Source organism: Actinoalloteichus sp. GBA129-24, from assembly GCF_001941645.1.
In the GTDB taxonomy this organism is placed as follows: Bacteria; Actinomycetota; Actinomycetes; order Mycobacteriales; family Pseudonocardiaceae; genus Actinoalloteichus_A; species Actinoalloteichus_A fjordicus.
Genome location: NZ_CP016077.1, coordinates 2,815,092 through 2,872,762 on the forward strand (window position 1 = coordinate 2,815,092; position 57,671 = coordinate 2,872,762).

The 57,671-nt window shown below is 70.9% G+C and carries 49 protein-coding genes (1 of these 49 only partly in view); 28 read left to right on the forward strand and 21 right to left on the reverse strand.

Going from position 1 to position 57,671, the window contains the following annotated elements:
* Positions 1–315 precede the first annotated feature (315 nt).
* On the forward strand, positions 316–753 hold the full coding sequence (locus UA75_RS31750) for an FKBP-type peptidyl-prolyl cis-trans isomerase (RefSeq protein WP_198043001.1): 438 nt from the start codon (positions 316–318) through the stop codon (positions 751–753).
* A 71-nt stretch (positions 754–824) separates the two neighbouring features.
* Here the strand turns inward: UA75_RS31750 and UA75_RS12600 are convergent, their stop codons facing one another.
* Together UA75_RS12600 and UA75_RS12605 are read right to left on the reverse strand one after the other, a co-directional pair.
* The gene (locus UA75_RS12600) at positions 825–1,796 is read right to left on the reverse strand and encodes a quinone oxidoreductase family protein (protein WP_075740409.1); all 972 of its coding nucleotides are present in this window, start codon (positions 1,794–1,796) and stop codon (positions 825–827) included.
* A gap of 160 nt (positions 1,797–1,956) precedes the next feature.
* Complete coding sequence (locus UA75_RS12605) at positions 1,957–3,591, reverse strand: DUF885 domain-containing protein (protein ID WP_075740410.1); 1,635 nt, start codon at positions 3,589–3,591, stop codon at positions 1,957–1,959.
* A 395-nt stretch (positions 3,592–3,986) separates the two neighbouring features.
* Here UA75_RS12605 and UA75_RS12610 point away from each other — a divergent pair, with 395 nt between their 5' ends.
* From UA75_RS12610 to UA75_RS12620, 3 genes are all read left to right on the forward strand, one after another.
* Positions 3,987–4,298 (forward strand): hypothetical protein, encoded by a 312-nt coding sequence (locus tag UA75_RS12610; protein ID WP_075743731.1) that lies wholly within the window; start codon positions 3,987–3,989, stop codon positions 4,296–4,298.
* Positions 4,295–5,182 carry a hypothetical protein gene (locus tag UA75_RS12615; protein WP_075740411.1) on the forward strand — a complete coding sequence of 296 codons (888 nt, stop codon included), beginning with the start codon at positions 4,295–4,297 and terminating at the stop codon, positions 5,180–5,182. Before UA75_RS12610 ends, UA75_RS12615 begins: the two co-directional genes overlap by 4 nt.
* A 327-nt stretch (positions 5,183–5,509) precedes the next feature.
* Positions 5,510–5,989: a GbsR/MarR family transcriptional regulator gene (locus UA75_RS12620; protein WP_075740412.1), complete on the forward strand. Its 480-nt coding sequence runs from the start codon at positions 5,510–5,512 to the stop codon at positions 5,987–5,989.
* A 57-nt stretch (positions 5,990–6,046) separates the two neighbouring features.
* Here UA75_RS12620 and UA75_RS12625 read toward each other — a convergent pair whose 3' ends face one another.
* The 4 genes from UA75_RS12625 to mptB form a co-directional block, all read right to left on the reverse strand.
* On the reverse strand, positions 6,047–7,048 hold the full coding sequence (locus UA75_RS12625) for a COX15/CtaA family protein (RefSeq protein ID WP_232237730.1): 1,002 nt from the start codon (positions 7,046–7,048) through the stop codon (positions 6,047–6,049).
* Between the two features lie 485 nt (positions 7,049–7,533).
* Complete coding sequence (locus UA75_RS12630) at positions 7,534–8,250, reverse strand: ABC transporter permease (RefSeq protein ID WP_083684028.1); 717 nt, start codon at positions 8,248–8,250, stop codon at positions 7,534–7,536.
* 77 nt (positions 8,251–8,327) lie between these two features.
* Positions 8,328–9,260, reverse strand: coding sequence for an ABC transporter ATP-binding protein (locus UA75_RS12635; protein ID WP_075740414.1), 933 nt, complete (start codon positions 9,258–9,260; stop codon positions 8,328–8,330).
* 16 nt (positions 9,261–9,276) lie between these two features.
* Complete coding sequence (gene mptB, locus UA75_RS12640) at positions 9,277–10,959, reverse strand: polyprenol phosphomannose-dependent alpha 1,6 mannosyltransferase MptB (protein ID WP_198043098.1); 1,683 nt, start codon at positions 10,957–10,959, stop codon at positions 9,277–9,279.
* 409 nt (positions 10,960–11,368) lie between these two features.
* On the opposite strand from mptB, the gene UA75_RS12645 reads away from it, so the two are divergent.
* From UA75_RS12645 to UA75_RS12680, 8 genes are all read left to right on the forward strand, one after another.
* Positions 11,369–12,331, forward strand: coding sequence for a metalloregulator ArsR/SmtB family transcription factor (locus UA75_RS12645; protein WP_318533297.1), 963 nt, complete (start codon positions 11,369–11,371; stop codon positions 12,329–12,331).
* On the forward strand, positions 12,328–13,797 hold the full coding sequence (sufB, locus tag UA75_RS12650) for a Fe-S cluster assembly protein SufB (RefSeq protein WP_075740415.1): 1,470 nt from the start codon (positions 12,328–12,330) through the stop codon (positions 13,795–13,797). The genes UA75_RS12645 and sufB overlap by 4 nt, the downstream gene beginning before the upstream one ends.
* A 1-nt stretch (position 13,798) precedes the next feature.
* Positions 13,799–14,995, forward strand: coding sequence for a Fe-S cluster assembly protein SufD (gene sufD, locus UA75_RS12655; RefSeq protein ID WP_083683159.1), 1,197 nt, complete (start codon positions 13,799–13,801; stop codon positions 14,993–14,995).
* On the forward strand, positions 14,992–15,327 hold the full coding sequence (locus UA75_RS12660) for a non-heme iron oxygenase ferredoxin subunit (RefSeq protein WP_075740416.1): 336 nt from the start codon (positions 14,992–14,994) through the stop codon (positions 15,325–15,327). Before sufD ends, UA75_RS12660 begins: the two co-directional genes overlap by 4 nt.
* Positions 15,328–15,390: 63 nt before the next feature.
* A complete protein-coding gene (gene sufC, locus UA75_RS12665) occupies positions 15,391–16,161 on the forward strand; it encodes a Fe-S cluster assembly ATPase SufC (protein ID WP_075740417.1) in 771 nt (256 codons plus the stop codon).
* Positions 16,162–16,291: 130 nt separating this feature from the next.
* Entirely contained in the window at positions 16,292–17,602 is a 1,311-nt protein-coding gene (locus tag UA75_RS12670; protein WP_075740418.1) for a cysteine desulfurase, read from the forward strand.
* A gap of 1 nt (position 17,603) precedes the next feature.
* The gene (gene sufU, locus UA75_RS12675; RefSeq protein ID WP_075740419.1) at positions 17,604–18,065 is read left to right on the forward strand and encodes a Fe-S cluster assembly sulfur transfer protein SufU; all 462 of its coding nucleotides are present in this window, start codon (positions 17,604–17,606) and stop codon (positions 18,063–18,065) included.
* Complete coding sequence (locus UA75_RS12680) at positions 18,062–18,481, forward strand: metal-sulfur cluster assembly factor (RefSeq protein WP_083683160.1); 420 nt, start codon at positions 18,062–18,064, stop codon at positions 18,479–18,481. The genes sufU and UA75_RS12680 overlap by 4 nt, the downstream gene beginning before the upstream one ends.
* A 128-nt stretch (positions 18,482–18,609) precedes the next feature.
* On the opposite strand, the gene UA75_RS34480 is transcribed toward UA75_RS12680, so the two are convergent.
* Both UA75_RS34480 and UA75_RS12690 read right to left on the reverse strand, forming a co-directional pair.
* Complete coding sequence (locus UA75_RS34480; RefSeq protein ID WP_232237837.1) at positions 18,610–18,744, reverse strand: DUF397 domain-containing protein; 135 nt, start codon at positions 18,742–18,744, stop codon at positions 18,610–18,612.
* Between the two features lie 96 nt (positions 18,745–18,840).
* A complete protein-coding gene (locus UA75_RS12690) occupies positions 18,841–19,719 on the reverse strand; it encodes a helix-turn-helix domain-containing protein (RefSeq protein WP_075743737.1) in 879 nt (292 codons plus the stop codon).
* Between the two features lie 142 nt (positions 19,720–19,861).
* On the opposite strand from UA75_RS12690, the gene UA75_RS12695 reads away from it, so the two are divergent.
* The gene (locus UA75_RS12695) at positions 19,862–20,260 is read left to right on the forward strand and encodes a hypothetical protein (protein WP_232237731.1); all 399 of its coding nucleotides are present in this window, start codon (positions 19,862–19,864) and stop codon (positions 20,258–20,260) included.
* Positions 20,261–20,442: 182 nt separating this feature from the next.
* On the opposite strand, the gene UA75_RS12700 is transcribed toward UA75_RS12695, so the two are convergent.
* Positions 20,443–22,179, reverse strand: coding sequence for a GGDEF domain-containing protein (locus UA75_RS12700; protein WP_075740421.1), 1,737 nt, complete (start codon positions 22,177–22,179; stop codon positions 20,443–20,445).
* Between the two features lie 68 nt (positions 22,180–22,247).
* Positions 22,248–23,447 carry a lycopene cyclase family protein gene (locus UA75_RS12705; RefSeq protein WP_083683162.1) on the reverse strand — a complete coding sequence of 400 codons (1,200 nt, stop codon included), beginning with the start codon at positions 23,445–23,447 and terminating at the stop codon, positions 22,248–22,250.
* 278 nt (positions 23,448–23,725) lie between these two features.
* Here UA75_RS12705 and UA75_RS12710 point away from each other — a divergent pair, with 278 nt between their 5' ends.
* The 4 genes from UA75_RS12710 (at position 23,726) to UA75_RS12725 (ending at position 30,498) form a co-directional block, all read left to right on the forward strand.
* A complete protein-coding gene (locus UA75_RS12710; protein WP_083690682.1) occupies positions 23,726–26,224 on the forward strand; it encodes a glycosyl hydrolase family 95 catalytic domain-containing protein in 2,499 nt (832 codons plus the stop codon).
* 20 nt (positions 26,225–26,244) lie between these two features.
* The gene (locus UA75_RS12715; RefSeq protein WP_198044253.1) at positions 26,245–27,189 is read left to right on the forward strand and encodes an alpha/beta hydrolase; all 945 of its coding nucleotides are present in this window, start codon (positions 26,245–26,247) and stop codon (positions 27,187–27,189) included.
* A 90-nt stretch (positions 27,190–27,279) separates the two neighbouring features.
* Positions 27,280–28,740 (forward strand): SDR family oxidoreductase, encoded by a 1,461-nt coding sequence (locus UA75_RS34485; RefSeq protein ID WP_232237734.1) that lies wholly within the window; start codon positions 27,280–27,282, stop codon positions 28,738–28,740.
* Between the two features lie 195 nt (positions 28,741–28,935).
* Positions 28,936–30,498: a deoxyguanosinetriphosphate triphosphohydrolase family protein gene (locus UA75_RS12725; protein WP_075743742.1), complete on the forward strand. Its 1,563-nt coding sequence runs from the start codon at positions 28,936–28,938 to the stop codon at positions 30,496–30,498.
* 317 nt (positions 30,499–30,815) lie between these two features.
* On the opposite strand, the gene UA75_RS12730 is transcribed toward UA75_RS12725, so the two are convergent.
* Positions 30,816–31,541, reverse strand: a complete 726-nt coding sequence (locus tag UA75_RS12730) for a class I SAM-dependent methyltransferase (protein WP_075740423.1) — start codon at positions 31,539–31,541, stop codon at positions 30,816–30,818.
* A 159-nt stretch (positions 31,542–31,700) separates the two neighbouring features.
* On the opposite strand from UA75_RS12730, the gene UA75_RS12735 reads away from it, so the two are divergent.
* The 6 genes from UA75_RS12735 (at position 31,701) to UA75_RS12760 (ending at position 37,077) form a co-directional block, all read left to right on the forward strand.
* A complete protein-coding gene (locus UA75_RS12735; RefSeq protein WP_075740424.1) occupies positions 31,701–32,300 on the forward strand; it encodes a hypothetical protein in 600 nt (199 codons plus the stop codon).
* Complete coding sequence (locus tag UA75_RS12740; RefSeq protein WP_075743743.1) at positions 32,297–33,016, forward strand: acVLRF1 family peptidyl-tRNA hydrolase; 720 nt, start codon at positions 32,297–32,299, stop codon at positions 33,014–33,016. The genes UA75_RS12735 and UA75_RS12740 overlap by 4 nt, the downstream gene beginning before the upstream one ends.
* 273 nt (positions 33,017–33,289) lie before the next feature.
* A complete protein-coding gene (locus UA75_RS12745) occupies positions 33,290–33,850 on the forward strand; it encodes a hypothetical protein (RefSeq protein ID WP_075740425.1) in 561 nt (186 codons plus the stop codon).
* A 227-nt stretch (positions 33,851–34,077) separates the two neighbouring features.
* Positions 34,078–35,706 carry an ABC-F family ATP-binding cassette domain-containing protein gene (locus tag UA75_RS12750; protein WP_075740426.1) on the forward strand — a complete coding sequence of 543 codons (1,629 nt, stop codon included), beginning with the start codon at positions 34,078–34,080 and terminating at the stop codon, positions 35,704–35,706.
* A 176-nt stretch (positions 35,707–35,882) separates the two neighbouring features.
* Positions 35,883–36,092 carry a helix-turn-helix domain-containing protein gene (locus tag UA75_RS12755; protein WP_075740427.1) on the forward strand — a complete coding sequence of 70 codons (210 nt, stop codon included), beginning with the start codon at positions 35,883–35,885 and terminating at the stop codon, positions 36,090–36,092.
* Positions 36,093–36,270: 178 nt separating this feature from the next.
* A complete protein-coding gene (locus UA75_RS12760) occupies positions 36,271–37,077 on the forward strand; it encodes an enoyl-CoA hydratase/isomerase family protein (protein ID WP_075743744.1) in 807 nt (268 codons plus the stop codon).
* A 415-nt stretch (positions 37,078–37,492) separates the two neighbouring features.
* On the opposite strand, the gene UA75_RS34910 is transcribed toward UA75_RS12760, so the two are convergent.
* Together UA75_RS34910 and UA75_RS12765 are read right to left on the reverse strand one after the other, a co-directional pair.
* Positions 37,493–37,624 carry a hypothetical protein gene (locus tag UA75_RS34910; RefSeq protein ID WP_257787506.1) on the reverse strand — a complete coding sequence of 44 codons (132 nt, stop codon included), beginning with the start codon at positions 37,622–37,624 and terminating at the stop codon, positions 37,493–37,495.
* A complete protein-coding gene (locus UA75_RS12765) occupies positions 37,621–38,346 on the reverse strand; it encodes an SDR family oxidoreductase (RefSeq protein ID WP_232237735.1) in 726 nt (241 codons plus the stop codon). Before UA75_RS12765 ends, UA75_RS34910 begins: the two co-directional genes overlap by 4 nt.
* Positions 38,347–38,492: 146 nt before the next feature.
* On the opposite strand from UA75_RS12765, the gene UA75_RS12770 reads away from it, so the two are divergent.
* Entirely contained in the window at positions 38,493–38,897 is a 405-nt protein-coding gene (locus UA75_RS12770; RefSeq protein WP_075740428.1) for a winged helix-turn-helix transcriptional regulator, read from the forward strand.
* A 54-nt stretch (positions 38,898–38,951) separates the two neighbouring features.
* Here UA75_RS12770 and UA75_RS12775 read toward each other — a convergent pair whose 3' ends face one another.
* The 4 genes from UA75_RS12775 to UA75_RS12795 form a co-directional block, all read right to left on the reverse strand.
* Entirely contained in the window at positions 38,952–39,680 is a 729-nt protein-coding gene (locus UA75_RS12775; RefSeq protein WP_075740429.1) for a sugar isomerase domain-containing protein, read from the reverse strand.
* 684 nt (positions 39,681–40,364) lie between these two features.
* Positions 40,365–41,054, reverse strand: coding sequence for a DUF1080 domain-containing protein (locus UA75_RS12785; protein WP_083683163.1), 690 nt, complete (start codon positions 41,052–41,054; stop codon positions 40,365–40,367).
* 79 nt (positions 41,055–41,133) lie between these two features.
* Complete coding sequence (locus UA75_RS12790; protein ID WP_083690683.1) at positions 41,134–45,909, reverse strand: OmpL47-type beta-barrel domain-containing protein; 4,776 nt, start codon at positions 45,907–45,909, stop codon at positions 41,134–41,136.
* 222 nt (positions 45,910–46,131) lie between these two features.
* Entirely contained in the window at positions 46,132–47,496 is a 1,365-nt protein-coding gene (locus UA75_RS12795) for an APC family permease (RefSeq protein WP_075740432.1), read from the reverse strand.
* Between the two features lie 153 nt (positions 47,497–47,649).
* On the opposite strand from UA75_RS12795, the gene UA75_RS12800 reads away from it, so the two are divergent.
* Positions 47,650–48,249 (forward strand): TetR/AcrR family transcriptional regulator, encoded by a 600-nt coding sequence (locus tag UA75_RS12800; RefSeq protein WP_075740433.1) that lies wholly within the window; start codon positions 47,650–47,652, stop codon positions 48,247–48,249.
* Positions 48,250–48,538: 289 nt separating this feature from the next.
* Here the strand turns inward: UA75_RS12800 and secD are convergent, their stop codons facing one another.
* Together secD and UA75_RS12810 are read right to left on the reverse strand one after the other, a co-directional pair.
* Entirely contained in the window at positions 48,539–50,860 is a 2,322-nt protein-coding gene (gene secD, locus UA75_RS12805; protein WP_157434146.1) for a protein translocase subunit SecD, read from the reverse strand.
* Positions 50,861–50,940: 80 nt separating this feature from the next.
* A complete protein-coding gene (locus UA75_RS12810) occupies positions 50,941–51,348 on the reverse strand; it encodes a hypothetical protein (RefSeq protein WP_157434147.1) in 408 nt (135 codons plus the stop codon).
* Between the two features lie 180 nt (positions 51,349–51,528).
* Between UA75_RS12810 and UA75_RS12815 the strand changes: the two genes are divergently transcribed.
* Positions 51,529–52,758: a sialidase family protein gene (locus tag UA75_RS12815; protein ID WP_075740435.1), complete on the forward strand. Its 1,230-nt coding sequence runs from the start codon at positions 51,529–51,531 to the stop codon at positions 52,756–52,758.
* Positions 52,759–53,003: 245 nt separating this feature from the next.
* Positions 53,004–53,855 (forward strand): GNAT family N-acetyltransferase, encoded by an 852-nt coding sequence (locus UA75_RS12820; RefSeq protein ID WP_075740436.1) that lies wholly within the window; start codon positions 53,004–53,006, stop codon positions 53,853–53,855.
* A gap of 405 nt (positions 53,856–54,260) precedes the next feature.
* On the opposite strand, the gene UA75_RS12825 is transcribed toward UA75_RS12820, so the two are convergent.
* A complete protein-coding gene (locus UA75_RS12825) occupies positions 54,261–54,803 on the reverse strand; it encodes an MOSC domain-containing protein (protein WP_075740437.1) in 543 nt (180 codons plus the stop codon).
* A gap of 243 nt (positions 54,804–55,046) precedes the next feature.
* Positions 55,047–56,297, reverse strand: a complete 1,251-nt coding sequence (locus UA75_RS12830; RefSeq protein ID WP_083683165.1) for a cytochrome P450 — start codon at positions 56,295–56,297, stop codon at positions 55,047–55,049.
* 554 nt (positions 56,298–56,851) lie between these two features.
* Here UA75_RS12830 and UA75_RS12835 point away from each other — a divergent pair.
* Positions 56,852–57,671 carry the 5' portion of a zinc-binding dehydrogenase gene (locus UA75_RS12835; RefSeq protein ID WP_075743748.1) on the forward strand. It continues 233 nt past the right edge of the window, so the window shows 820 of its 1,053 coding nt (coding positions 1–820); its start codon is at positions 56,852–56,854; its stop codon lies off the right edge, out of view.

Consider the following 57,671-nt stretch of genomic DNA (forward strand, 5'->3'; position numbering starts at 1 on the left):
GGGTGGCTGGAGCGTGCGTTAGCACCCGTTAGGCTGCGCAGGGTTCGCGTCCTGGTTGTTTGCGTGCATGCCGGGACGCGACTCTTCGTTGTGAGATGTTTTCGAAGTGGCGATACAAAATTGCAGCGGGCGGGTAGGTGCTTGTATGCGCTGTGTGCCAACGTACAGTGGTTGACTATGCGCAGACTTGCTCCCGTCGGGTTGTCCCTGTTGGCTCTGGCACTGGTCGCTGCCTGTACATCGGCGGAGGAACCTGCCGACCCGCCGCGCACGGACGACGTCCAGACACCAACGACGAGCCTCGCCACTGACGAGATGGACAGTGACCTGCCGCCGTGCAGCGGCGAGGAGGTCGAGGTAGTTGGCGGCTTTGGCACGGTCCCTGAAGTGACCGTGCCCGAGGACTGCGGTCCGCCGAATGAATTGGTGATCATTCCGTTGGAGCCGGGCGAGGATCCTGCAGTGGCCGAGGGAGACACTGCGGTGATGGACTATCAGCTTACGCTCTGGTCGACTGGGGATACGGTCGATTCCTCGTTTGCCCGCAACGAAACGCTCCCGGTGGAGAACGTCGGGGCGGCCCAGGTCATCCAGGGCTGGAACGAGGGTCTGGTCGGGTTGGAGACCGGCAGCCGCAGCGTGCTGATCATCCCGCCGGAGCTCGCCTACGGCCCTGCAGGCAGCGGGGAGCGGCTCGCCGGTGAGACGCTGGTCTTCGTCGTCGACGTCCTGGAGACCGCACCGGCCTCCTGAGGCTCGGCGACGCACGATCGACCGCGCGGCCCCGCCGATCCACGGATCGGCGGGGCCGTCTGCCGTCGTCGTCAGGTCAGCAGCAACAGCTTCCCCGTGGTGCCCCGGCTCGCCAGGGCGGTGTGCGCCGCCGCCGCCTCGGCCAGCGGATACTCGTGGCCGACGCGGACCCGCAGGGCGCCTGCGGCCACGGCGTCGAACAGCTCGCCCGCGCGCCAGGCCAGCTCGCCCGGCTCCGCCAGGTAGTGCACCAGGGAGGGCCTGGTCACGTACAGAGCCCCGCTGGAGTTGAGTCGTTGCAGGTCGACGGGCGGGACCTGTCCGCTGGAACCGCCGAGCAACACCATCAGGCCGCGTCGCCGCAGTACCTTCAGCCCGCCGTCGAAGGTGTCCTTCCCGACGCCGTCGTAGACCACGTCGACCCCGGCGCCGTCGGTCAGCTCTCGAACCCCCGCCACGAAGTCGGTCTCGGTGTAGCGGATCACCTCGGCGGCGCCCGCCTCCCTGGCCAGTGCCTCCTTCTCCGCCGTGGACACCGTGGCGATCACCCGCGCCCCGCGCGTCGCCGCGAGCTGGGTCAACAGCAGGCCGAGCCCACCCGCCGCCGCGTGGATCAGGACCGTCTCACCCGAGGCGATCGGGTGGGTCGACACCGCGAGATAGTGCGCGGTGAGGCCCTGCAGCATCAAGGCGGCGGCCGTGCGCTCGTCGATCGACTCGGGCAGCCGCACCAGATCGGCCGTGGGCACGACGACCCGGTCGGCGTAGCTGCTGGTGCCCTTGCCCCAGGCCACCCGGTCGCCCTCGGCGAACTCGGTGACGCCCTCGCCGAGCCCGATCACCCGGCCCGCGCCCTCCTGGCCGGGGATGAACGGATAGGACACCGGGTAGACCCCGGACCGCTGGTAGGTGTCGATGAAGTTGACTCCGGCGGCGGTATTGGCCACCACCACCTCACCCGGTCCCGGAGTCGGGTCCGGCAGTTCGACGGAGGCCAGCGTCTCCGGTCCGCCCGGCGCCGCAACCTGGATCGCCCGCATCATGTTCTCCCGTTCGCTCGTCGTCTACCGCCCCGGCCCGCCTGCCTGCCCGGCCGAGGCGGGCCGGGCGCAGGTGGATCATCCGCCCGGCTCATCAAACTCCGATCTCCGACGGCGCGCGAGAGGCTGCGCGCTCGTCGGGTCTGATCGGACGTCACTCGGCTCAGCTCTCCAGGGCCACTCGCCGCGCGAGCCCGAGCGGCAGTGCGCCGGAGGCCGCGATCGTGTCGTGGAAGGTCCGCAGCGAACCGCGCCCGGCGGCGAGATAGTCGGCGCGGATCGACTCGATCTCCAGGCATCCGGTGAGGTAGGAAGGGGCCTGCGTCGGCCAGGAGCAGTATCGGCGCACCTCGCCCACGGCGGTGCCCGGCGTCAGCGCTGCCTTGGTGGCCATGAACTGCTCCGCCTCGGCGATCTCCATCTCACCGGTGTGCAGCGCGGTGTCCACCACGATGCGTGCCGCCCGGAAGAGCCGCGCCTCCAGATGACCCAGTTCGTGCGCCGGATCGGTGAAGTAGCCCTGTTCCCGCATCATCGTCTCGACGTAGAGCGCCCAGCCCTCGCTGAAGTAGGGCGTGCGGAAGGTCTTGCGCACGCGACGCGGCCCGCCTGCGGCCCACGACAGGTGCCAGTGGTGACCGGGGTAGGCCTCGTGGATCGCGATCGTCGGCATCTGGGCGCGGGCATTGGTCTTCAGCCGCTGGCGCACCTGCTCCTCGGTGAAGCCCTCCGGGGTGAAGGGCACGAAGAAGTGACCGAGTCGCGAGGTCGTGAGCGGGGGCGGCGCCATGTAGTAGGCCACCGACAGGATCGGCCGCTGGAAGGCGGGCGACGGCAGGACCTCGCAACGCTCGCCCTCGGCGAAGGATACCAGCTCGCGCTCGACGAGGAAGCGCCTGGCCCGCTCGGTCTCGGTGGCGTACTCCGCTCGCATCGCCTCCAGCGTGGGCGGGTAGTCGTCCTGGAGACGCTCCATCACCGCTCGCCAGTCCGCCGAGCCGCCCGGCACCCGCTGCGCGACCTCCCGCATCTCCGCCTCGAGCGCGGCATGGGCGGCCAGTCCGCGTCGGTGCAGCTCCGCTGTGTCGTAGCCGAGCAGCTCCTTGTCCAGCAGCAGGGCGGAGTAGTTCTGCTCGCCCATCCGCCAGTCGCCCCTGGCGCGCTCGGCGAACTCGGTGAGGAACGCGACCAGGGTGTCGAAGGCCTCGGCGGCGGGTGCGGCGGCCTCGGCCAGCTCGGCCCGCAGGCCGGGATCGGTCACCATCGCGGGCAGCGAGGAGGTGAGGAACTCCCGCCCGGTGCGTGCCTGATCCAGTGCCCGGCCGACCAGTAACGGGGCGGACAGCTCGGGGTCCAGGTTGGCGCGACAGGCCGCCAGCACGGCGGGCACCTCGGCGAGCCTGCTGCGGGCCGAGGCCACCAGCTCGGACTCGGGGGCACCGCCGCGCAGGAAGGTGGTGAACAGGCTGCTGAAGATCGGTCCCGTGTAGACCGAGGGATCGCGACGCCATGACGGCCACTGCGCGTGGATCGCGGCGCCCCGCAGGGTGGCGATCAACAGGTCGCGGTCCACGGCGTCGTCGACCGACAGTGCGGCGGACTCGATCCCCTCGAAACGACGCAGCCACTGCGCCTGCTCGCCCTCGACCGCTTCGAGGGCCGAGCCGGCGAAGTCGCCCAGCGTGTGCCGGTGCGCCTCGGAGCCCAGCATGGCCGCGTGCACGGGATGGCGGTCGTAGTACCAGCCGAGATAGTCGTCGACGAGGCCGGTCAGCGGGGGAGTGGGGTGGTCGCTCATGCGACGACCTTAAACCGTTCGCCTTGCTAAAGTCCTGCGATCGATCGGCTCGAGATCGGACGACTCCGGGCGGGATCGCCGCGCCGCCGGGCTGTGTTCGGGAGATCGGATCAGCCCCGGCTCGCCGCAGGCTCGCGGCGACGGCGCGCCGCCGCACGGCCTGCCCTGCCCGTCGGGACGCCGGTCGACGGGACCGTGCCTGCTGTTCTGGTCGCCGCTCGCCCGTGTGGGTCGACCGGCCGGTCGCGGCCGGTAGGCGCGTCGCTCGACACCCCGCGACCGGCCCGTGAACGAGGGCGTCCCGTCGACGGCGCCCCGCTGCGATCCCGCCTCGAAGTGTGATCCAGATCAAGGCGGCTCGGCTCGCCCCTGCTGCGCCGCCTAGGCTCGAGGACATGTCTGAGCAGCTGACGCAGGATCCCGTCGTGCCACCCGCCGCCGTGTCCGCTGCCCGCCGGTTCCTCGCCGATCACGGCAAGACGGCGCGCGCCGTGGTCGCCCACCTCGGGCGCACGGGCGCCCGCGTGACCCTGGTCGGCGAGGACGGCGCCCTGGGCGACGTCATCGTGGCCGACGTCGCCACCGGGACGGCCCTGTGCGAGCAGGTCGAGGGCCTGACCGTGTCGGACTGGGATCGGGACACCACCGCAGCCCTGACGATCGGGCCCGCCCACCGCAACCGGATGGCGGGCAGGCGGGCCGGGTGACCTCCGCGCCGCGCGTCCTGCTGGTGACCTGTCGGGATCTGCCAGGCGGGTACACCGACGATGCGGACCTGATCGACGCGCTCGCCGAAGAGGGCCTGACCGCCGCCTGGGTCCGCTGGGACGATCCCGCCGTCGACTTCGCCGCCGCCGACCTCGTGCTGCTGCGTTCCCCGTGGGACTACATGCGCAGGCTCGACGCGTTCCTGGCCTGGTGCGACTCGGTTCCCCGGCTGGCCAATCCCGCGTCGGTGGTTCGCTGGAACACCGACAAGCGCTACCTGGTCGACCTGGCCGCCGCCGGGGTGGCGGTGGTGCCGAGCAGCGTGGTCGCGCCGGGCGAGCGGCCGACGTGGCCTGCGACGGAGTTCGTGGTCAAGCCCACCGTCGGTGCAGGCTCGGTCGAGGTCGGTCGCTTCACCCCGGCGCGCCACGCCGAGGCGGCGACGCACCTGGCTGCTCTGCACGCGGCGGGTTCGACGGCGTTGATCCAGCCCTACCAGGCCAGTGTGGACACCGAGGGCGAGACCGCGGTGGTCTTCTTCGCAGGCGTCTTCTCGCATGCGTTCCACAAGCCCGCCATGCTCGACGACGGACCGGCCCGTGCTCAGGCTCGGCTGGCCGACGCCGAGGTGGTGCGGCCCGGGCGGGCGAGCGAGGCCCACCGCGCCGTCGCCGAGACCGCCCTGGCCGTCGCGGCCCGACGGTTGGGCCTGCGTCGCGAGGACCTCCTCTATGCCAGGGTCGATCTGATCGCCGACGACACGGGCAGCCCGCTGCTTCTGGAACTGGAGCTGAGCGAGCCGCTGCTGGGTCTGCGACTGACCGACGCCTCGGCAAGGGCGCGCTTCGCCGCCGCCGTGCGCTCCATGCTGCTCGACGACTGACGGTCGACCGACCGCTCCGCGCGAGACGTCTCGGAGTCCGCCGATCTCGAGCCCGGCTCCGAGGCCGACCGCGCCGCGTCCCGGCGGACCCCACCGCAGCTGGCATTGCCGGACCTTCGACGCCTGCCGTGCACCCGAGGGCCGACCAGGGCGGTGTTCGTCGGACCGCCCGAGAACAGTCGCCGTGAGCGGCATCGGGTGATCTCCGCACCTGTTCGCTCGCCGCCGACACCTGGTCCTGGATCACCGATGCTTGTCAGTCGATCATTCAGGTACTACCGTTCCTTCAGTGTCGAATGAACTTGATCCCAGTCGAGGGAGCAGTCGATGACCGAGCGCGGAACGTACTCCACTCCGGCGGCGAACTGGATCGAGCGGGTGGCCGCCTTCTACGTCGAGGAGGGGATGCCGTTGATCGCGGGGCGGATTCTCGGCTACCTGCTGATCTGCGATCCGCCGGAGCGCACGGCCGCCGAGTTGGCCGCCGCGGTGGACGCCAGCAGCGGCTCGGTGAGCACGAACATCCGGCTGCTCGCGCGGGCCGGTCTGGTCAGCAAGACGACTCGTCGCGGTCGGGAGGCAGCGCTCTACCGGTTGGAGGAGCATCGCTGGCCGGGCTTCGTGCAGGACCGGTTCGACCGGGTCGCGCGCGCCCGTGACCTCACCAAGGAGGGCCTGCGCCTGTTGTCGGGCAATTCGCAGCGCGCGGCGCGACTTCGGGAGGTCAGCGAGTTCTACGGCTGGCTCACCGACCAGCTTCCGGAGCTGTGGACCCGTTGGGAGGCCGAACGTCGCACTCGCCGCTGATCCTGCCTCCCGTCGTTCGCTGCCGAGCCTGTTCGACGTCGGTGGGCGCGCGGTCGGTCAGCTCGTGGACGCGAACTCGCCGCGCCGGGTCGTCGGCTTCGTGTTCTGCCGGGCCGCGTCGAAGACGGCGGGCGCCGGGCCCCGATCGCGCAGGGTCGTCCAGAGCCAGGCACAGGCCACCACGACGAGCGCGGCGCCGAGAACGTGCAGCGTCACGAGCACCTCGGGAACCCCGGTCCAGTACTGCACCATGCCGATCGCGCCCTGCGCCAGCACGACGCCGAGAAGCCACCAGTAGCCGCGCCACGCCCTCGCCGGGGCCTCGACGGCGCGGAAGGCGAAGGCCAGGGCGACGAGCATGCCGAGGAAGAGGAACAACAGCTCGGCGTGCACCTGCGCCAGCACGTCGATCGGCAGCTGGAGTCGCGGCGTGTTCGCGTCGCCGGCGTGCGGGCCCGCCGCCGTCACCAGCGTGCCCATGATCAACAGCGCGCCGAGCACCCCTACTGCGGTGCCGACCAGGTTTCGGATCGACGCAGGCACCAGTAGTCGGGCCTCCCGATCGCCCTCGCCCGCGGTACGGAGCAGCAGGCCGGCCGTCCACACCAGTCCCATCGACACGAGCAGGTGGGTCGCCACGGTCCACCAGCGCAGGTCCATCCAGACGGTGATGCCGCCGATCAGGCCCTGTAGCAGCGTCCCGCCCAGCGTCACCAGGGCGAGTCGGATCATCCTGGGCCGTCGTGGGCGCAGACCGAGGGCGCCGAGCAGGCAGAGGAGCGCGACGAGCCCGATCCCCACCGACAGCAGTCGGTTGCCGAACTCGATCCACTGGGTGATCGCGTTCAGCTCGGGATGCGGCACCGGCACCATGCTGCCGGGGTGGCATTCCGGCCACGACTCGCAGCCCAGCCCCGAGCCGGTCACTCGGACCACCGATCCGGTGACGGCGATGACCGTCTGGCAGATCAGGTTGACGAGGAACAGGAGCCGCATCACCCGCGATCCCACATCGGGAAGCCGATCGGTCACACGGGAGAAGGCATCTCGCTGCGGCACGGCACGCATCGTATGACTCGTTCACCTTCGGGCCGCACGCCGCCCCTGGGCGTCGTGGGCTCCCTCACTCGCCGTCCGCCTGCGTTGAAGCGTGGTGGTGACCCGCCGGGCGGTCCGGGGCTGCCGCGAGCAATCGCTCCTGGCGTCGGGCGAGGCGTGACCGGTCTGTCTCGGTGCCCGGTGAAGCGGCCATGCTCGCCTGCGCCGATCGCGGGCGGCGTGCAGCACCTCGGCGCCGCACGCCGCAGCATGTCGTGAGCAGAACTGTGCTCGCCCCCGTCGATGTCCAGTTTCGAGCCGACGTTGAAACCGCCCCCGGCGGTGGTGAGGAAGACCACTGCGGCGGGACCTCGTCCGGACGTCCGAGCCGACCGAGCGGCACTCTCGTGGCGAGGCCGCCAGTGTCCTGCCGCAACCGGCCGCCTGTCTGAGCAGACGGTGCACCCGCCCCGTCGACGTGTCGCCGACGGGGCGGGCACGACGTCCTAGGTGAGTCGCGTGGTGCGGATCGCCAGCGCCCCGGCGCCGACGCCCCAGCCCACCAGCACGGCGACGGGCTGCCAGCCGGGGCCGACGCCCGCCGTCGCGGCCGAGGTCATGCCCTCGGCGAAGGCGGCCGACGGCAGCCAGGACACGACCGAGGCGACCCCGTCGGGCAGCACGTCCAGCGGCACCACGACGCCGCCCGCGAGCAGCAGGGCGAACCACACCGTGTTGGCCAGCGCCAGCACCACCTCGGCTCGCAGCGAGCCGCCGAGCAGCACGCCGAGCGCGCCGAAGACCACGGTCCCCAGCACGAGAAGAAGCAGCAGCCAGCCGAGGCCCGCCAGGTTCGGGGCCCAGCCGAGCAGCAGCGCGACGCCGCCGAGCACCACGAGCTGGACGGCGACCACGCCGAAGGTCGCCAGCACCCGACCGCAGACCAGGGTCCAGCGCGGCAGCGCGGTGGCGGCCAGCCGCTTGAGCACGCCGTACCGACGATCGAAGCCGAGGGCGATGGCCTGGCCGGTGAACGCCGTCGACATGACCGCCAGTGCCAGGATGCGGGGAGCGAGCGCGTCGATGCGCGGCTCGTCGAGGTCGATCACGTCCAGCGTGCTCAACCCGATCAGCAGTGCGAGCGGGATCAACAGCGTGAGCAGCAGATTCTCGCCGTGGCGCAGGGTCAGCAGCAGTTCGGTCCTGGCCTGGACGAGCAGCATCCGGACGAGGTTTCCGCGTCCGGGATCGGGTCGGAAGCTCCCCGGCGAGAACCGGGTGGCGGGGCTGACGATCTCGGTCACGAGCGAAGTTCCCGTCCGGTCAGTTCGAGGAAGACCTCTTCCAGGCTGCGCCGGGCCAGTCGCATGTCCTGGGCGAACACCTCGTGGCGGGCGCACCACGCCGCGACGGTGGAGGCGACCTGCGGATCGATCATCCCGCACACCGCGTACTCGCCCGCGCTGATCTCCTGGGCGGTGTATCCGTCGGGCAGCGCGGTCGTCAGCAGGGCCAGGTCGAGCCCGGCTCGGGAGCGGAAGCGAAGGCGCTGGTCGTCCTCACTGGTCAGCTCGGCCGGGCTGCCCTCGGCCACGACGGAGCCGCCGTCCACGATGACCACCCGGTCGGCCAGGCGCTCCGCCTCGTCCATCAGGTGTGTGGTGAGCAGCACGCTGACCCCGTCGGCGCGCAGCGCCTCGATCAGCTCCCACACCAGATGCCTGCTCTGCGGGTCGAGACCGGCGGTCGGCTCGTCGAGGAAGACCAGTTCGGGCCTGCCCACCAGCGCGCAGGCCAGGGAGAGACGTTGTTGTTGGCCGCCGGACAGGCGCTTGAACGGGGTTCGACGGGCGTTGTCCAGTCCGAGGGTCGTCAGCAGCCAGGTGACGTCCAGCGGGTGCGCCGCACAGGAGGCGACCAGGCGCAGCATCTCCTCGGCACGCACGCCGGGATAGGCGCCGCCGCCCTGCGGCATCACGCCGACCCTGGGGCGCAGCGCGTTCGCATCGGCGATCGGATCGAGGCCCAGCACCCGCACTCGCCCGGCGTCGGGGCGCTGAAAGCCCTCGCAGATCTCGACGGTGGTGGTCTTGCCCGCGCCGTTGGGGCCGAGCAGCGCCAGCACCTGACCTCGGTCGAGCCGCAGGCTCAGTCCGTCGACCGCCACGGTGGAGCGGAACCGCTTGGCCAGATCCTCGACCTCGACGGCAGGCTGGTCGGCGGTGGGGGTCACGACGCTGGAGACTAGCTCAATGGGGTGGTGCCGCCGGATGCAGCAGCGGCTCACGCCGAGGAATCCGCTTTCGCATCGCGAACATCGCAGGCAGGAAGACCGCGACGGCGGCGAGGAGCGCCTGGGCCACCACATAGGTGCGACTGTCGAACCCGGACCCGGTGGGGAACACCAGCAGCGCCACCACGGCGGAGTACGCGGTGGCGGTGAGCCGGAACCGCAGTCGAGTGCTCGACGCGGCGAGCGGGATCGCCGCCCAGAGCAGGTACCAGGGGTGCAGCACCGGGCCGAGGAGCACCACCGAGCCCAGCCCCGCGCCCAGCCCGGCCAACGGCTCGATCCGGCCCCGGAAGGCCGACCAGAGCAGCCGGGCGCAGATCGTCGCCGCGAGGCTGTAGCCGATGGCCCGTGCGAGGGAGATCACCGCGTCCGTGTGGTCGCCGACGCCGAGCAGGATGCCCAGCCCGGCACTGGTCTGGCTGACGGCGGTCACCGGGGACAGCCAGCTGCGCACCGAGCCGGGCACGCTCAGCGCCTCGATCCAGCCGAAGCCCAGGGTGCTGCCCATCGACACCCCGACCGTGACGATGACGAACACGGCGGTGAAGCCGGTGGCGATGCGCAGCAGGTCCGGTATCCGGCCGCCGTTGCGGCGCGCGATGATCGCGCCGAGGAAGCCCAGCGCCAGCACCGCAGGGAGTTTGATCATGGCAGCCAGTGAGATCAGCACCGCGCCGACCCAGACCGAGCGAGACAGGGCGATCTCCAGGCCGGCCATCATCAGCCCGATCATGAGCGCCTCGTTGTGGATGCCGCTGACCAGGTGGAACAGCAGCAACGGGTTGGCGGCGCCGAGCCAGAGCGCGTAGACCGGCTGCACTCCGCAGCGGCGGGCCAGCCGGGGCAGCGCCCAGACGATCAAGGCGAAGCCCGCCAAAGCGAGTACGCGGTGCAGCAGGATGCCCGCGACGACGTTGTCCGAGGCGATCGCCGTGATGCCACGGGACAGGAACAGGAACAGCGGCTGGTAGGGCGCGGGAGTCTCCCGCCAGATGTTGGTGACGCCCCTGGTCAGCGGGTCGTCGACCCCCAGTGCGGTGGCCGGTCCCAGCTCGTAGGGGTCCATGCCGCGCGCCGCGATCTCGCTCTGTGCCAGGTAGCTGTAGACGTCGCGGCTGAACATCGGCGGCGCCACGACGAAGGGCAGCGTCCACATCACCAGCGTGCGGTCCATCTGGCTTCTGGACAGCAGGCGCTCCCGGCCCGGTCTGGCGAGTCTGCCCAGCCACAGCCAGGACGCCACCAGCATGAGCATCCCGGTGTAGGTGATCGCGAGTGCGACGGTCGGCATCCGCGACAGCAGCCCGAGGAAGCGGACGCCGGAGACAGGGTTGATCACCGGGGCGGCGCCCGCCCCGAGCGCACCGACGGCCATCAGCAGCGCGGCGACGGTGCCGAAGCGACGAACCGCGTCCAGGCTGCGGTGCTCGCTCGCGTCCAGCGATCCCGGTGGTCCGGCGGGGCAGTCGGTCTGCGCGGGGTCGGCGGGGGTCGTGCCGTCTCCGGTCGAGTCCACGCCGGAGCGCCGGTCCGCCGCCTTCGCCGGAGCGGCGGCGGATGTCGTCGGCGAGTCGGTCGCCTGCTCCTCGTCGTCTGAACCTCTGCTGATCGCCCGACCGCCGATCGCCTCGCCCGACATCACGGGGCAGAAGGGTAGCCGTGACGCAGTGTTCGCGGATGCCGGATGGGGCAAGTTCCTCGGCGCGTCGGAAATGCGCCGGTGATTCTCGATGCGGGTCGGGATTCGTCGTGGCGCGCGCCTGGTGCGGAACCCGCTGCGCCGGGGGCGGCAAGATCGATCTCGTCGCCGCCTGGGGAAACCCTCGTGGAGTCTGCCGACGGCCGTGCACCGAGTGACGCGGGGGAGTGCAGGGGCCGGTCGGTCGCAGCGCGGCGGCGGGCAGCACGCGGAGCACGGCGGCGCCGTGACGACACTCACCCCGGAGGACCTGCTGGTTGATCGCCCTGGCGAATTAGGTAACATTCGCGTTGTGGAATTCGTCGGGTCGCCCGCTGGGGCTGCGAACGACGCCGAGCACCCTATCCCGGTGCCCGGCGCGGTCCAGCGCGCGCGGTCGGTTCCGGCCGGGGGCGCCTCCGAGATGACGGCGGCGGGCGGGCCTGCGGGGCCGTCCGAGTCGTCGGCCGCGGGGTCGTCCGATGCGGGGTCGTCCAGACTGGGGGCCGCAGGCAGCCAGGAGCCGCCGGGCGACCTGCCGTCGGGGGCCTCGCCTGCTCAGACCCCGGCGACGCCCGTGTCCTTCTCCGAGGGCCGGACTCGTCACACCGTGGCCAGGCTGCTTCTCGAACACGGGCCCGCCACCGCCGCCGCCATCGCCGAGGAACTGGGCCTGGGGCAGGCGGCGGTGCGCCGACACCTGGACGCGATGATCGCCGACGGTCAGGCCTGCACGCGGCAGGCTCCCCGAGGTCCGCGCGGCCGAGGGCGGCCTGCCCGGCTCTACCTGCTCACCGAGGCGGGACGCACTCGATTCGGTCACGCCTACGACGACCTGGCGGTGGCCGCGCTGCGGTTCCTCGCCGAACACGTCGGGGAACAGGCCGTGACGGCCTTCGCCCGGCAACGGGTGACCGAGCTGGTCGACCGGCATCGGGGAGCGGTGTCCGCCGCACCCGACCCCGCGACGCGCGCCGAAGCTCTCGCCGAGGCGCTCACCCGTGAGGGTTACGCTTCCTCGACTCGTCGCGTCGGGTCAGGGGAGCAGCTCTGCCAGCATCACTGTCCCGTGGCGCATGTCGCGGCGGAGTTCCCGCAGCTCTGCGAGGCCGAGACGGCGTTGTTCGCCGACCTGCTCGGCACCCACGTTCAGCGACTGGCCACCATCGCTCGCGGTGACGCGGCGTGCACCACGCACGTCCCGCTCGTCGACCGAGCGTCGGAGCACACCGATCGGCCGGAACAGTCCGGCGGATCACCCACCCGTCTGGTGCCCGCTCCCGCGACACCAGTTCAGACAGCCCCGAATCCGGATGGAGGGGAACCCGCATGACTGCCGCTGCCGAGCAGCGAACACCCACCACTGCGCCGACCGCCACGGGCCAGCAGCCGCTGACCCAGGAGGAGACGCTGGCCACGCTGGGCACCTACGAGTACGGCTGGGCCGACTCCGATGCCGCAGGCACCAGTGCTCGTCGAGGTCTGAACGAGGACGTGGTCCGCGACATCTCGGGCAAGAAGAGCGAGCCGGACTGGATGCTCCAGACCCGTCTCAAGGGTCTGAGCCTGTTCGATCGCAAGCCGATGCCGAACTGGGGCGCCGACCTCTCCGGCATCAACTTCGACGCGATCAAGTACTTCGTGCGTTCCACGGAGAAGCAGGCCACCAGCTGGGAAGACCTGCCTGCCGACATCAAGAACACCTATGACCGGCTGGGCATCCCGGAGGCGGAGAAGCAGCGGCTGGTCGCCGGTGTCGCGGCTCAGTACGAGTCCGAGGTCGTCTACCACAAGATCCGGGAGGACCTGGAAGAGCAGGGCGTCATCTTCCTGGACACCGACACCGGTCTGCGGGAGCACCCCGAGCTGTTCAAGGAGTACTTCGGCTCGGTGATCCCCGCCGGAGACAACAAGTTCTCCGCGTTGAACGCGGCGGTCTGGTCCGGCGGCTCCTTCATCTACGTGCCGAAGGGCGTGCAGGTCGACATCCCGCTGCAGGCCTACTTCCGGATCAACACCGAGAACATGGGCCAGTTCGAGCGGACGCTGATCATCGTCGACGAGGGTGCCTACGTGCACTACGTCGAGGGCTGCACGGCGCCGATCTACAGCTCCGACTCGCTGCACTCGGCGGTCGTGGAGATCATCGTGAAGAAGGGTGGTCGTTGTCGCTACACGACCATCCAGAACTGGTCGAACAACGTCTACAACCTGGTCACCAAGCGCGCGAAGGCCGAAGAGGGCGCGACCATGGAGTGGATCGACGGCAACATCGGGTCCAAGGTCACGATGAAGTACCCGTCGGTCTACCTGATGGGCGAGCACGCCAAGGGCGAGGTGCTCTCGATCGCGTTCGCCGGCGAGGGCCAGCACCAGGACGCGGGCGCCAAGATGACCCACCTCGCCCCGCACACCTCCTCCACCATCGTCTCCAAGTCGGTGGCCAGGGGCGGCGGCCGGACCTCCTACCGAGGTCTGGTGCGGGTGAACAAGGGCGCGCACCACTCCAAGTCCACCGTCAAGTGCGACGCGCTGCTGGTCGACACGATCAGTCGCTCCGACACCTATCCCTACGTCGACGTCCGCGAGGACGACGTGGCGATGGGGCACGAGGCGACCGTGTCCAAGGTCAGCGACGAGCAGCTCTTCTACCTGATGTCGCGCGGTCTCACCGAGGACGAGGCGATGGCCATGGTGGTGCGCGGGTTCGTCGAGCCCATCGCGCGCGAGCTGCCCATGGAGTACGCGCTGGAACTCAACCGCCTGATCGAGCTGCAGATGGAAGGGGCCGTCGGCTGAGATGGCGACACCTACTGACACCACGGACGTCACCCCGGGCGTCGCGGGCAAGGGCCACTCGCACGGTGGACCGGTGATCCCGCAGTCCTCCAGGGGCGAGCGCTTCACCTCCTACGACGTGGCCGCCTTCGAGGTCCCCGGCGGTCGCGAAGAGGACTGGCGGTTCACCCCGCTGCGCAGGCTCGCGGGCCTGCACGACGGATCGGCGACGGCCGACGGCCGCATCACCGTCGAGGTCACGGCCGAGGCGCCGGTGACGGTGGAGACCGTGGACCGCTCCGACTCTCGCCTGGGCGACGGCGGGGTGCCCGCCGACCGGGTGGCCGCGCAGGCCTGGTCTGGATTCGCCGAGGCCACGCTGGTCACGGTTCCCCGGGACGCGCGTCCCGCCGACCCGATCACCGTCACGGTGACCGGGCCCGGCGAGGGCCGGTCCGCCTACGGGCACGTGCAGCTGCGGGCCGAGGCCTTCGCCGACGCCACGATCGTGCTGGACTACCGGGGCTCCGGTGCGCTGGCCGACAACGTGGAGATCGTGCTCGGCGACTCCGCGCGCCTGGTCGTCGTCACCGTGCACGACTGGGCGGCCGACGCCGTCCACGTCGGCTCGCAGCACGCCGCACTGGGCCGCGACGCCACGCTGCGCCACTTCGCGGTCACGCTGGGCGGCGACCTGGTGCGCATCGCGTCCACCGTCACCTACCGGGAGCGGGGCGGCGACGCCGAGCTGCTGGGGCTGTACTTCGCCGATGCCGAGCAGCACCTGGAGCACCGGCTCCTGGTGGACCACGCGGTGCCCAACTGCCGCAGCAACGTGGTCTACAAGGGCGCTCTGCAGGGCGAGGGCGCGCACACCGTGTGGATCGGCGACGTGCTGATCCGGGCGGCGGCCGAGGCGACCGAGACCTTCGAGTTGAACCGCAACCTGATCCTCACCGACGGTGCCCGCGCCGACTCGGTGCCCAACCTGGAGATCGAGACCGGGGAGATCCAGGGCGCGGGCCACGCCAGCGCCACCGGTCGGTTCGACGACGAGCAGCTGTTCTACCTCCAGGCCAGGGGCATCCCGGTCGACGTGGCCCGCAGGCTCGTCGTCCGAGGCTTCTTCGGCGAGATCCTCCAGAAGATCGCCGTTCCGGAGGTCCGGGAGCGGCTGGAGGCGGCGATCGAGGCCGAGCTGGCGGCGGTCGGCACATGACGATGACCCCGGTGTGCGAGGCGGCAGGCCTGGCCGAGCGGACCCCCGTTCGCGTCCAGGCCGACGGCGTCCCCGTCGTCCTGGTGAGGGACGGCGAGCAGGTGCATGCACTGCACGACGTGTGCTCCCACGCCGAGGTGGCGCTCTCCGAGGGAGAGCTGGTCACCCGGCGCGGCGGGCTCGCCCTGGAGTGCTGGCTGCACGGCTCCTGCTTCCACCTGCGCACCGGGGCGCCGACCGGCCTGCCCGCCACCGATCCGGTGGCGGTGTTCCCGGCCGAGATCAATGAGGGCTGGGTCCATGTCGACCCGGCAGTCCGGGTCGCGGGCTGATTGCCGCGCCGTCCGCTCGGACCCTTCCCAGACTTCACCGCGAGACCAGGAGAACGAAGACCGATGGCCACTCTGGAAATCAAGGATCTGCACGTCTCGGTGTCCACCGACGACGAGCCCAAGGAGATTCTCAAGGGCGTCGACCTGACGGTGCGCGCGGGCGAGACCCACGCGATCATGGGTCCGAACGGCTCCGGCAAGTCCACCCTCGCCTACGCCGTCGCGGGCCACCCGAAGTACCAGGTCACCTCGGGTTCGGTGCTGCTCGACGGCGAGGAGGTGCTGGAGATGACCGTCGACGAGCGGGCACGCGCAGGCCTCTTCCTGGCCATGCAGTACCCGGTCGAGGTCCCCGGCGTGTCGATGTCGAACTTCCTCCGCTCGGCCGCCACGGCGGTCCGGGGCGAGGCCCCCAAGATCCGGCACTGGGTCAAGGAGGTCAAGCAGGCGATGACGGACCTCGACATCGAGCCGTCCTTCGCCGAGCGCAGCGTGAACGAGGGCTTCTCCGGCGGTGAGAAGAAGCGTCACGAGATCCTCCAGCTCGACCTGCTGAAGCCGAAGTTCGCGATCCTCGACGAGACCGACTCCGGCCTGGACGTCGACGCGCTGCGCGTCGTCTCCGACGGCGTCAACCGCTACACCGCGACCGGTGACCGGGGCGTTCTGCTGATCACCCACTACACCCGCATCCTCAAGCACATCGCCCCCGACCACGTGCACGTGTTCGCGGGCGGTCGCATCGTGGAGTCGGGCGGCGCCGAGCTGGCCGACCAGCTGGAGCGGGACGGCTACGTGCGGTTCACCGGCAGCAAGGAGACCGCCGCCGTCTGATGCCGCTGTCCTCGGCCTCCGCCGTCCTCGTCCGCTGCGGACGACGTCATCGCGAGCGGAGGTCGACGACCGGCTGGACGGCAGGCGAGGGAGACGGGCGAGGATCGTGACACAGAAGGAGGCGGCGGCCATGGCGACCACGGCGACACCGCTGGACATCGCGAGCATCAAGGCTGACTTCCCGATCCTCGCCAGGACGGTGCGGGACGGGAAGCCGCTGGTCTACCTCGACTCGGGCGCCACCTCGCAACGGCCCCGGCAGGTGCTCGACGCGGAACGGGCGTTCCTGGAGACCTCCAACGCGGCGGTGCACCGAGGCGCGCACCAGCTCGCGGAGGAGGCCACCGACGCCTACGAGTCGGCCAGGGCGCGCATCGCCGCGTTCGTCGGCGTCGCCGACGACGAGGTGGTGTTCACCAAGAACGCCACCGAGGGCGTCAACCTCGTCGCCTACGCGATGGGCAACGCGGCGACGGCGGGGCCTGCGGCCGAGCGGTTCCGACTCGGTCCCGGCGACGAGGTCGTGGTGACCGAGATGGAGCACCACGCCAATCTGCTGCCCTGGCAGCAGCTCTGTGCCAGGACCGGTGCGACGCTGAAGTGGTTCGGCGTCACCGACGAGGGCAGGCTCGACCTGTCCGCCGCCGACACGGTGATCACCGAGCGGACCAAGGTCGTCGCCTTCACCCACCAGTCCAACGTGCTGGGCACGGTGAACCCGGTGGCGGAGCTGGTGGCACTGGCGCGCCGGGTGGGTGCGCTCACCGTGCTGGACGCCTGTCAGTCCGTGCCGCACGCGCCGATCGACCTGCGCGCGCTGGACGTGGACTTCGCCGTGTTCAGCGGGCACAAGATGCTCGGTCCGTCCGGGGTCGGCGTCCTGTACGGCAGGCGAGCGCTGCTGGCGGTGCTGCCCCCGTTCCTGACCGGCGGCTCGATGATCGAGACCGTCCGCATGGAGGCCTCCACCTTCGCCGCGCCGCCGCAGCGGTTCGAGGCGGGCGTGCCGATGACCTCGCAGGCGGTGGCGCTGGGCGCGGCCGTGGACTATCTGCGGGTGGTCGGGATGGACCGCATCGCCGATCACGAGCGGACGCTGACCGAGGCCGCGCTGGCAGGCCTCGGCGAGGTGCCGGGCGTGCGGATCGTCGGGCCGACCGACACCGTCGACCGGGGCGGGGCGGTGTCCTTCACCATCGCCGACATCCACCCCCATGACGCCGGGCAGGTGCTGGACAGCCTCGGTGTCGCGGTGCGGGTCGGACATCACTGCGCGTGGCCGCTGCATCGCAGGCTGGCGGTTCCCGCCACCGTGCGGGCCAGCTTCTACCTGTACAACGACCTGTCCGACGTCGACGCGCTGGTAGCGGGCGTCCGAGAGGCCCGCCGGTTCTTCGGTGTCGACTCGGGCGGGTTGACGTCGCCTGCGGGGGTGGCCTGACATGCAGCTCGACCAGATGTACCAGGAGATCATCCTGGATCACTACAAGCGCCCGCACGGCCACGGCCTGCGGGAGCCGTTCGACGCCGAGTCGCACCAGGTCAACCCCATGTGCGGCGACGAGGTGACTCTGCGGGTCGCCCTGTCCGCCCACGACCCGGCCGCGACCGTCCTCGACGTCTCCTACGAGGGACAGGGCTGCTCGATCAGCCAGGCCTCGACCTCGGTGCTGACCGACCTCGTCGTCGGCCGCCCCCTGCCCGAGGTCCTGACGGTCTCCGAGGCGTTCCTGGAGTTGATGCAGGGACGTGGCAAGGTGGAACCTGACGAGGACGTCCTCGGCGACGGCATCGCCTTCGCCGGGGTGGCGAGATACCCGGCGCGGGTCAAGTGCGCGCTGCTGGGCTGGATGGCGTTCAAGGACGCGGTGAGCCGCGTCGTCGACGAGGTGAGGACAGCATGACCAGCGTGGCAGACCAGAATCCCGGCCAGGAGGCCGAGCAGGTGCAGCGCGGGGTCGAGGGACTCCCCGAGCCGCCTGCTCCCCGTGCGGACAAGCCGGAGGTCGAGGACATCGAGGAGGCCATGCGCGACGTGGTCGACCCCGAGCTCGGCATCAACGTCGTCGACCTCGGCCTGGTGTACGGCGTGACGGTCGACGAGGCCAACGTGGCGACCCTGGACATGACGTTGACCTCGGCGGCGTGCCCGTTGACCGACGTCATCGAGGACCAGACCAGGGCGGCGCTCACCGGCGGCCCCGGTGGCGGGCTCGTGGACGACATCCGCATCAACTGGGTGTGGATGCCGCCGTGGGGCCCGGAGAAGATCACCGACGAGGGCCGCGAGCAGCTGCGCGCGCTTGGCTTCACCGTCTGAGGAGAGACCCCGTCTCGGGGCAGGTGATGACTCCGGGGGAGTCGTCACCCACTGCGGCCGGACCCGATCGGGTCCGGCCGCAGTATTGTCCTGGGGCCCGGACCCGGCCGTTCGTCTCTCGTGATTTCTCAGCGACGTCTGTCGAAGACGCCGGCCTTGACCGCAGCGAAGAAGTCAGCGGACTGGACGGACGTCAAGGACAGTGTTCCGGTGTCTGGCGACTTGCTGTCGCGGATCGCGTGGGTGGTCCCTAAGCAGGCCAACTCGACGCAGGTGCCGTTGTTCGCGCTCCGGCTGGACGTCCGCCAGCCACCACTCGCTTGAGCTGACGTGTGCATGGCTCTCCTCCGCTTGAGTCCCTAGGCCTCGGTCATCGACTTGATCAGCGTCGACGACTGGGTGGGGCCGAGCGCGACACGCTGCAAGTTCTCTGCCACCAGGCTATAGGAGCGCACCTGGTCGGGATCTTGAACGTAGACGGAACCGTCATGCAGCTCCGCGTAGGCGATAGACCGCGCCTCGTCGAAGTCCAAGACCACGAACTGGCCGGTCATCGCGGTGTGCAGCCCGTCTTCTGGCCGGAGGACCTGGATGGTCACGTTGGGCAGCTCCGCCATCCGTACGAGATGACTCAGCTGATCACGACGCACCTCGGCAGTGCCCACTCGCAGGCGCAGAGCAGCTTCCCCGATCACAGCGTGCAGATGGAGTGGATGGTCGCCTTCGCTGAGGCGGCGCGCCCGCGCCATACGGAAGCCCACGAATCGTTCGCCGTGGTCGGCACGCACCCGGGGAGTGCCCGCCGTGACGATCTCCGCATACGCCTCGGTCTGCAAGAGACCAGGAATGATCAACGGTTCGAAGACGAACTCCCGCGCGGCCAGTCCTTCCAAGCCGACAAAGGTCTTCAGCCAGTCGGGCACGAGGTTCGCCCATGCCGCCCACCACGTCGCATCGTCAGCCCGGCCCGCCAAAGAGGTCAGTCGGTCGATGTCACGCTGCTCGGCACCGTAAAGCTTCAGCACGGCCGCGATGTCGTCAGGGGATTGTTGTTGATGTCCGGTCTCTAGATGCCCGACCTTCGCACGTGACATCTGTAGTCGAGCGCTGACCTCGCTCAACGCCAGCCGGTGTGCATTCCGAAAACGCGCAAGCTCGACACCGATCAACCACCGCAGCGGTGATGGATCACCACGACCGACCACTTCAGTACCTCTCTGCCCGCGAACGGGCTTCATCGTGCCGTGAGGCTGGCAGGCCCACATCACCCATCCTGGGGATTTCGGACCGTTAGACGTCTAACCATACTGCTAACTACCGCTCGCGTTCCTTGGGTGGGCATCCCGTAGGACGTCGGCAAGATCAAAAAGGAGAGCATGAATGACGACTCCCGCCACTGCACCGCGCCGAGACGATCAGTCTTCCCCCGGCACCCCGTCACCCCTGTGCGACGAGGAGACCTTCGCCGAGATCCTCGCTGAGATCGTCGCCGACGAGGCTCCGCGATTGTTCGCCGTCGTCGAGGAGTACGGCGAGCGTGCCGATGCGCGGATCGCCGCCTGGGGTTTCGCCTTTCCCGACCATGCCGAACTCGTCTCCGCCGACCGGACGTGTCGCATGATCCTCGCCAGGCCGGAGAACGCGCTGCTCGGCTTCCGGAGCGCAGAGGATCACATCGACGCGCGCATCGTCTGGCACGACCCTGCCAGGGCCACGGCTCTGGACGAGGGTGACGAGTCCGACGAGAACGATGAACACGACGAACCTGGTGCCGCCTGACTTACCGGCGGCATCCGACCGAGACAGATCGAGCGAAGGCCCGCTCGGCCTCTCCACCACACCGAGCGGGCTGCGCCTCCGCACTGTGCGCCGATCTCTGCGGTGGCGACCGTGTTGCCCTGCCTGCCCTCGGCGGTCGCCCGGCAGGTTGCGACGCCGGCGGAGCGGACCGCGCTCGTTCCTCAGCCGATCGCGCGCCTGCGGGACGGGGTCTGGGCCCGTGGTGTGCCCTGCGGGGCGACCGGCGGCGCCGTGCCGCGCAGCTCGTCGACCTGGTCGGAGGTCGACCGGCCCACCACCCAGCTGGTCCCGAGCAGCCGCTTCGCTCGCGCCTTCAGCGGCGACAGGCGTCGGGAGGCGTCGTAGTGATCGACCACCGTCCCCGGCGCGCACACCAGCGAGGCCAGCGACACCGTGACCACCACGTCCTCGGCCTGCCGCCGGGCGTCCAGCACCTCCGCGCCCAGCGGCATGAGCTGGTCGAGTTCGCAGACCACCAGGAAGTCGTCGCCGCCGACGTGGCCGACGATCACTCCGGGCATCGACGCGGCGAGGTCGGTCAGGTGCCTGCCCAGCGAGCGGATCAGCTCGTCGCCCGCCGCGAAGCCGACCGTGTCGTTCACTGCCTTGAAGCCGTCGATGTCCAGCCAGCTCACGGTGAACGCGTCGCCGTCCAGGAGTCGCTGATCGATCTCCACGGCGACCGTGTCGGTGCCGGGCAGCCGGGTCAGCGGGTTCAGCGTGGCGGCCTGCTCCACCTTCAGCTCGGCGACGCCCCGGAAGAGGTCACCGGCCCGGACGACGCCGAGGCAGCGGCCGGCCTCGTCGACCACCACGAGGTCGACGTACATCTGGTCCGGCCCGGAGTCGGCGACCAGGTCCAGCGCCTCCACCACGGTGTTGTGCGTGCCCACCAGCTTCGGCTCCTCCGCGAGCCGCAACGCCTCCCGTCGCGCGTGCAGCGCGTGCCCGTACGGACCGGTGACGGCCAGCAGGAAGCGGTTGCGGTCGACCAGTCGGTGGGGTCGGCCCGTCCCGTCGAGCAGCACGACGCTGGTGCTGTCGGGATGGTCGGCGAAGACGACGCGCACCTCCTCGGCGGTCGCGGTGGTGGGCAGCGGCACCGCGGGCTGGAGGAAGTCGGTGATCCGGGGTCCGGCCGAGCGGGCCGCGATCCGGGGCGCCTGGACCTGGGTGAGCTCCGACAGCACCGAGGTCACCGCCAGCTGCGACATCGGTCTGCGGGAGGCCGGGGCGATCAGGTCGCCTTGGACGAGGGCGATGCCGCCCGAGCGCAGCCGGGTGAGCTGGTCCTCGTTCTCGACGCCCTGGGCGACCAGCTGCAGGCCTGCTCGCTCGGCGAAGGACGCCATCGACTCCAGGAACGCGGCTCGCTGCGGCACGGCCCCGAGATCGGCGGTCAGCGTCGGATCGAGCTTGAGCATGTCGATCGCACCGGCGGTGACGAGCTGGAGCGACGCATCACCTTGGCCGAGTCCGTCGAGCGCCAGTCGGTAGCCGCGATCCCGGAGCCTGCCCAACCCCTGTAAGAGGGCTTCCGGGTCCAGCCGGTAGAACGGCGCGCCGATCTCCAGGGTGACCTGGTGCGTCGGCCTGCCCGCCTCGGCCAGCGTCGCGTCCAGCTGGTCGAACCGCTCCTGGTCGTAGGCGACGGTCCCGGCGAGCACATTGAGGTGCAGCGGCAGTCGGGTACCGCCTGCCGCTGCCGCCGAGGCGGCGCCCACCGCCAACTCGACGTCGAGTTCGGTGAGCCTGCGGGCCGCGACGGCCTGACGGAACAGTTCGCGCATCTCGCCCCCGTGTGGCCGGGGCAGGGCTTCAAGCGCGACGATTCCGCCGGTGGCGAGATTGACCAGCGGCTGAAAGGCGAAGCGCACGTTCTGCGGCGGCGCAGTCACCTGGCCATGCTCCTCCCTGTGCGGAACCCAGGACGAGATGTTCTCTCGTTCCCGGGCTGTATGTTCGATCACACTGCGTGGCGCTGCGCGCCCAGGCTGCGGCGGGGCGTCATCGCCGATCGTCCGCCGCTGATCAACCGCCACCGCGTCGGCGCTGGTACCAACGACAGCAGTGCGATCATCGCCCGCGAGGTGGCCACCGTGTCCTCCCGATCGGAGAGGTACGCGGCGCGCAGCTCCGAGGGCAGCCGGAAGAACGCGGTGAAGAACGCGGCGCACTCGTCCTGGTCGAGAGTGAGCAGCGCCTTCAGACCATAGCGCCGCAGGGCGTGCACCAGACTCGCCTGAACGGGCCACGAGGCCCGATGCGCGGCTTTCACCGCCGCCGCAGGTCCGTGCGTGCGGTGCGTTGCCAGCGCGGCAGCCGTCGCCGGGGCCAGCCGCAGTGCGGCGGCCAGGCCGTAGCCGGTCGCGGGATGTCCGAGCCCCGCCGCCGCGCCGAAGCTCAGGACGCGGCGGGGCCTGCGGGGGCTGCGATCGAGGTCGATCCAGACCCGTTCCTGCCGGTGTGCCCTTCCGACGTCCACGCCGTGTCCGGCCAGGCGGGTGGCCAGCCGCGTGCGGAGTTCGCCGATCGACGCGGCGGGCCTGCCTGCCAGACAGGTCTCCTCGATCAGCACCTCGTCGGCGCCCAGCGGCACGGCGTAACAGAAGCTCGGCGGCGATCCTGCCGTCTCGGCCGGGCTCGGCGCGCGCCAGTCCATGAACATCGCCTCGCCCGGCCCGAGGTAGCCGCGGGTGGCGGCGGCGGGCAAGACGAGCCCGAAGGCCGTCTGCGCCGAGGTCGGGCCGCCTGCCCTGGCGCGGGTGCCCGTCGCGTCGACGAGGAGACCTGCCTCGATGCTCGTCCCGTCGGACAGGCCGATGGTCGATCCGTGGGGGTGGTGCTCGACCCCGCGCACCCGCCCGCGCCGCAGCGTGATCTCGGGTCGAGCCAGCTCCGCACGCAGCGCGAGGTTGTCCAGTACGCAGTACTCGCGGTCGTCGAGTCGGCGGCGGGCGTCGGTGACGACCACGGCGGTGCTCGCCCGCGCCGCCACGAGGTGATCGGGCAGGCCGGGCAGCTCGTCGCGCCACAGGCCGTAGCTGGCCCGCCACGGCCGATCGCCGGCCGGGTCGGCGACCGTCACCGAGAGCCCGGCGTCCACGCAGGCGCAGGCCAGCGCCAGTCCCGCCGGACCGGCTCCCGCGATGAGGACATCGACCACGTTCCCATGCCTACCAGGGATCTCTGTCACACGACGAACGGACCCGGCCTCCTGCCTTGTCGCCGTCGCAGTCCCGCCGCGGGTCTCCGCCGCCGTCCCGGCCGCCCGCCGCCTTCTCGGTCGTCGTCGGCGGTGGTCGGCCGGAATCGGTCGAACCCGCAGTCGGCGGCGCGGTAGGGCCTGGACACGCCCTGCGGCGCAGGCAAGTCTTCTGACCAGAGACCGCGTCGGCCGCGCAGCAGGCGACGCGGCGCAGCTCGGCGCGGCCAGGAGGACTCATGAGACAGCAGCCGTCGGCGTCCGCCCGCCCAAGTCGCAGCGGATTCTCCGGCGTCACGAGGGCCGACCACTGGGAGCGGGGCCTGATCAGCGGAAACGGTGTGCAGGGCGCTGCGATGTTCGGCTCGGCGCACGAGCATCGCCTCACCGTCACGCACGAGCGGCTGTTCCGACCCGTCCATCCGCCGAGGGACCCCCCGGACACCGCCGCCGTGCTGCCCGAACTGCGGGCACTGATCCTGGACGGCAGGCCGCAGCAGGCCGCCGAGCGGGTGGAGCGGATCGCCCGCGAGGAGGGCTACCGTGCGCTGCACTTCACCGACCCGCTCGTCCCCGGCGTCACCCTGTCGATCGACACCCCGCCTGCCGACACCCGCGCCGACGGCGTGCGGGCGGCGGCGGACGACGGACCTCGGCACGACGTCGACTTCGGTTCCGGACTGACCAGCACCCGCTGGGCGGGCCGCGACCGCTCGGCCTTCGTCTCCCGAGACGCCGACGTCGTGGTGTTCCGGCTGCGCGCGGTCGACGGTGCTCGGCTGACCGGAGCGGTGGCGCTGACCGTGCCCGCAGGAGACGGGGTGCCGCCCTCGCGGGTGCGTCGGTCGGCGCGCCCGGCTCCTGAACGCCCGATGGCCGCCGGGGCAGGCGGCGAGCAGACCGCCCCGGGCGGCGCCGCCGTCGAGCTGACCTACGCGATGACCTTCCTGGACTCTTTTCCTGGCGGAGTACGAGGCGTCCGCGCCGAGGCCAGAGTGATCCGGACCGGCGGCACCGCAGAGATCGACGGCGAGACCCTGCGCTTCGTCGACGCGACCGAGCTGCTCGTACTGCTGCGTCTGACGGTCGACCACGAGGGGGAGCCCGCCGTCCCGGTCGCGCCCGCCGCGCCGCCGCTGGCTGACCTACCCGCCGACGCCGAGGCGCTGCTGGCCGCGCACGCCCGTAGACACGCCGCCCTGTTCGACACGGTCCGGCTGGAACTGGGCGATCCGCTCACCGCACCTCGGACCGTCGAGGAACTGTTGGCCGAGCGGGGCTCCACGGCCCTGATTCAGCTGGCCTTCGACGCGGGGCGGCACAACATCATCTCCAGCACCGGCCTGCTGCCGCCGACGCTGCAGGGCGTGTGGCAGGGCGACTGGGAGCCTGCGTGGTCGAGTGACTGGACCTTGGACGGCAACGTGCAGAGCGCGCTGGCCTGCCTGCTCGTCACCGGGAACGCCGAGCTGCTGTTGCCGTTCTTCGACCTGCTGGAGGCGCACCTGGCCGATTTCCGGCACAACGCCCGCCGCCTGTACGGCGCGGCAGGCATCCTGCTGCCGCCGAGGACGAGCCCGACGCACGGCCTGCACAACCACTTCTCCGCCGAGTTCTGCCTGACCTTCTGGACGGCGGGCGCCGCCTGGGCCGCCCGTTACTACCACGACTACTGGCTCTACACCGGCGACCGGGAGTTCCTGATCACCAGGGCGCTGCCCTTCATGACCGAGGCGGCCGACTTCTACGCCGAGCTGCTGCACGGCGCGAGCGGCGACCGACCCGACGGCGAGCAGGCCGGGGCCGCCCCGCTGAGCTTCGTGCCCTCCTACTCCCCGGAGAACCACCCGGCCAACACCGGCTCGCAGGCCTGTGTCGACGCGACCATGGACGTCGCCGCCGTCGCCTGCCTGTTGCGGAACCTCATCTCGGCGGCCGAGCACGCCCCGGCGGCGGTGCCGCCGGACCGGGTGCGGCGGTGGAGTGCTCTGCTGGCCCGGCTGCCCGCTTATCGGATCGCCGACGACGGCTCGCTCGCGGAGTGGATCGCGCCGGGGCAGGACGAGAACCACGCGCATCGACACGCCTCGCAGCTCTATCCACTGTGGTTCGAGCCGGACCCCGCGTTCGTCGACCCGGCGTTGCGGGCTGCGGCCCGGGTGACGATCGAACGCAGGCTGGCCTGGCGAACCGGGGAGGCGGGCGACGCGGGGGACATGGCCTTCGGCCTGGTACAGCTCGGCCTGGCCGCCGCGCAGCTCGGGCTGGCCGAGCACGCCCACGACATCGTCACCCGGCTCACCGGCGACTACTGGTGGCCCAACCTCGCCTCCACCCACGACGTCGACCGACTGTTCAACGTGGACGTCAGCGGCGGACTGCCCGCCGTCGTCGCGGCGATGCTGGTGCAGTCCTCGCCGGGACTGCTGTCGCTGCTGCCCGCGCTGCCGGCCGCCTGGCCCACCGGCACCGTCCGAGGGCTGCGGGGGCGGGGCGGCACCACGGTCGAGCGGCTGCACTGGGCGCCCGGCCGAGTCGAGGCCAGGGTGTCCGGCCCGCCCGAGGCGTCGTTGCGGCTCGTGCTGCCCCGCAGCGGCAGGCTGAGCGTCGCAGGCGGCCGCATCGAGTCGACCGACGATCCCTGCGCGCACCTGGTGACGACGACGGCCGAGACGATGTCGATCACGCTGACCGAGGCGGGGCCGCTCTCGCACTCGACCGAGTACGAAGCCCGATGAATGAGAGAAGGAATCGAGAGATGGACGTCGAACTCGTCGAACAGGCCGCGCTGCGCCCGGCCGACGACCTGTCGGACGCGGGTGCGGCCCGAGGACGCGATCGGGAGCGGGCGCGGCAGGGGACCCTGCTCGGCTTGACGGAGCTGCCGGAGATCCCCCGGCACGATCGCACTGTGCCGGGCGGGGCGGGCGCGCCCGAGGTGCCGGTACGGATCTACGTCCCGGACTCGGTGGGCGCCGACGCCCCGGTGCTGCTGTGGATTCACGGCGGGGCGTTCATGCTCGGCGACCTCGACGGCAGCGACAGCTGGTGCACGCGCCTGGCGGCCGCCGGGGAGTGCGTCGTCGTGTCGGTCGACTACCGGCTGGCGCCCGAACATCCCTATCCGGCGGGACTCCAGGACTGCCTCGCCGTGCTCGACTGGGTCGTGGCGGCGGCGCCGGAGCACGGCTGGGACCCGACACGCATCGCGGTGGGCGGCAGCAGCGCGGGTGCGGGGCTGGCCGCCGGGGTGGCCCTGTGGGCTCGGGACCACGACGGGCCTGCCCTGGTCTTCCAACTCCTGATCCAGCCCGTGCTCGACGATCGCCGTCGCACGCCCTCCAGCACCGGGCTCGCAGGCGTCCCCGTCTTCGACTCGCCCGCGCTCGAGCAGATGTGGCGGCACTACCTCTCGGGGTGGAGCGGCGACGTTCCCCCGTACGCCGCGCCTGCGCGCGCCGAGGACCTCCGCGGACTGCCTGCGGCGTATCTCACCGCCGCCGACGCCGATCCGCTGCGCGACGAGGCCGTCGAGTACGCCGGACGGCTGACCGAGGCCGGGGTTCCCACCGAGTTCCACCTGTTCCCCGGCACCTTCCACGGCTTCGACGTGTGCGTGCCCGATGCCGGGGTGTCTCGCCGCGCGCTGCGCGAGTACGGCGAGACGCTCCACCAGGCTCTCCACCCGCTGACGCGGGCCTGACCGGCGACGCGGCCGTCCTGCGCCGGAGTGTGGTTCAGCTGACGGCGAAGATCGATGGATCTTCGCCGTCACGAACGTCATCCTGTGGTCATGGGGCTGTCAGGCATGCTGCGTTGGGGCGGACGCGATCGGAAACGGGCGGAGCCCGGCTTAGGTTCCACTGTGCAGGCAGCATCGGGTGCCGACAGTTCTGAGCCGCTCACCGCGCCCGTCGAGGAGGCGTCGGCGAGGCGATCGGGTCATCGCTCCACCGTCGGGCACCGGACGGCGGCGGGCGGGCGGACCTCGGCAGGCGCCAGGACCGCCACGGGGACCAGGACGCCGCCGGGCGCCAAGACCGTGTCGAACAGCCTGCTGCTCCCCGAGCCCGCCGCTCCGCGGGCGGACCGCGACGAGACGACGGCCGGACAGTCGGCGGACGTCGACCCCGCCGCGACCATGACGACCGATGCCGAGAACGACGCCCGCGTCGCCGAGGCCCTGCGGAGGGCCGCCGCCGGGTCTGCGAGCGGCGGCCCGAGTGCACCGGAGGTGACGTCGGGGTCGCGGGCCGGCCTCGTCGCTTCCCAGCCGACGACCGCCACCGCAGCCGGGGCGAGCCCCGAGATCAAACACGGCACAGGGACCGATGTCGAGGTCGTCGGCGAATCGAGTTCCGGGTCAGCGACGGAGACCGCGCCCGACAGCGATGCCGGGGCCGCCGAGAACTCCACCGCCGACCCCGAGGCGCGGCCTGCCGCCACCGAGCTCGGCGGCGGCGCAGACCACCCGCCGGGCCCGCTGGACGTCCACGCCCGCGACGTCGCACCCGAGGCGAGGGTCGCCATGGTGACCGGTGCCTCGCGGGGCCTCGGCGCGGCGATCGCCGAGGCGCTGGCCCGTCGAGGCCTGGCCGTGGCGATCAACTTCGTTCGCGACGAGGCGGGTGCTCAGGAGGTCCGGCGTCGGATTGGCGCCGCAGGCGGGACGGCGGAGATCTTCCGTGCCGACGTCACCGACGAGACCCAGGTCGCCGATCTGTGCCGTGCAGTGCGGAAGAGGTTGGGTGCGGTGGACGTGCTGGTCCTCAACGCCACCGGTGCACAGCCCGCCGTCAAGGTCGAGGACCTGACCTGGCGGGACATGCTCGACCAGCTGGAGTTCTTCGCCAAGAGCCCGCTGCTGCTGGTCAAGGAGGTCATTCCCGAAATGCGGAAGCGCGGCCACGGTCGCATCGTCAACATCGGGTCGGAGGTGGTCGAGCTCGGCGTGCCCGAGTCCTCCGCCTATGTCGCGGCGAAGGCCGCCCAGCTGGGTCTGACCCGCTCCTGGGCGCGCGAGCTCGCGCCCCACGGCATCACCGTCAACCTGGTCGCCCCCGGCTGGATTCCGACCGAGCGGCACGGCACCGTGACCGAGGAGTCGGGCCGTGCCTACCTTGAGCGGGTCCCGGTGGGGCGGTTCGGCCTGGTCGAGGAGGTCGGCGCCGCCGTCGCCCATCTCGCCTCGGTGGAGGCGGGCTTCATCACCGGTCAGCGCATCGCGGTCAACGGCGGGAACACTCTGGCCTGACGCTCGGCATCGCGGTGACACGGCAGCGCGCCCGTGACCTCGGGGCGGAACTCGGGCGGCGGGCTCGGCCGCCGACTCGCGGGCGAACGCGAGCTCGCACCGGAGTCCGCGCACCGCCGGCTCGCGATGCCGTCGTTCCCCGGCGTCGCCGCTCGGGGATACGGTCGTCGGGTGACCGAGGAGACGACACCAGAGATGCTGCGCGCGTCGCGGCGGTCCGGCGCGGTGCGGACGCCGTCGGATCTGTCCGCCCTGCCCTTCCGCGTCGACCGAGACCGCGTCGCCGCGTCGCCGTTCTTCTCCCGGCTCGGCGGAGTCACCCAGGTGGTCAGCCCGACCGGCTCCGGTCTGCTGCTGCACAACAGGCTCACCCACAGCCTGAAGGTCGCCCAGATCGCCAGAGGCATCGCGGAACGCCTCCGCACCGACCCCGCCGCGGCGAGGCTCGTCGAGAAGCTGGGCGGCCTGGACGTCGACGTCGTCGAGGCGGCCTCGCTGGCTCACGACCTCGGCCACCCGCCGTTCGGGCACCTCGGCGAGCAGGTCCTGGACCGGCTGGCCCGCAATCGCTTCGGCCTCGCCGACGGCTTCGAGGGCAATGCGCAGTCGTTCCGGATCATCACCACCACCGATCCGGGCGGACCGCCGGTCGCTGCGGTCTCCGCCACCGGCCTCGACCTGACTGCTGCGGTCCGCGCCTCGGTGCTGAAGTACCCCTGGACCAGACTCTCCCGGCCCCGTCCGCATCCCAGGTCGATGACGGTGCCGCCGCGTGGCGCCACGGAGCCTGCGGACTTCCCCGGCACCGGATCGGCCAAGTTCTCCGTCTACGTCACCGAACTCGACGACCTCGCACAGGCCCGCGCTCCCTTCCTCGGCCGTATCCCGGACTGGCAGCAGACGGTGGAGGCGGCCGTGATGGACACCGCTGATGACATCGCCTACGCGATCCACGACCTCGACGATTTTCATCGGGTCGGCGTCCTACAGCACGCCACGGTGTGGGCCGAGCTGCACGGCTGGCGCAGCCGGTCGATCGCCCTCGGCGCGCTGTCCGACGCCGACCTCGCCGCGCGGGCCCGCCAACCGGGTCACGCGCTGGAGGGCCTACGGCGCAGACTGCACCTGAAGGACTCCTGGATCGTCGACGACGACGCCTTCGACGCGGCGGTGAGCCGGGTGGAGCGGGAGGTCGTCGACAGCCTCCTCGCCGTGCCCTTCGACGGCTCGAACGAGGCGGAGCAGACCGTCGCGCGGTTCTCGACGAGCTGGACGAGCAGGCTGGTCGCGGGCGTCCGCGTGGTCGCGGAGCCGACGACGCGCTCCGCGCACATCGTCCTGGCGCCGCAGCAGTGGCACGACGTCCAGGTGCTCAAGTTCATCCACCGACACTTCGTGCTGCTGCGGCCCGACCTGGCACTCCATCAGCGCGGCCAGGCCCGGCTGCTCACCACGCTCGTCGAGGCCCTGGAGCAGTGGCTGACCGACCGGATGGAGGCGGCGCGGCTGCCGCGCAGGCTGCATGACCTCGTGGAGCTGGCCGATCAGGAGTATCAGGCGCTGGCGTCGACCGAGCCGACCCTGCTGGCCGGGCCGACCGGCGAGGTGCCTGCGGGCCGCGACGCCGTGCACGCGCTCGCGAGAGGCCGCGCCGTCGTCGACTTCGTCGCCTCGCTCAGTGATCGACAGGCAGTGGCGTTGATGGACGCGTTGTCCGGCCGCTCCGGCCAGACCTGGGCTGATGCGTTCGTCCTCTGAGACTTCCGATCGGCTCCGGTGGGTGCGGGCTGTGGCGCAGCGGCATGACATCCGCCCGACTCCGTCCCGGTCGCCTGCGGTGTGGTGACCGGCCGCGTCGTCTCACCCGGCGGCCGGGTGCAGCCCGGCGCAGGTCCGACCGACGGCGCACCCGGGAGTGCCCCCGATCGAGGTCAGATCACCGCAGCCGGACAGCGCAGCGACTCGACACGGGCGTCGACGTGACGGAGGAGTGCGCCCCGCGTGTCGTCGTCGCTCAACGCCTGCGAGGCTCGGCGAAGCCCTGCCCTGCCCTGCCGGTGCCCGGTTCTGTCCCGTCATGGCCGTGCGGCGCGGGCGACGACCACGATGTCGGTGCTCGTGTCGGTGAGCGCACCCCGCGACCAGTCCCCATGAAGGGCCTCCACCTCGAGACCCGCCGCACCAAGGAAGCCCTCCAATCCTGCAACGTCCAGGAAGCGAAGGGACGTCCGATCGACGCGCAGCGGCTCGCCGTCGCGGGTCGCGGTGGTCTCGGTGAACGTGACCACGTCGGCGAGGACGGACTCGACGTGGTGCGTCACGCGCAGCTCGCGCCCCGCGTCGTCGACGAGGTCGGTGGCGTTCTCGGGATTCCAGCGTTCCCACGCCCGTGCCGACGGATTGCGGGTGCCGAAGACGAATTGACCTCCGTCGACCAGCGCGGCTCGGATCGCCCGCAGGGATGCACGCAGCTCGGCGTCGGTGACCAGGACCTGGAACGCGTTGCTCGCCATGAGCGCCAGATCGAACTCCCGGCGCCACGCGATGTCCTCGGCTCGGCCCGTCACCCACTCGACGTCGCCGCGTCGGCGGGCCCTCGCCAACGCCGAGGCATCCGGGTCCAGCCCGCAGAGCCGTCCGGAATGCCCGGACTCGCGGGCCCGGTGCAGCAGCATGCCGGTGCCACAGCCGACGTCCAGCACGGTGGGAGCGGCCATCACGAATCCCAGGTAGAAGTCGTCGCTCGGCCCCCAGGGATTGAGGCGGTCGTAGAGTGCGGCGGCCTCGACGTCGGAGTACATCGCGGCACTGTCTCGTCTCGCCGAGCCGGTCGGCAAGCGGATCTCCCGATCCGCCGGGGCCTGCCCTCGCCAGCAGGCGGGCGACCCGGCTCCGGAGCAGCGTCGACCGAGGTGATGTCACGAACAGTCGTGATCAGTCTCGGCACTAGTCTCTCTGAGATGACCGGCGGCCGATTTCCCGGCAGCGTGCACGCCTCGGCGGGCTCCGCTGCGCGACCGGATGCCCTCGGACAGGTGGCCGAGGCGGTGCTGGGGTCCGAACAACACCGGACCGCCGAACTGCTCGACGTGCTCGACGGGCGGCTGACTGAGCGCCTCGACGTGGTGCGGGTCGGCGACGACGTCCTCCCGCAGCTCGCCCACGAGGGCAGTGTGAGCGGCGCCCTCGCCGCCGCGCGGCGGGCGTTGCGACCCGGGGGACTGGTGGTGGCGGCGGTCCCCGAGCTCAGCGGACTCCGCAGCCTTCGCCCGACGGCGCCGCCGCCGAAGGTCACCGGGGTGGGCGAGACGAGACAGATCATCGTGCAGCTCTGGGACTGGGCCGAGGACGGCACCGGCTACGGCCTGGAAGTGATGCGGCTGCACCGCATCCAGGGCCGCTGGGAGGTCGCCCACAGCACGTCCACCCGGCACCGTGTGCTCAGCCGAGACCAGATCGCCCAGGCCTTCGAGATCGCGGGCTTCGTCGGGGTACAGCGGCTCTCACCTGCGGAGAGCGGCCACCCGCTGCCGGTGTGGGTCGCGGTGGCGCCGCGATGAGCCGGGTGCGCAGCGTCGCGGGCGGCGGCCGGGCGGTGGAGGTCGAGCCCGCGCGACTCGCAGGCTGGTTCGAGCGGTTCGCCGGACGTCACGGCGGTCTCGCCGCGACGGAGACCACCGCGGGGGAGGTCCGGGTCATCGCGTCCGACGGGGCCCGCGCCTCCGTGGTCGTCCCCTTCGGTGGCCTGACCGACGGGCGCAGCGCCGGTCTCGGCGCGGGCGAGGGCGGATCGCCGGACCGGGCGGTCGAGGTGCTCGTCGAGCACGTGCTGCGGTCGCGACGGATCGGTCTGGTGCTGGTCCGCCTCGGCGGCTACAGCGTGGGCGTGGCGGTGGACGGCCGGGTGACGGTCTCCCGCACGGGCAGGCGGCAGGTCCACGGCCGGAACAAGGCGGGCGGCTGGTCTCAGCAGCGGTTCGCCCGCCGCCGAGCGGGTCAGGCCAGGGTGTCGCTGTCGGCGGCGGGCGAGGCGACGTTCGAGGTGCTGCTGCCCGAGGCGCCGACGCTGGACGCCGTGGTGCTGGGCGGCGACCGGACCGCGCTGGACGAGGTGCGGGCCGATCCTCGGCTGGCCCCGCTGTTCGCCATCGCCGAGCCCAGGGTGCTGGACGTGGTCGAGCCGCGCCGGGTCGTGCTGGACGAGGCCGCGCGACGGGCGCTCGCCGTGGAGGTCGTGGTCGTCGAACGCTCGGACCGAACCTCGGACGGAGCTTGACGGGGGCTCCCGCCGTGAGAGCCGTCGTGGTCCGGTCACCGGCCGCGACCCGCCGGGCGAACGACTCGAGGGTCCACGTCGCAGGGCGGTGCCGGGCAGCGCCGATCGGCGGCGGTCCCGGTGCCGACCGGTCGAGTGGAGCAGACCGCCGTCTCGGACGAGCCCCGTCGCACAGGTCCTGCCTGCCACGGTCGCCGGTGGCCTCAGCGAGGAGGACCTCGCCGTCTACCGACGGCCGTATCCGACCTGGGCCGATCGGCTGCCTCTCCTACAATGGCCCACGGCGATGCGCTCGGCGGGGAACCCGCCGACGTGGTGGCCAGGGTCACCAGGTACGGCGAGTGGCTCGCCGACAGCGCCGACGTCCCCAAGCTGCTCCGCACCTTCGAGCCGGGGCCGGGGACGATGACGGGGCCTGCGCTCCTCGAGTGGTGTGCGGCCACGATCACGGGCCTGGAGATCGTCGGGCACCCGCTCGTCGCCGGTCATCACACCCCGGAGGACCAGCCCGATGCGATCGCGGCCTCCCTCGCGGCCTGGCTGGACCGACACGGCCTGCGGCGAGATCGACGTCGACGGCGTCGGTGGATGTCCGGCTCGACCGGCGAGCACCGACGCGGTGACGGAGCCTGCCTGCCCTCGGCGCGATCGATGCGCCTGCCTCGGTGCGACGCAGGGCGTGACGGCACCTGCGACCGCCTGCTGTGGCCCCCGGTGGCCCGGGTGGTCTCCGGGGCGGATGAGTCGACGCGGGGAGGCCGTTCTGACCGACGGATGGCGGGTGTTCGGGGCGTCGGCGTCGATGCAGGCCACGTCGACCACCGTCGCCTCTGACGCGACGTCTCCCTCGGCAGCGCTTCGGCGCCACGGCGGCGTCTGCTCACCTGCGGGCTCGGTGCCGCCCGCTCGCCTGCGCACTCGGCGCCGGGAAACCCCGTTGATCCGACCCGTACACTGGGATGCGTGGTCCGCATCGATTGACCTATGGGCAGGCTCGTCGCGTTCTCGACGAGCGGCTCTCTCATGCCCGTGACCACACGTCTCTTTCTCGGAGTTCTCTCTTGATCACTGCGACCGATCTCGAACTGCGCGCGGGTTCGCGCATCCTGCTCGCGGACGCCAACCTGCGAGTGCAGGGCGGCGACCGCATCGGCCTCGTCGGCCGCAACGGCGCAGGGAAGACCACCACGCTGAAGGTGCTGGCAGGCGAGGGGGCGCCCTACGGGGGCGAGGCCCGTCGGACCGGCGAGCTGGGCTACCTGCCGCAGGACCCCAGGGAGGGAGACCTCTCGGTGGCCGCGAAGGACCGTGTCCTCTCCGCCAGGGGCCTCGACGAGCTGCTGCGCGAGATGGAGAAGGCGCAGAACGCGATGGCGGAGCTGGTCGACGAGCGCAAGCGCGATGAGGCGATCCGGCGGTACGGGCGGCTGGAGGACCGGTTCTCCTCCCTCGGCGGCTACGCGGCCGAGAGCGAGGCGGCGCGGATCTGCTCCAACCTCGGCCTCGCCGACCGCATCCTGACCCAGCCGCTGAGCACCCTCTCCGGTGGTCAACGGCGTCGAGTGGAGCTCGCGCGCATCCTGTTCGCCGCCTCGGAGTCCGGCCCCGGCGGCCGGTCCGAGACGACGCTGCTGCTGGACGAGCCCACCAACCACCTGGACGCGGACTCCATCGTCTGGCTTCGCGACTTCCTGCGCTCGCACACCGGCGGCCTGATCGTGATCAGCCACGACGTGGAGCTGCTGGCGGCCGTCGTCAACAAGGTGTGGTTCCTCGACGCGACCCGCAGCGAGGTCGACATCTACAACATGGAGTGGAAGCGCTACCTGGAGGCACGGGCGACCGACGAGAAGCGTCGCCGCCGCGAGCGGGCCAACGCCGAGAAGAAGGCCTCGGCCCTGATGGCGCAGGCGGACAAGATGCGCGCCAAGGCCACCAAGGCCGTCGCGGCGCAGAACATGGCCAAGCGAGCCGACAAGCTGCTGGCCGGCCTCGACGAGCAGCGCGTCTCCGACAAGGTCGCCAGGATCGTCTTCCCGGCCCCCGCGCCCTGCGGCCGGACGCCGCTGACGGCCGAGGGCCTGTCGAAGTCCTACGGCTCGCTGGAGATCTTCACGGGCGTCGACCTGGCCGTCGACCGAGGCTCCCGCGTGGTGGTGCTGGGGCTCAACGGTGCGGGCAAGACGACCCTGCTGCGGATGATCGGCGGGCGGGAGACGCCCGACGCTGGCTCGGTGATCCCCGGCCACGGCCTGCGCATCGGCTACTACGCCCAGGAACACGAGACGCTGGACCACTCGGCGAGCGTCTGGGAGAACATCCAGCACGCCGCCCCCGACGCACCCGCTCAACAGCTCAGGACCCTGCTCGGGGCCTTCCTGTTCACCGGGGAGCAGCTCGACCAGCCTGCGGGCACGCTGTCCGGCGGTGAGAAGACCCGGCTGGCGCTCGCGGGCCTGGTGTCCAGCGCGGCCAACGTCCTGCTCCTCGACGAGCCGACCAACAACCTCGACCCGGCGAGCCGGGAACAGGTGCTCGAGGCGCTCCGGACGTACAAGGGTGCGGTGATCCTTGTGACACACGACCCGGGTGCAGTGCAAGCCCTCGAACCCGAACGGGTGATTCTTCTGCCGGACGGCACCGAGGATCACTGGTCTGAGGATTATCTGGAGCTGGTACAGCTCGCCTGATCGACGCGCGGTGACTTCGTGATACCCCCTGGTCAGCGATGATGACGGACAGTACGGCGATGAACACTTTGCGATGTTTTCCCATGATCGCCTGGCATTAATGCTGTTCGTGTTCGATCATTGCCCCGACGGGGGCCGCAAGGGGCCCGACCTGCTCGGACGGAAGGCGGGACAAGGTGGCTGACCTGAAGAAGGGCGCCCGCATCACCGGCGCCGCACGGGACAAGCTTGCGACGGATCTGAAGAAGAAGTACGAGAAGGGCGCGAGCATTCGTGCCCTGGCCGAGTCAACCGGTCGCTCGTACGGCTTCGTTCATCGGGTCCTCAGCGAATCCGGCGTGCAGCTGCGGGGGCGTGGGGGCGCTACCCGAACGAAGAAGAAGTGATCACGAGACCGGGGTTCGGACGGCATTGCCCGGCCGAGTCCCCGGTTCCCCCCACTGAGATCGGGAGCCGAGAGATCGGAGTCCTCGAGATCGGTGTCAGAGAGAACAGGACGTGCGACATCGCGTCCGGAAGGCAGCCGTCGCGCCCGCAGCGCGGCGGATCGAGGGAGGCCGTCGGGTGACAGACGAACCGGTGGACGTCGACACGCTGCGTCGTGCGGGCGTCCGACTGGCCGTCGACGGTCCTCGGGCCACGATCACGCTGGATCGACCCGAGGTACGGGGCGCGCAGACGCCTCGAACCTGGGAGGCCTTACATCGGATCGGGCAGACACTGCCCGACTCCGTGCGCGTGGTGGTGATCGCGGGAACGGGGCGGTCCTTCTCCTCGGGGCTGGACCGCGGGCTGTTCACCGTGGACGGTGTCGACGGGATGCCGGGACTGCCGTCACTGGCGGCACTCCCGCCCGACGAGGCCGATGCCAGGATCGCGGAGTTCCAGGCCGGGTTCGCGTGGCTGGCCCGGCCGGAACGGTTGACTATCGCGGCGGTGCACGGTCACGCGATCGGTGCGGGACTGCAACTCGCCTTGGCCTGCGATCTGCGGATCGTGACCGAGGACGTGCAGTTCGCGATGGTCGAGACCAGGCTCGGGCTGGTGCCCGACCTGGGTGGTACATCCTGGCTCGTGCGGTTGGTGGGCTATGCGCGAGCCGTGGAGCTGTGCGTGACCGGCCGATTCGTCGGCGCCGATGAGGCGCTCCGGATCGGCCTGGCCAACGAGGTCGTGACCTCGACCGAACTTCCTGCGGCGGTGGACCGGCTCGTCGAGTCGGTGCTCGCCGCCCCACGGGAGTCGGTGTCGGAGACGGTGCGACTGCTCTCCGACGCGGCCGACGGCGCCCCGCAGGCAGTGCAGGCTGCGGCGGAGCGAGCGGCGCAGCTGCGATTAGTCACGCGGCTGGTCCGAGGATCGGGCGACTAGGCACGACGAGGGAAAGACACCCGGCTGGTCCGGGTCTCGTGGGTGACGGACGACATCGGAGGGCGGGGGTGCCCGCCTCTTCGGTCTCTCGTCGTGCCTGCCGTCGCCCTGTCGATCGAGGACGGCGTCGCAGGCAGGCTGCGCATCGGGTGGGTCCCGCGCGCGGTCCTGTGTGGCGGGCCCGTGCGGACGTAGGAATGCCGATGTGGTGCCTCGCCGTCCCGTCCTGGGACGGACCTCGAGGTTCCGCGTGCGCTCGCGGTCGGACGGCGGTGCGCGTTCGTCGGGCTGGACGTCTCGCGGGTCGGCTCGAGGCGGCATCGAGTGCGCGTCGTCTCCTCGGCACCGTGCCTCGCGAGGGCGGCCGTGGCCCGAAGGTCTGCCCTCGCGGCTCGCGCCGCCGAGGAGGTGTCCGTCAGCGGAAGTCGTCGGCGTGGTCGATCGCCCACTGCCGGAAGGATCGTGCCGGGCTGCCGACGGCCTCCTGCACGGTCGAGATCGGCCCGAGCGGCTGGTCCACCATCGCGGCGCGACCCGCGAGCATCACGTCGGCGAAGTCCTTGGACAGCCACTCAGCAGGCGCTCCCTGGCCGCCTCGGGAGGGAGCTCCTCCCAGTGCAGTGGACGACCGATCACCTCACCGAGGATGCGCACCTGCTCGATCTGGGTGAGGGTCTGCGTGCCGGTCAGCACATGGCTTCGCCCCACGCGGCCCGGCCCGAGCAATGCCCGCACCCCGACCTCGGCGATGTCGCGCTCATGGATCAACGTCCCGGCCGCCGCGCCGAACGCGCCCCGGACCACCGACCCGGCACGGATGTCGGCCGCCCATTGCAGCGTGTTGGTGGCGAACTCGGCGGGGCGCAGGAACGTCCATTCCAGACCGGACCGCCGGATGGCGTCCTCCACGACCACGTGCAGCGCACCGATCGCATTGTCCTGCTCCTCGAGATCATCGTCGACGGCGAGGGTCGAGAGGAAGACGACGCGCCGCACGCTGTCGTGGAGCACGTCCATGATCGCGGGTGCGGACTCGGGAGTGCCCAGCGGCCAGACCAGGAAGACCGCGTCCACCCCCGGCAGCGCGGCTCGTAGGGAGGTGAGGTCGGTGAGATCCCCTCGTACGGCCTCCACACCGACGGGCAGTCGGGCCTCGGGTCGATGGACCAGCGCGCGGACCGGCGAGCCGTTCTCGGCGAGCAGCGCGGCCACCTGCCCGCCGACGTGGCCCGTGGCGCCGATCACCAACGTCATGGTGGTTTCCGACATGGCTGCTCCTTCTCGTCGTCCGCCCGGCGTTCTCGCGTCCTGCCGGGAGCGGGTGGTCGCCGTCGCCCGTCGGGATGGCGGGCGACGATCACCGTAGGAGTCAGGCTTACTTTTTGTAAGAGCCAACCTGTCGGTAAGTTGGCGAGGTGGACGTAGGTGTGCAGGCGACCGGGGGCGCTCCCGATCCGAAGGGTGACGCGTTCAACAGCGACTGCCCTGGACGGGTGATCCTCACCCACATCGCGGGCCGGTGGGGTGTGCTGATCCTCGCGGCGCTGCAGGACGGGCCGCTGCGGTTCTACCTGCTCCGCGACCGAATCGGCGGGATCAGCGAGAAGATGCTCGCCCAGAATCTGCGCGCGCTGACGCGCGACGGACTGCTGCGCCGCGAGGTCGAGGCCAGCATCCCGCCGCGCGTCTCATACTCGCTCACCGAGATGGGGCGAGAGCTGACCGTTCCGCTACAGCAGATGCTCGACTGGATCGCGGTGCGGGCAGACGACATCGTCACCGCCCAGCGACGACACGACGAGCTGCACGGCGGCGGGTGAGCGTGCGGCGGGTGACGGCGGCGCCGCAGTCGGGCCTGGCGGATCGCCTCGGGGTCAGCCCAGCTCGGGAACCGAGACGAGTTGTTCGTCGAAGAGCACTCGGTTGGCCTCGTCGCCGCCTGCCACGTTCGCGCTGCGCCAGCGGGGCAGTTCGGCCGTGGAGCGGTCGTGCAGCGCCACCAGGACGAGGTTCCACAGGAATCCGGTGGTGAGGGAGGACAGCGGGCCGGTGGCAGGCGCCTCGACCGGATAAGCCGCGTCGCCGGGCGGCACGAGGGTGTCGAGCACGACGTCCGCCTGTTCGGCGACCGTGCTGTGCGCGCGGCGGGGTGCGTTCGCCGACGCGATCTGTGAGGTCACGGCAATCACTCGGCAGCCTGCGGCCCGGCCCGCCTCGGCCAGCTCGACCGGATAGGGGTTGATGCCGGAGTGGGAGAAGACCACCAGGGTGTCGTCGCGGGTGAGCGTGATCGAGGCGAGCACCTCGGCAGCCAGGCCCGGCCTGCGCTCGGCGAAGGTGCTGCTGCGCGCACCGTGCATCGGCAGCAGATCACGGTGGTAGAGCGGACGTACACAGGCGAGTCCGCCCGCTCGATAGAAGGTCTCCGCGACGGCGGCCAGTGAATGCCCGGCGCCTGCCGTGTAGACGGTGGCGCCTGCCTCGATCGTCGCCAGGATCGCCGTCGCCGCGGCGTCGACGGACGCCGCGTTGGCTGCCTCCACTGCCGCCAAGTGCGTTCGGGTGAGCTCGCCGAAGCTCGTGGTAGTGGTGGTGTCGGCCATCGCCGCCTCCTTCGCCGGAATCATCGACTGGTCTATACCACACCCGCCCGTGGAGCAGGCACCGCCGGTGACTGGGCCTGGTTCAGGCGGCAGCGTGGGGAAGCGCGTATCGACGGGGCGCCCTGGGGTTTCGGCGATCGGGGTCGGGGCACCGCCGAGGCGAGCTGAGACCGTCGCGACCGAGCTGAAGCGGCGTCTCACGGGCGGCCGAACCAAGCAGCTCGTCTCGACCGAGGAGTGAGACCTCTCGGCTTCCCTCGCTGTCTCGGACAGCTGCGGTCAGTCGGCCGCGTGCGATGTCGTGGTCAGCCGACTGCGCGGCCGGACTCGGGCAGGCCCGGCATCCTTGATTCGCACTGCTCGGCACGCCCGGTCTGTCTCGGCTGGACCATTCCCCCTCCGGACCACCGTCCCGCCCCGGCTCGTTGCTCGTGGCGACCGGAATCGTCGGCGGTGCCTGCCGATCGTCGCCGACCTGCGACGAGGACGACGAGGACGACGAGGACGTTGTCGTTCTTCGGCACGGGCCGCTCGCCGGGGGACTCGCCGACGCCGCCGGGACCGGGCCCGAAAGACGACAGACGCCGCCGATGCCCTCCGGTGACGGTGACGGAGGGCGCCGACGGCGCTGCTGCCTGCTGCTACGGCCTGGCGACGGCCAGAGCAGACCTGGAGAGTGGCGGACTACTGGTCACACAGCGGCTGGACCCAGATGTTGCGGAACTGGGTGCGGGTGTCCGGGTCGTGGTTCTGCAGGCCCACGTACCCTTCCAGCCCCCGCGCCGGGTCGGTGCTGGTGAAGTCGTTGACCAGCGTGCCGTTCAGGAACACCTGGTACCGCTCGTCCACGATCTTGATGACGTAGCGGTTCCACTCGCCGACCTCGTTGGACGGATACGAGCTGGGCTCCTGGTGGTTGTAGATGGCGCCGGTCTTCTGCGGATCGCCTGCCGGGTTGTCGTTGATCTGGATCTCGTAGCCCTCGTCGACGGCCACCCACGGGTCGTCGCCGGGGTCGGGGAATCGGACGAAGACGCCTGCATTGTCCGTCTCGGCGGTGACCCGCCAGTCGAGCATGAGGATGTAGTCGCCGAACTCTCGCTCGTCATACCAGAGCAGGCCCATGCCGTCGCGGGTCTGGAGGGTGCCGTCGACGACGTCGAAGCCGCCGGGACCAGCCTGATACCAGCCTTCGGTGGTGCTGCCGTCGAACAGTCGCACCGGGGCCTCACAGGCCTTGGCGGTGGGGTCCTTCGCGACCTGCGGCTCCGGAGCGGGCGCCGCGCCCGCGCCGACCGCGAGACCGGTGGACATCAGGCCGCTCAGCGTCACGCCCGCGAGTGCCATCCCGAGGGCTCGTCGTGTTCCGCGCATCGTGTGTCCTTCCTGAGCTGGGAGGGCGGGGCGGACCGACGTCGTCGTCGGTCCGCCCCTTCGTCTCACTGCGTGCGCCTCACTCGACAGCGTTGTCCGAGGCGCCCGTCACCGCCACTCCCTCGATGGTGTCGATGACCGCCTGGATGTCGCGGTCGAGGGTGCTGCGGATGTCCTCCGCGGTGACGAGGGTGGTGTCCGCCACGAGGGTCTGGAGCGTCTGGAGCTCCTCGATGGTGGCGTGGTCGTCGCCCTGTGCCTCGGCCAGCCGCGCGGTGGTGAGTTGGGTGCGGAGCTGGGTGGTGGCGGTGAGGGAGAGTCGGTTGGTGGCGCGGAATCGGTCGATCAGCTGGCTGATGTCGCGGGTGGAGGTGGTGGTGGCGAAGGCCACCGTCTGCTCCGTGGTGTTGCCCGCCAGGTCCGTCGCGGTGACGGAGAGCTCCTGCATGCCCAGCGGGAGCTGGTACAGGGCCACGTAGTCGCCGGAGTCGATGTCCTCGTCGTTGAGGGTGCCGATCACGGAGTCCAGCCCTGACGTGTTGTCCTCGGCCTGCCAGTGCAGGACGAGGTCGGTGGCGTCGCCGTAGACCCGTCCATCGGCCACGCCCGCGACCACCAGGGTGGGTGCGGTGGGGTCGATGAGGATGGTGGCGGCCTTCTCGTCCTCCACGTTGCCCGCCACGTCGACGGTCCGGTAGAGCAGCGAGTGCGGTCCCTCGCCGGACACCGACACCGGCTCCTCGTAGGCGGTCCAGTCGCCGCCGTCGAGGCTCCACTCGGTCCTGGCCACTCCGCTGCCCTCGTCGGTGCCCGCGAGCGCGACGGTGACCTCACCGTCGTGCCAGCCGCCGTCGGAGGAGTCGGGGAAGGTGGCCTCGGTGGTGGGTGCGGTGGTGTCGAGGGCGATGTCGAGGGTCTGGGTGTCTTCGGTGTTGCCTGCGGTGTCGGTGGAGCGGTAGTCGACGGTGTGGGTGCCGTCGTCGGTGAGGGTGAGGGGTTCTTCGTAGGTGGTCCAGTCGCCGTTGCCGATGCGGTATTCGGTGGTGGCGACGTCGCTGGCGTCGTCGGTGGCCTCGAGGGTGATCTGGACGGGGCTGGTGGTGTACCAGCCTTCCTGGCCGTCGGGCTCGCTCGGCGTGGTGCTCGCCGTGGTCACCGGAGCCGTCGTGTCCTCACCGCCGCCGTCACCCGTCGGCTTGATCCGGATGTTGCGGAAGTGGAGCTGGTTGGAGTTGCTGTTCTCCAGCCCGATGTGTCCGCCCTGACCCCGGCTTCCGTCGCCCGTGTACTCGGTGACCACGCGGTCGTTGAGGACCACGTTGTACTGATCGCCGGTGACCTCGATCTCGAAGAGGTTCCAGCCGCCGTACGGAGGCTTGGCGGTCAGGTACTTCGCCGCCATCAGGCCGCTGATCGAGCCGGTCCGGTTGACCACGTCGTCGACGCGGTCGAGGATCGCGACCTCGTAGCCCTCACGACCGGGCACGCCCGCGTCGCCCTGCGGGTCGGGGAAGCGCTGGAACAGACCGGAGTTCGCGCTGACGCTGAAGCTCTCGTACTCCGCCTCCATGACGTAGTCCTCGAACTCGGCGTCGGCGTAGTAGAGGATGCCGAATCCACCGGACTGCGGTGCCAACAGGCCTTCCTCGGTCACCTCGAAGCCGCCCTGACCGACGTGGTCCCAGCCCGCCAGGCTCTTGCCGTCGTACAGGGTGATCCAGCCCTCTTCGTCGGCGGTGGCCTGCCAGGTCACGACGCCGTCGTCGAGTGCGAGGTCGTCACGGAGGTTGACCGGGCCGTCGTCGGTGACGACCAGGCTCTCGCCCCGCACACACGAGCCGCCGTAGCCGAGGCAGGCCACGATGTGGTCGGTTGCGCCGACCGTGCTCGTGTAGTCGAAGGCGACGGTGCCGTTCTCGTCGGGCTCCGCGATGTGCTGCTCGACGCGGACGTAGGGCTCACCCTCGGTGTGTCCCGGCGGGAGGTCGCTGGCGGGGGAGGACCGGTAGACCTCGATGCTCACCGGGCTGTCGGCGGGCGTTCCCTCGCCGGGCGTGAACGTCGCCGAGACCTGCTGCTGGTCCCGGGTCTCGAGTTCGGCCGACTCCGGGGTGACCTCGATGGTGCCGTCGATCGGATCGAAGACCGACACCGCCGTCTCGGCGGTGCCCCGCACCACGCCGTCGGCGTCGGTGGCGGTCACCGAGGCCGTGTACTCCCCGGTCGCCTCGTAGGAGTGCGACACGGCCGCGCCCTCGGCGGTGTTCCCGTCACCCAGATCCCAGGCGAAGGTGGTGCCCTCGGGCAGCGCCTCCCCGGAGACCGTGAGGTTGGCGGTGAGCGGTGCGGCGCCTCGCGACACGTCCGACTCGGCGTGGATGACCCTGGGGCCTGCCGCGCCGAGACCGTCGAACTCGAAGTAGTTCAGGTTCAGGAGTTCCTGATCGGACTCGCCGTCGAACACCACGAACAGCTCGAAGGTGCCCTCTGGCGCGGTGATCTCCACCGGGTCGAGTTCGACGTACTCGCCGGAGCCCGCCGGGACCTCGGTCGAGGAGATGAGCTCGCCGTCGGGTGCGTTCGCCCGCAGCTCGACGGTGCCGCCCGCCAGGCCTGCCGCGGTCAGCCGCACGGAGTCGATCATGGACAGGTTGTATGGGGAGAAGGAGACCCAGTCGCCCGCGTGCACGCTGCCCAGGGCGCGACCGCCTTCGGCGGCCTCGTCGTCGATGGTCTCCACGCCTTCGGAGCCGTCGTGGTAGATGGCCTGCTTGCGCTTGGGCTGGAGGATGATCTCGTGCTCGCCGGAGGTGGCTGCGACGCCCTCGTTGCCTCGGTCCTCGTAGCTGGAGCGCAGCACGTAGAACAGGTTGGCGTCGCCGCCGTGTCCGCCGTCCTCCTGGATCGTCGTGACGCCCTCGCAGTTCTGGATGTTGCTCTGCGGGTGGGCGTGCACGTCATGGCCGAGCGCGGTCTGCACGGTGACGGCGGAACAGCTGATGCCGTCCCCGATGCTGCCGTCCTCCTGGTCCTCCACCGAGACGTCGTAGGCCACCCGGTCGCCCCACTCGAAGAGACTTCCGTCGCCCGGAGTGGTGAACTCGACCTGCGGAGCGAAGTTGCCGATCGTGATCGTCACCCGGCGCACGGTCTCCCGGCCCGCCGAGTTCGTCACGGTGAGCTTGGCGTTGTAGACGCCTGCCTCGGTGTAGGTGTGCGTGCCGGTGATGCCGTCGGCGTCGTCGACGCCGTCACCCTCGAAGTCCCAGGCGTAGGTCAGGTCGCCGCCGTTGGGGTCGGAGGTGCCGGTGGCGTCGAAGGTCACCTCGAGCGGGGCTTCGCCCGAGGTCTCGGTGGTGGCCAGCGAGACGTCCGGGGACTGCACACCCTGGGTGTGGTCGATCCGGTACAGCCCGGCGTAGGTGCCGGGGGTGAAGAACCCGCCGCCGTACTCGATGACGTAGAGCGAGCCCTCCGGGCCGAACTCCATGTCCATCGGCTGGTTGAAGTCCAATTCCTCGAGGAACGGCGTCATCGAGGAGTAGTCGCCGTTCTCGTCGAACCGGACGTCCGCCACGAAGTTTCTTGAGTATTCGTAGAAGAAGTGTGCGCCGTCGTACGACTCGGGGAACTTGGTCGGCGAGTCGAGCGATTCGTCGTAGCGGTACACCGGCCCGCCGAAGGCGGAGTTGCCGCCTTCACAGGAGATCTCGGGGAACTCCTCGGAGCAGCCGTAGGTGTAGAAGATGTCCGCAGGCGTGGCGGGCGGCAGGTCGGTCAGGCCCGTGTTGTTGGGGGAGTCGTTGACCGGGGCGTCGCAGTCGAAGGCCGGGCCGGACTCGCCGGTGGCGAAGTCGTAGTCCCGGTAGGGCTCGTTGGGCCCCATGCAGAAGGGCCAGCCGCCGTTGCCGGGGCCGTCCATGAGGTAGACCTCGTCGTAGGCGTGCGGACCCCGCTCGGGGTTGCCGTCCCGCGCGTCCGGCCCGACGACGCCGAGGAAGATCCGGTCGGTCTCCTGGTCGACGCTGAATCGGAAGGGATTGCGCAGGCCCATGTAGTAGACCTCGGGGCGGGTGCCCTCGGTGCCCTCCGGGAACAGGTTGCCCTCGGGGATGGTGTAGCTGCCGTCGTCCTCGACGTGGATGCGCAGGAGCTTGCCGCGCAGGTCGTTGGTGTTGCCGGAGGACCGCTGCGCGTCGAAGGCCGACCGGCTCTCGCGCTCGTCGATGGGGGTGTACCCGTCGGAGGCCCAGGAGTTGGTGTTGTCTCCGGTGGACAGGTACAGGTTGCCCTCGGAGTCGAAGTCGATGTCACCGCCCACGTGACAGCACAGGTCGCGCTGCGTGGGCACTTCCAGGATGATCTGCTCGCTGTCGCGGTCGATCACGTCGCCTTCGAGCGTGAATCGGGACAGGCGGTTGCGCGGCTCGGGGTCCGGTGGGGAGTAATAGGTGTAGACCCAGCCGTTCTCCTCGAAGTCGGGGTCCACGGCGATGCCCTGGAGCCCGTCCTCCTCGCCTGCGTAGACCTGGATCTCCGCGGCGGTGGTCACGTTGTAGCTGTCCGGGTTGAAGATCTTGATGATGCCGCGTCGGTCGGTCATCAGCACGCGGCCGTCCGGGGTGACGGCCAAGGCCATCGGCTCGCCGACGTCCTCGGTGAGCTGGATCTTCTCGAAGTCGCCCGCTGCCTCGGCGAAGGGCGTCAGGTCCTCGGGGACCTGGGTGAGCCGGGGGCTCGCGTCCGGCGATTGCTGGTCTGCCTGTTGGGCGACCGCCGGAGCGACCCCCGCCAGTGGCACCAGCAGCGCTGCACCGAGGGCTAGCCCCAGTGCGCGACGGCGTATCGATGACATGCGAGTCCTTTCTGGACATGGCGAGACGGTGACCGTGCTCTCCCGCCGCCAGGAGAGCCCGACCACTTTCTTCGGGGCGGCCCCAAGTATGTGAATGCATTCGGTGTTAACACAGTCTTTATTCTTGCGAAATACTGTGCTATGGCGACGGGCATAGGACGTGTGCGATGGCGAAGAAAGAATGTTCAGGCACCCTCTGTGCTGGCTGTGAAGAGGGTTGAGTCAGCCATTCGTCGGATTCTGGTCTGCCGATCGAATTAATTCACCGCTTGTACTATGCGGGTCGTTCGTCTTGATTCGCCGGCTGCCGGATCGGGCCAGGAACACCCAGCCGAGAACACCTAGCGCGAGCAGGATCAGCCCGCCGAGGACCGAGCGGGACGGCAGGCTGAGGGCCAGCAGCACACAGCCCGCCAGGCCTGCCGCCGCCAGCGGTCGCGGCGGCCGGTGCTCGGCCCGACTCAGCGTCCACGCGGCGGCGTTGGCGATCGCGTAGTAGACCAGCACTCCGAAGGAGGAGAAGCCGATCACCTCGCGGAGATCGGCCGTCAGCACGGCGGCCGCGGCCACCACGCCCACCGCGAGCTCGGCCCGCAACGGCACCCCGTGCCGGGCGTCGACCTCGGCGAGCACGCCGGGCAGCCTGCGATCCCGCGCCATCGCCAGCACCGTTCGCGAGACGCCGAGCAGCAGGGCGGACAGCGCTGCCCCGGCCGCCAGCACCGCCCCCGCCCGCACGAACGGCGTCGCCGCGGCGAGGTCCGAGGCCGCGACCACCGACGCGAGCGGGTCCGACCACCCTGCCACCGCGTCGGCGCCGACGCCCACGAGCAGCGTCGAGGCCAGGCCGAGATAGACGATCAACGTGATGCCCAGCGCGATCGGCACGGCGCGGCCGATCGTCCGTCGTGGACTTCGCACCTCCTCGCCCAGCGTCGTGATGCGTGCATAGCCTGCGAAGGCGAAGAAGAGCAGCCCGGCGGCCTCCAGCAACCCGCCCGGACTCGGCGCCGCCGCCGCCCCTGCGACGACGCCGACGGGCCTCGGGTCGCCCCACCCGGCCGCGATCGCGACGAACACCAGGACCAGCAGTACCGACACGACCGCGATCCTGGTGAACCACAGGGCGCGGCGCACGCCGAACAGACTCAGCGCGGTCAGCGCCAGCAGCGTCGCCGCCGCGACCGGTCGGGCCTGCTCCGGCCACAGATAGAACCCGACGGTCAGCGCCATCGCCGCGCAGCTCGCCGTCTTCCCGACGATGAAGCACCACCCCGCCAGGTAGCCCCAGAACGGTCCGAGTCGTTCCCGCCCGTAGACGTAGGTTCCGCCCGCGACCGGGTATCGCGCGGCCAGCCGAGCCGAGGAGATCGCGTTGCACACCGCCACGAAGCCCGCCAGCGCGAGTGCGAGCAGCACGAGCGTTCCGGCCGCGCGGGCCGCAGGCGAGAAGGCGGTGAAGACGCCGGCGCCGAGCATCGCGCCAAGGCCGACGAACACCGCGTCACCGGTGCCCAGCCGACGGCGCAGTGCTCCGCCGCGCTCCTCGTCGCCCTTCGGTCCTCGATCTGCAGACGGCGGCTTCATCGTGACACGTCCTGTCCTGGTCGGGAGTCGAGAACATCGGTGACGGAATGTGATCAATGAAGTCGCAGGTCCCGCTTGATCTTCGACCCAGTAAGGTCGCACAGGGTAGTCGGAATACGTGACACGCCGGGAAACAGGAGCTGACGAGAAGGAATGCCCGAACGGCAATCGCGCCGCGCGCTGCTCGCCGAGGCGGCCATCGAGGTCCTCGCCCGCGAGGGTGGTCGCGGGCTCACCCATCGTGCGGTCGACCGCGAGGCCGCGCAGCCCGAGGGCACCACGGCGGACCTCTTTCCCAGCCGAGAATCGCTCATGGAGGCGATCGCCGCACACATGTCCGAACAGCATCGCGCTGCCGTGCGGGCACTGCACGAGCAGCGGCCGGAGGTCGTCACCGCCGAGGACGTCGACCACCTATACCGCGCGATGCTGGTCCGCTCCACGCTGGACGGTCGCGCTCAGTTCCTCGCCCTGGTGGAGCTGTATCTGGAGGCCGTGCGCAGGCCGAGCATCCGGGCCGCCCTCGGCGAGATGGTGACCGCCAACATCGACTCGGCGGTCGCGCTGCACCGCGAGGCGGGCCGGACCCTGCGCCACGAGGAGGCGGGCAGGCTCGACGCCTACTTCCTCGGGCTCGCCGTCTCCCTGCTCGCGTTGCCGGGTGATGTGCTGCATCGCGGCGGGCTGGACGATCCCGGTGCTCTCGCGCCCGCCTTGCGGGCTGCGGCGTCCATGCCCACCGTGTCGGACTGAGCACCCCGACTCGAGCGCCCCGGACTCGAGCACCCCGCCATGCGGGTCCGCCGGGTGCCCGTAGCGGCCCGCGCCGATCGGCGTGAACCTGCTGGTGCCTCGATTCGTGTGTGCTGTCCGGTGTACCCCGCTCCCGACCGCCGCTCGCCGGCTCGGCTCGATCTTCCCCAGCCTTGATCCTCCGTGGCGGCCGGGCCGGCGCCGCGCAGGCTGCCGTGACCCGCAACGCGTCGGGCCGCGTCGAAGAAGGACTTCGACGCGGCCCGAGTGATCAGCGATGAGCGAGAGGCTAGACGACCGCTCCGCTGCCGTGCTCGTCTCGCTTCTTCTTCTTGCGGACCCTCGCCGCACCCGGCCACTTCGCATCGAGGCCGATCGCGAGCGGCGCGGCGACCACGATGGTCGTCACGTTGCCGATCACGGCACCGATGATCACGGCCAGGGCGAAGTCGACCAGGGAGCCGCTGCCGAGGAACAACAGCGCGCCGAGCACCGCGAAGACACCGATGCCGGTGTTCACCGTTCGTGGCATGGTCTGCAGCACCGCGGCGCCCGCGACCCGATAGAACGGATCCTTGGGTCGATCGGCGCGTAGCTCGCGTACTCGGTCGAAGACGACGACCGAGTCGTTGACCGAGTATCCGATCACGGTGAGCATCGAGGCGACGAACACCCCGTCGACCAGTCTGCCGGTCCAGGCGAACACGCCGAGCAGGAACACCACGTCGGCGGCCAGTCCGACGATCACGGCAAGGCCCAGCCGCCAGTCGAACCGGAACGACAGGTAGATCACCTGGGCCAGCGCACCCAGCAACAGCGCGAGGATCGCTCGATCTCGTAGCTCCTCGCCGAGGCTCGGGCCGATCAGGTCGCTCTGCAGCTGTTCGGCCGGACCCACCGCCGAGATGACGGCCTCGCGGATCTCGCCGACCCGCTCCTCCTCCAGCGGGCCGGTGCGAATGGTGAGGCCGTTGCCGTCGGCGCCGGAGACCGCCGCGTCGTCGAAGCCCGCCTGTTCGAGCGAACTGCGGACCGCACCGAGGTCGGGCTCCTGCTCGGCCTGGTAGGAGATGTAGCGGCCGCCGGTGAAGTCGACGCCGAGGTTCAGCCCGCGCACGGCGAGGCCGGAGCCGACCACGACGAGCACGATCCCGAAGGCGATCATCCACTTGCGCCAGTTCTTCAGGAAGTCGGGAGACCTCCGCTCGAACCACTGACGCAGTCGCCCGAGATGCGCGATACCGCTGATCTTGGGGTGCCGGGCGACGGGACCTCGGAACACGAGCTGCTGGAGCACCCGGCTGAGCACCAGGGCACTGAACATCGACGCGATGACACCGGTGCTCAGCGTGATGCCGAAGCCGCGTACCGGGCCGGTGGCCAGTGCGAACAGCAGCGCCGCCGCCAGCAGGGTGGTGATGTTGGAGTCGGCGATGGCGGTGATGGCGCCCTTGAAGCCGCCGTTGACCGCGTTGCTCATCCGGCGTTTCGCCGACTTCGTGCCGACCCCGGCGGCGTACTCCTCACGAGATCGCTCGTAGATCAGCACGTTGGCGTCCATCGCCATGCCGATCGCCAGCACGAATCCCGCGAGGCCGGGCAGCGTGATCGTGGCGCCGATCGCCAGCAGCAGGCCGAAGGCGATCGCGGTGTAGGCGGTGAGGGCGATGGTGGCGATCAGGCCCGCGAGCCGGTAGACGAAGATCAGGAAGAGGCCGGTGATGCTGATGCCGATGACGGCGGCGGTGATGCTGGCGTCGATGGCGTCCTGACCCAGTGTCGGGCCGAGGGTCCGCTGCTCGACGACCTCCACGGGCACCGGAAGGGCACCGTCGCTGATCAGCAGGGCGAGCTGCTCGGCCTCCTCCTGATTGAAGTCGCCCGTGATCGAGGTCTCGCCGCCGCCGGTGATGCCGACGTTGCAGGTGGTGTCGCCCTGCACCTCGGGGGCGGAGATGATCGTGTTGTCCAGCACGATCGCCACCCGTCGGGCGGGGTCGCCGTACGGGGCGCAGGCGGCCTGGCCGGTGACCTGGGCCCAGCCGCCCGCATCGGCGAAGTCGAGACCGACGTACCAGCCTCGGCCGGTCTGGCCGTCCAGCCGCGCGGTGGCGCGGTTGATCGCCTCGCCGGTCATGGCGGCGGGCGCAAGTCGCAGCGCCGCGCCGTTCTCGTCGGTGAGGACCAGCTCTTCGGTCGCCTGTGCCTCCGGATCGGCGGCCTCCTCGGCCTCCTCCGGGCTTGCGGCGGCGATCACGGGATGGATGGTCAGCTGGGCGGTGCGCCCGATGGTGGCCAGGGCCTCCTCGGGGTCCTCCACACCGGGTAGTTCGACGACGACCCGGTTGTCGCCGGATCGGACCAGATTCGGCTCGGCGACGCCGAGGGAGTCCACCCGGCGACGGATGACCTCCAGCGTCTGGTTCATCGACTCGTCATCGATGACGACGCCGTCGCCGGGAATGCCCTCGAGGGTGATCTGGGTGCCGCCTTCGAGGTCCAGCCCCAGCCGTGGCTCGGTGGTGAACAACAGTGCGCCAGAGGCGATGAGCACGATCAGGGACAGCAGTCCCCGTACCAACAGCCCGCGCCGTTCTGATGTGCCTGACACGTTGAGTCTCCGCGGTCGGATTCCCGCTGCGCGGCGGCGACGGGAAGCAGTGAGACGGCCGCATGGGCGGTCGTCATGGCTCAGCGGGTCGGCGGTGCGGGCGGCCCCCGGCTGCTGTCGGGTGCCGACCAGGCGGGACGCAGGTCGCGGATGCTCGGCGGGATCGGCCGGTGTTCGAGGAATCGGGGAGTCGCGAGCATCGGAGCGGCCGAGGGACCGAGGAGCTGCTCCCGGTGGGGCGACTCCTCGACGACGCCGCCGCCCACCTGGGTGCGCGCCCCTTGCCAGGCCGTGCCCGAGAACGGGCGCACGCCACGGGAACCGGTGCGTTCCACGGACTCGGTGCGGGCGCTGAGGAATGCCTGCCCGGTCGTCGAGCCGGTGACGCCGGTGCGAACGCCTGCGGCGGAGAACAGTCCGAGCACCGCGGAGAGCGTCGCGACGACGACCAACGGCCAGGAGAGCACTCGCCCGGAGCGTGTGCTCATGACTGCTCCCTGGATCGAGGCGGTTGCTCGGGGCGGAGTGTACCGAGTGGGGTTGTCATGGCCAGGCCCCGACAGTAGCTTCTAGACATCCCACGTCCGATGTCGGATGTCCGACTCGGTCGCCGGACCGATCGAGCCGTCCACTGCGGCGACTCGACCGCTCATCCTCAAAGGAGCGTGATGAGACCCTTACCGCGCATCGCATCGACCCTGCTGGTCGCGGCCGTGACCGTCGGGACCGCCGGGACCTGGTCGGCGGCGGGCCAGACCAGTCCCGTCGCGGATCCACAGGCGGACCACGCGTCCGACCCCGCCGCCGCGTCGGCTGTCTACACCTCGGGAACCGAGGGCTACGACACCTTCCGCATCCCGGCGATCATCCGGGCACCCGGCGGCGACCTGCTGGCCTTCGCCGAGGGGCGCCGCGACGGCGGCGGGGACAGCGGCGACATCGACCTCGTCCTCAAGCGCTCTGCCGACGACGGCGCGACCTGGAGCGATCTGACCGTGGTCGGGGACAACGGCCCGAACACCTTCGGAAATCCCAGCCCGGTGGTCGATCCCGAGACCGGCCGGGTCGTCCTGCTCTCCACGCACAACGGCGGCGACGTCACCGAGACCGAGATCAGGGCGGGCGAGGTCGAGGAGCCCGACTCCCGCCGAGTGTGGGTGCAGCACAGCGAGGACGACGGCCGGACCTGGACCGAACCCCGCGAGATCACCGAGGACGTCAAGCTGCCCGGCTGGCGGTGGTACGCGACGGGGCCCGTGCATGCGATCGCGCTGCGCGAGGGCCCGCATGCGGGGCGCCTGGTGGTGCCCGCCAATCACTCCAGCTCGCCGCCCGAGGGCAGCACCGACGTCGGGACCGAGGACAAGTACTACGACGCTCACCTGATCTACAGCGACGACGGCGGCCTGACCTGGTCCATCGGCGCACTGGAGTCCACTCCGGACGGCGTGGTCAACGGCAACGAGTCGACGGTGGCCGAACTGCCCGGCGGCAGGCTCTACGTCAACACCCGCAACCAGAACGGCACCGCGCCGGGCAACCGTGCCGCCGCCTACAGCAGCGACGGCGGCGCGAGCTTCGACGGCCCGCTCCAGCCGGTGCCCGCGGTCATCGCCCCGGTCGTCCAGGGCAGTCTGCTCCAGGTCCAGGACGGCCCACTGCTGCTCGCGGCACCGGGGAGTCCGAACCGACGGGAGCGCCTCACCGTGCGGTCGAGCGCCGACGAGGGCGAGACCTGGTCCGACGGCGCCGTTCTCTCCGAGGCGCCTGCGGCCTACTCGGATCTCGTGGCACTGACGGCGGACGAGGTCGGCGTCTACTACGAGACCGGCGTCGACTCGACCTACGAGACGATCTCCTTCCAGCGCCTGTCGGTGAGTGCGGCGGCGCAGGGCTGAGCAGCCGAGTCCGGCCCTGATCGTCCGCCGCCCGCCACGGTGTTCGGTCGGGGCCTCGCGTCTCGCCGTCCCATCCCCTGCCCCGGCGCCGGGGCGGCTTCGCGATCGACGGGCGAGGGCAGGCGAGCTCGCCGGACCGGGCGGCGGGAGCGGCACCGCATCGTCGAGACGCTCGTCGTCCGACCGGCTACCGAGAGCGACGGCTGTGTGTAGGTCGTGCACGGCGACGGTGACAGAATACGGCGATGTGGATTCGTCCCTGGGCAGTCGAGGACGCCGTCGAGGTCGCCGCGATCACCGCCTCAGGGGAGCACGACGTCCTCTGGGCGCAGGGCAGGGCGCTGATCGGCCCGCCGCGCGGCGGTGAGCACTGGCGGCGGACCCTCGTCGCGGAGGTCGACGGCATGGTGGCGGGCGTGGGCGCGCTGCTCTCGCCGCGCTTCCACCCGCGCCGCCTCTGGGCCTATGTGGAGGTACCGGCCCCGTTTCGGCGGCGGGGCATCGGCGCGGCACTCGTCACGGCGCTGCGCGACCTCGCCGCCGCCGACGGACGTCCGCTCCGAGCCAAGGTGCGGCCGGGAACGCCGTCGGCGGCGTTCGCGTCCGTCCTCGGGCTGCGACGGGTGCTGATCGAAGGGGAGATCCGTCGACTGCGTGCGGATCGGCTGCCCCGGCCTGCGGGCTGGGGGCGGGCGGCCGCCCTGGACGATCCGCAGGTCGCGGAGGCGTATCGGAGCTTCTATCGCGCCGTCCATCCCACCGACCCGCCCGATCGGCTCACCGTCGACATGGTGCGCGAGAACCACCTCGCCGCCGCCACGGGCGCTGTGCTGGTGGACGCCGCACCGGGACGGCCTGCGGGCGTGGCCCTGTTGATCAAGGACGAGGACTGGACCTTCAGCGGCGGCTCCGTGCGGCCCACGGCGGCCGGGGCGCCCTCGGTGGCGCGGGAGCTGCTCTGCACGGTCGCTGCGGTGCTTCCGCCCGAGACGGTCCTGGCCGCCGAGGTCGACGACAGCATGGCCGATGTGCGGGCGGCCTCCGCCGAACTCGGCGCCGTGACGGTGGCGCATGCACAGGTGGTCGCCGAACGGTGAGACCTCGAGCGGCAGGTCCGTGTGTCGGCGAGGTACCGCCCCCGGCCTCGGTTCGGCGGGACACGGGTCGCGTGCGGGGTCCGGTCGAGCGTGTCCGGATGCCGAGCCCGCATTCCCGCCTCCGCGCGGCTCGGCGGCGGATGCGAAGCACAGGATTTGTCGGGGCAGGCTGTCGCGTCTCGCCGTCGTGCCGCGTTCTCCTCGTGAGCCGCCGGTGCACACCCGCTCACCGGACAGCGGCAGCACCGGACAGCGGGAGAAGTAGTCGTCGAAGTGCACCCCGTCGACGGCGTCACGTGGGCCCCGCCCGGCGAGCTGCCGTGCGGCGCCGCCTGCGTGACGCCCTACGGGCGAGGCTGCTCGCCGTGCCCGCACCAGGCACATCGCGGGGACGTCCCGCAGGCCTCAGACGGGGATCAGCCGGTGATGCGGCTCGGCGGGCAGCCGCACCTCGATCGGATCGCCGGGGCGGACGACGCCGTCGGCCAGGACGACGGCCATCACGCCTGCCAACCGGATCAGTTCCCCCGCCGCGTCGCGACTGACGACCTCCTTCAACAGGCCCGGTTGGAAGGCGTCGATCTGGCGACACGGATTTCGCAGCCCGGTGATCTCGATCAGGGCGTCCGCACCCAGCAGCAGCTGCGTCCCGGTGGGCAGGTCCAGTAATTCGACCCCCCGCGTGGTGACGTTCTCCCCGAGATCGCCCGGTCGCACCTGATGACCCGCCGCCGCCAGTCGAGTGAACAGCTCGCTGTGAATCAGGTGGACCTGTCTGAGATTGGGCGCACTCGGATCGCGGGCCACCCGAGAGCGATGCCGGACCGTCTCACCCCGATGCGCGTCGCCCTCGACTCCGGTGCCCGTCCGCAGCGTGATCGCAGCACGAACGGTCTTGCTGAAGTCGTGCGTCGCGCTGCTGCTGATCGCCGTCACCGTCGGCAGCATGATCCGTTCCTCCTCATAGGAAGCACCATCTCGCCGCAGGCCGGGTGTCCGACCCCGGCTTTCGCTGGGAGAGAACGGTATCTCGGCCTCGCGTGTGCAGCCGACCGCCATCACCGGAGTCCGCACCCGGCGACGACGACCCGAGCATGGCACCCGAACATGACGAGGAGAAGGTCGGCGCAGTCCTCCTGTCCGTCCCAGCCCAACGCCTCGGTGGCATCGGGTGCCGGTTCCCCAGGCGGGCTAACCCCAGGCGACCGGAAGCTCCTCCAGACTGAGCAGTACCTGGCCGGGCCGATGGCGCAGCTGCTCGAGGGGGACGGCCAGCCGCAGATCCGGGAAGCGGCGGAACAGGGCGTTGATCGCCACCCGCAGTTCCATGCGCGCCAGCGCAGCGCCCGGACAGCGGTGGCTGCCGTGACCGAACGCGAGGTGCGGGTTCGCCGGCCGGTCGGGATCGAAACGGTGCGGCCGGGGGAAGACGGACTCGTCGTGGTTGGCGGAGGAGAAGGCGGTGACCACGCCGCTGCCCGCCGGGATGAGCACACCCTCGATCTCCACGTCCTCGGTCGCGATGCTGATGGGCCCCGCGTCACCGAGCGGGTTGATCCGCAACAGCTCCTCGACGTAGGCGTCGATGAGGTCGGGCTGTTCCTGGAGCCTGCGAAGCTCCATCGGGTTGCGCAGCAGGGTCAGGACCGCCGAGGTCACCATGCTGGTCGTCGTGAGGTAGCCGCCGACGAGCATCGCCAGGGTGAGCATCAACAGTTCGGTCAGATCGAGGCGGCCCTGCTCGTCATGGGCCGCGATCAACGCCGTGATCAGGTCGTCCCCGCCGCCGTCGCCCTCGGCCCGTTTGCGCTCGATGAGCCGGGCCAGGTATCCGACGAGCGCCAGCTGACTCTGCTGTGTCTCCTCCCGCCGCAGGGGGTCCAGCGAGTTCAGCATGTCGGTCCACCGGCGGAACTCGCCTCGGTCCTCGAAGGGGACGTCCAACAGCTCGCAGATGACGGTCACCGGCAGGGGGAAGGCCAGCGCCTCGTTGAGGTCGGCGGGTGCTCCGGTCCGCGCCATGGCGTCCAGCAGGTCCTCGACGATCTCCTCGACCCTGGGTACCAGTGCCTGCACCCGGGCTCCGGTGAACTTCGCACTGATCAGGCGCCGTAGGCGGGTGTGCGCAGGCCCGTCGGTGGTGAACAGTGTTCCCGGCGGCGGGCGGTCCACTCCGTAGGCGGGTGCGTCTGGTGCCGTCCCCGCCGCGCGACTGAACCTCGGGTCGGCGAGGACGCGGCGCATCACGTCATGCCGTGTCACCAGGTACACCGGCAGCCCGGTCACCGTCAGCCGAACCCGGATGATCGGTCCCTGTTCCCGCGCGGCGTGCAGCTCGGCGGGCATCTCCACCGCCGAGGGTCTGCTGAAGGGATAGTCCGGCAGGGCGTTCGTGCCCTCGTCGACCGTGGTGTCGTCGGGCACGATATCGGAATGGGTCATCGTCTGCCTCGCTTCGCCGTCGACTCGTGCGCTGTGTGCCATTCGGGAGCACCGTGGAGATCGCGGGTGATCGCGTCGCATTTTAGTGGCGCGATAACGGTGGAGAACAGGTCACGAAAAGCTGGACATGATCCGTGAGTTATGCACGCCGGTTGGTCGGCCGTCATTCTGGGAACGAGATATCCCACGGCCTGCCGAGGTGGCCACGGTCGGTCGACCGCTAGTCGATGAATTCTTGAGTCGAGATTTGTCGCCGCAGCGAGCCGATACGGCATGATACGGGCCGGGTCGGCAGGCAGGAGGCGTCCGATTCGTCCGAAGTGGAACCTGATCGAGCAGCGGTGCGGCATTCTCGCGTCGAGGAATCGCGACACTCTCGCGGATCACTCGAGTCGACAATGCAGGCACGGGTGTACTTGACCGAATGCGACAACGTCGAGGGCGCGCATCTCGGCGCCCAGATCACGGGAGGTCCTGTGTCCGCAATGTTCCCTGTCCCGTCGCCGTCAACGCTTCCGTCGAACTCCGTGGTCGGGGACGCGATACCGGAATCGATGAAGGCCGTCGTTCATCACGAGTTCGGCGGCCCGGAGACCCTGCGCATCGAGGAACTGCCGGTCCCGCTGCCCGGTCCGGGTGAGGTGCTCGTGCAGGTGCGTGCGGTCAGCGTCGGACGCACGCTGTGCATCGAGACCAGGGCAGGCCGACTGCCCTTCGCCCGCAGCCTGAGCTTCCCCCACGTCCTGGGTGCCGACCACGTCGGCGAGGTGGTCGCCGCCGCAGCGGACGTGGACGGCGCACTCCTGGGCCGGCGGGTGGCGGTGTTCCCGGTCGTGCACTGTGCCCGCTGCCGGGCCTGCCTGGCGGGACGCACGGAGAGCTGTGCCGACCTGCGGCTGATCGGCGTCCACCGGCAGGGTGCCTACGCGCGCTACTGCGTCGTGCCCGCCCGCAACGTCCACCCGGTGCCCGAGGACGTCAGCGACCTCGAAGTGTGTGCGTTGGCCCTGAATGGCGCAGTGGCCCGGCGTCAGCTCGACCTTGCCGAGGTGACGGCGGGTTCGTGGGTGCTCGTCCACGGTGCGTCCGGCGGGCTCGGCTCGACCCTGGTCCGGCTTGCGCTCCATCGGGGAGCGCGGGTTGCGGCGTGTTCGCGCCAGGGCTGGAAGCGCGAGCTGGTGGCGGGACTCGGGGCGGATCTGGTGCTCGATCCGGATTCGCCGGACTTCGCCGAGACGATCCGCGAGGCGACCGAGGGCGCGGGCGTGGACGCGGTCGTCGACAACCTCGTCGATCCGTCCCTGTGGGCGCGTACCGCGCCGCTGCTCGCCGCAGGCGGGACCGTCGTGTGCTCCGGTGCGATGGCAGGCGGGA

Coding starts and splice junctions, on each gene's coding strand:
- UA75_RS12610 (WP_075743731.1), top strand. CDS start 3,987: ATGTCTGAGCAGCTGACGCAGGATCCCGTCGTGCCACCCGCCGCCGTG.
- UA75_RS12735 (WP_075740424.1), top strand. CDS start 31,701: ATGACCGGCGGCCGATTTCCCGGCAGCGTGCACGCCTCGGCGGGCTCC.
- UA75_RS12605 (WP_075740410.1), bottom strand. CDS start 3,591: ATGAGCGACCACCCCACTCCCCCGCTGACCGGCCTCGTCGACGACTAT.
- UA75_RS12790 (WP_083690683.1), bottom strand. CDS start 45,909: ATGTCATCGATACGCCGTCGCGCACTGGGGCTAGCCCTCGGTGCAGCG.
- UA75_RS12725 (WP_075743742.1), top strand. CDS start 28,936: ATGCTGCGCGCGTCGCGGCGGTCCGGCGCGGTGCGGACGCCGTCGGAT.
- UA75_RS12620 (WP_075740412.1), top strand. CDS start 5,510: ATGACCGAGCGCGGAACGTACTCCACTCCGGCGGCGAACTGGATCGAG.
- UA75_RS12695 (WP_232237731.1), top strand. CDS start 19,862: ATGACGACTCCCGCCACTGCACCGCGCCGAGACGATCAGTCTTCCCCC.
- UA75_RS12690 (WP_075743737.1), bottom strand. CDS start 19,719: ATGAAGCCCGTTCGCGGGCAGAGAGGTACTGAAGTGGTCGGTCGTGGT.
- UA75_RS12795 (WP_075740432.1), bottom strand. CDS start 47,496: ATGAAGCCGCCGTCTGCAGATCGAGGACCGAAGGGCGACGAGGAGCGC.
- UA75_RS12730 (WP_075740423.1), bottom strand. CDS start 31,541: ATGTACTCCGACGTCGAGGCCGCCGCACTCTACGACCGCCTCAATCCC.
- UA75_RS12745 (WP_075740425.1), top strand. CDS start 33,290: ATGGCCCACGGCGATGCGCTCGGCGGGGAACCCGCCGACGTGGTGGCC.
- sufC (WP_075740417.1), top strand. CDS start 15,391: ATGGCCACTCTGGAAATCAAGGATCTGCACGTCTCGGTGTCCACCGAC.
- UA75_RS12775 (WP_075740429.1), bottom strand. CDS start 39,680: ATGGCCGACACCACCACTACCACGAGCTTCGGCGAGCTCACCCGAACG.
- sufU (WP_075740419.1), top strand. CDS start 17,604: ATGCAGCTCGACCAGATGTACCAGGAGATCATCCTGGATCACTACAAG.
- UA75_RS34485 (WP_232237734.1), top strand. CDS start 27,280: ATGGGGCTGTCAGGCATGCTGCGTTGGGGCGGACGCGATCGGAAACGG.
- mptB (WP_198043098.1), bottom strand. CDS start 10,959: ATGTCGGGCGAGGCGATCGGCGGTCGGGCGATCAGCAGAGGTTCAGAC.
- UA75_RS12785 (WP_083683163.1), bottom strand. CDS start 41,054: ATGCGCGGAACACGACGAGCCCTCGGGATGGCACTCGCGGGCGTGACG.
- UA75_RS12630 (WP_083684028.1), bottom strand. CDS start 8,250: ATGCTGCTCGTCCAGGCCAGGACCGAACTGCTGCTGACCCTGCGCCAC.
- UA75_RS12820 (WP_075740436.1), top strand. CDS start 53,004: ATGTGGATTCGTCCCTGGGCAGTCGAGGACGCCGTCGAGGTCGCCGCG.
- UA75_RS12710 (WP_083690682.1), top strand. CDS start 23,726: ATGAGACAGCAGCCGTCGGCGTCCGCCCGCCCAAGTCGCAGCGGATTC.
- UA75_RS12670 (WP_075740418.1), top strand. CDS start 16,292: ATGGCGACCACGGCGACACCGCTGGACATCGCGAGCATCAAGGCTGAC.
- UA75_RS31750 (WP_198043001.1), top strand. CDS start 316: ATGGACAGTGACCTGCCGCCGTGCAGCGGCGAGGAGGTCGAGGTAGTT.
- UA75_RS12825 (WP_075740437.1), bottom strand. CDS start 54,803: ATGCTGCCGACGGTGACGGCGATCAGCAGCAGCGCGACGCACGACTTC.
- sufB (WP_075740415.1), top strand. CDS start 12,328: ATGACTGCCGCTGCCGAGCAGCGAACACCCACCACTGCGCCGACCGCC.
- UA75_RS12740 (WP_075743743.1), top strand. CDS start 32,297: ATGAGCCGGGTGCGCAGCGTCGCGGGCGGCGGCCGGGCGGTGGAGGTC.
- UA75_RS12815 (WP_075740435.1), top strand. CDS start 51,529: ATGAGACCCTTACCGCGCATCGCATCGACCCTGCTGGTCGCGGCCGTG.
- UA75_RS12715 (WP_198044253.1), top strand. CDS start 26,245: ATGGACGTCGAACTCGTCGAACAGGCCGCGCTGCGCCCGGCCGACGAC.
- UA75_RS12600 (WP_075740409.1), bottom strand. CDS start 1,796: ATGATGCGGGCGATCCAGGTTGCGGCGCCGGGCGGACCGGAGACGCTG.
- UA75_RS12660 (WP_075740416.1), top strand. CDS start 14,992: ATGACGATGACCCCGGTGTGCGAGGCGGCAGGCCTGGCCGAGCGGACC.
- UA75_RS12830 (WP_083683165.1), bottom strand. CDS start 56,297: ATGACCCATTCCGATATCGTGCCCGACGACACCACGGTCGACGAGGGC.
- UA75_RS12765 (WP_232237735.1), bottom strand. CDS start 38,346: ATGTCGGAAACCACCATGACGTTGGTGATCGGCGCCACGGGCCACGTC.
- sufD (WP_083683159.1), top strand. CDS start 13,799: ATGGCGACACCTACTGACACCACGGACGTCACCCCGGGCGTCGCGGGC.
- UA75_RS12810 (WP_157434147.1), bottom strand. CDS start 51,348: ATGAGCACACGCTCCGGGCGAGTGCTCTCCTGGCCGTTGGTCGTCGTC.
- UA75_RS12680 (WP_083683160.1), top strand. CDS start 18,062: ATGACCAGCGTGGCAGACCAGAATCCCGGCCAGGAGGCCGAGCAGGTG.
- UA75_RS12800 (WP_075740433.1), top strand. CDS start 47,650: ATGCCCGAACGGCAATCGCGCCGCGCGCTGCTCGCCGAGGCGGCCATC.